The organism is Mesorhizobium sp. M0139 (assembly GCF_040322455.1).
In the GTDB taxonomy this organism is placed as follows: domain Bacteria; phylum Pseudomonadota; class Alphaproteobacteria; order Rhizobiales; family Rhizobiaceae; genus Mesorhizobium.
On record NZ_JAMYTN010000030.1, the window covers coordinates 1 to 40,752 of the forward strand.

The 40,752-nt window shown below is 59.2% G+C and carries 39 protein-coding genes and 3 pseudogenes; 11 read left to right on the plus strand and 31 right to left on the minus strand.

Annotated elements, in window-relative coordinates; genetic code table 11:
- Positions 1–498: 498 nt before the first annotated feature.
- The 8 genes and pseudogenes from NKJ58_RS29995 to NKJ58_RS30030 form a co-directional block, all read right to left on the minus strand.
- Positions 499–1,473, minus strand: a complete 975-nt coding sequence (locus NKJ58_RS29995; protein WP_023685036.1) for a LysR family transcriptional regulator — start codon at positions 1,471–1,473, stop codon at positions 499–501.
- 64 nt (positions 1,474–1,537) lie between these two features.
- Positions 1,538–2,326, minus strand: coding sequence for an ABC transporter permease (locus tag NKJ58_RS30000; RefSeq protein ID WP_023687364.1), 789 nt, complete (start codon positions 2,324–2,326; stop codon positions 1,538–1,540).
- 3 nt (positions 2,327–2,329) lie between these two features.
- The gene (nodI, locus tag NKJ58_RS30005) at positions 2,330–3,241 is read right to left on the minus strand and encodes a nodulation factor ABC transporter ATP-binding protein NodI (RefSeq protein WP_023685034.1); all 912 of its coding nucleotides are present in this window, start codon (positions 3,239–3,241) and stop codon (positions 2,330–2,332) included.
- A gap of 54 nt (positions 3,242–3,295) precedes the next feature.
- Positions 3,296–3,529 (minus strand): annotated as a pseudogene (locus tag NKJ58_RS30010) (carbamoyltransferase N-terminal domain-containing protein); the annotation flags it as partial.
- 37 nt (positions 3,530–3,566) lie between these two features.
- Positions 3,567–4,196 carry a nodulation methyltransferase NodS gene (gene nodS / locus NKJ58_RS30015; RefSeq protein ID WP_023685032.1) on the minus strand — a complete coding sequence of 210 codons (630 nt, stop codon included), beginning with the start codon at positions 4,194–4,196 and terminating at the stop codon, positions 3,567–3,569.
- A gap of 13 nt (positions 4,197–4,209) precedes the next feature.
- On the minus strand, positions 4,210–5,568 hold the full coding sequence (gene nodC / locus NKJ58_RS30020) for a chitooligosaccharide synthase NodC (protein WP_352854598.1): 1,359 nt from the start codon (positions 5,566–5,568) through the stop codon (positions 4,210–4,212).
- A 13-nt stretch (positions 5,569–5,581) separates the two neighbouring features.
- Positions 5,582–6,241: a chitooligosaccharide deacetylase NodB gene (nodB, locus tag NKJ58_RS30025; protein WP_023708809.1), complete on the minus strand. Its 660-nt coding sequence runs from the start codon at positions 6,239–6,241 to the stop codon at positions 5,582–5,584.
- Complete coding sequence (locus NKJ58_RS30030) at positions 6,238–6,831, minus strand: NodA family N-acyltransferase (RefSeq protein WP_023685029.1); 594 nt, start codon at positions 6,829–6,831, stop codon at positions 6,238–6,240. Before NKJ58_RS30030 ends, nodB begins: the two co-directional genes overlap by 4 nt.
- A 237-nt stretch (positions 6,832–7,068) precedes the next feature.
- On the opposite strand from NKJ58_RS30030, the gene NKJ58_RS30035 reads away from it, so the two are divergent.
- Positions 7,069–8,094, plus strand: coding sequence for a LysR family transcriptional regulator (locus tag NKJ58_RS30035; RefSeq protein WP_023708810.1), 1,026 nt, complete (start codon positions 7,069–7,071; stop codon positions 8,092–8,094).
- Between the two features lie 80 nt (positions 8,095–8,174).
- On the opposite strand, the pseudogene NKJ58_RS31575 reads toward NKJ58_RS30035, so the two are convergent.
- The 3 genes and pseudogenes from NKJ58_RS31575 to NKJ58_RS30045 all read right to left on the minus strand — a co-directional run.
- Positions 8,175–8,402: pseudogene (locus tag NKJ58_RS31575) on the minus strand (IS1634 family transposase); the annotation flags it as partial.
- A 288-nt stretch (positions 8,403–8,690) separates the two neighbouring features.
- Positions 8,691–9,722 carry a LacI family DNA-binding transcriptional regulator gene (locus NKJ58_RS30040; RefSeq protein ID WP_023672231.1) on the minus strand — a complete coding sequence of 344 codons (1,032 nt, stop codon included), beginning with the start codon at positions 9,720–9,722 and terminating at the stop codon, positions 8,691–8,693.
- A 304-nt stretch (positions 9,723–10,026) separates the two neighbouring features.
- Complete coding sequence (locus NKJ58_RS30045) at positions 10,027–11,355, minus strand: dicarboxylate/amino acid:cation symporter (protein WP_023706359.1); 1,329 nt, start codon at positions 11,353–11,355, stop codon at positions 10,027–10,029.
- 1,158 nt (positions 11,356–12,513) lie between these two features.
- Between NKJ58_RS30045 and nifA the strand changes: the two genes are divergently transcribed.
- From nifA to NKJ58_RS30060, 3 genes are all read left to right on the plus strand, one after another.
- Complete coding sequence (nifA, locus tag NKJ58_RS30050; RefSeq protein WP_352558821.1) at positions 12,514–14,280, plus strand: nif-specific transcriptional activator NifA; 1,767 nt, start codon at positions 12,514–12,516, stop codon at positions 14,278–14,280.
- A gap of 235 nt (positions 14,281–14,515) precedes the next feature.
- Positions 14,516–15,655: a histidinol-phosphate transaminase gene (hisC, locus tag NKJ58_RS30055; RefSeq protein WP_031196868.1), complete on the plus strand. Its 1,140-nt coding sequence runs from the start codon at positions 14,516–14,518 to the stop codon at positions 15,653–15,655.
- An 89-nt stretch (positions 15,656–15,744) separates the two neighbouring features.
- Complete coding sequence (locus NKJ58_RS30060; protein WP_084565899.1) at positions 15,745–16,791, plus strand: LLM class flavin-dependent oxidoreductase; 1,047 nt, start codon at positions 15,745–15,747, stop codon at positions 16,789–16,791.
- A 597-nt stretch (positions 16,792–17,388) separates the two neighbouring features.
- Here the strand turns inward: NKJ58_RS30060 and NKJ58_RS30065 are convergent.
- From NKJ58_RS30065 to NKJ58_RS30140, 16 genes are all read right to left on the minus strand, one after another.
- On the minus strand, positions 17,389–19,281 hold the full coding sequence (locus tag NKJ58_RS30065) for an ABC transporter ATP-binding protein (protein ID WP_023727113.1): 1,893 nt from the start codon (positions 19,279–19,281) through the stop codon (positions 17,389–17,391).
- Positions 19,281–21,149: an ABC transporter ATP-binding protein gene (locus NKJ58_RS30070; protein ID WP_031196866.1), complete on the minus strand. Its 1,869-nt coding sequence runs from the start codon at positions 21,147–21,149 to the stop codon at positions 19,281–19,283. Before NKJ58_RS30070 ends, NKJ58_RS30065 begins: the two co-directional genes overlap by 1 nt.
- An 85-nt stretch (positions 21,150–21,234) precedes the next feature.
- The gene (locus NKJ58_RS30075; protein WP_031196864.1) at positions 21,235–22,128 is read right to left on the minus strand and encodes an SIR2 family NAD-dependent protein deacylase; all 894 of its coding nucleotides are present in this window, start codon (positions 22,126–22,128) and stop codon (positions 21,235–21,237) included.
- A 32-nt stretch (positions 22,129–22,160) separates the two neighbouring features.
- A complete protein-coding gene (gene nifT, locus NKJ58_RS30080; RefSeq protein WP_023672220.1) occupies positions 22,161–22,373 on the minus strand; it encodes a putative nitrogen fixation protein NifT in 213 nt (70 codons plus the stop codon).
- Positions 22,370–22,690 (minus strand): nitrogen fixation protein NifZ, encoded by a 321-nt coding sequence (locus NKJ58_RS30085; RefSeq protein ID WP_023672219.1) that lies wholly within the window; start codon positions 22,688–22,690, stop codon positions 22,370–22,372. Before NKJ58_RS30085 ends, nifT begins: the two co-directional genes overlap by 4 nt.
- 98 nt (positions 22,691–22,788) lie before the next feature.
- Positions 22,789–22,983 (minus strand): 4Fe-4S dicluster domain-containing protein, encoded by a 195-nt coding sequence (locus NKJ58_RS30090; protein ID WP_023672218.1) that lies wholly within the window; start codon positions 22,981–22,983, stop codon positions 22,789–22,791.
- Between the two features lie 31 nt (positions 22,984–23,014).
- Positions 23,015–24,493 (minus strand): nitrogenase cofactor biosynthesis protein NifB, encoded by a 1,479-nt coding sequence (gene nifB, locus NKJ58_RS30095; RefSeq protein WP_352854600.1) that lies wholly within the window; start codon positions 24,491–24,493, stop codon positions 23,015–23,017.
- 373 nt (positions 24,494–24,866) lie between these two features.
- A complete protein-coding gene (locus tag NKJ58_RS30100; protein WP_023672216.1) occupies positions 24,867–25,181 on the minus strand; it encodes a hypothetical protein in 315 nt (104 codons plus the stop codon).
- A gap of 51 nt (positions 25,182–25,232) precedes the next feature.
- Complete coding sequence (locus tag NKJ58_RS30105) at positions 25,233–25,532, minus strand: ferredoxin family protein (protein ID WP_023806340.1); 300 nt, start codon at positions 25,530–25,532, stop codon at positions 25,233–25,235.
- An 11-nt stretch (positions 25,533–25,543) separates the two neighbouring features.
- Positions 25,544–26,851: an FAD-binding protein gene (locus tag NKJ58_RS30110; protein ID WP_023712672.1), complete on the minus strand. Its 1,308-nt coding sequence runs from the start codon at positions 26,849–26,851 to the stop codon at positions 25,544–25,546.
- Positions 26,852–26,861: 10 nt separating this feature from the next.
- Positions 26,862–27,971: an electron transfer flavoprotein subunit alpha/FixB family protein gene (locus NKJ58_RS30115; RefSeq protein WP_352854602.1), complete on the minus strand. Its 1,110-nt coding sequence runs from the start codon at positions 27,969–27,971 to the stop codon at positions 26,862–26,864.
- 17 nt (positions 27,972–27,988) lie between these two features.
- On the minus strand, positions 27,989–28,840 hold the full coding sequence (locus NKJ58_RS30120; RefSeq protein ID WP_023672212.1) for an electron transfer flavoprotein subunit beta/FixA family protein: 852 nt from the start codon (positions 28,838–28,840) through the stop codon (positions 27,989–27,991).
- Positions 28,841–29,025: 185 nt separating this feature from the next.
- Positions 29,026–29,406 (minus strand): nitrogenase stabilizing/protective protein NifW, encoded by a 381-nt coding sequence (nifW, locus tag NKJ58_RS30125; RefSeq protein ID WP_031195875.1) that lies wholly within the window; start codon positions 29,404–29,406, stop codon positions 29,026–29,028.
- The gene (nifV, locus tag NKJ58_RS30130; RefSeq protein WP_353029472.1) at positions 29,403–30,611 is read right to left on the minus strand and encodes a homocitrate synthase; all 1,209 of its coding nucleotides are present in this window, start codon (positions 30,609–30,611) and stop codon (positions 29,403–29,405) included. The genes nifW and nifV overlap by 4 nt, the downstream gene beginning before the upstream one ends.
- A 25-nt stretch (positions 30,612–30,636) precedes the next feature.
- Positions 30,637–31,803 carry a cysteine desulfurase NifS gene (nifS, locus tag NKJ58_RS30135; protein ID WP_023806336.1) on the minus strand — a complete coding sequence of 389 codons (1,167 nt, stop codon included), beginning with the start codon at positions 31,801–31,803 and terminating at the stop codon, positions 30,637–30,639.
- Between the two features lie 427 nt (positions 31,804–32,230).
- A complete protein-coding gene (locus tag NKJ58_RS30140; RefSeq protein WP_352601193.1) occupies positions 32,231–32,551 on the minus strand; it encodes an iron-sulfur cluster assembly accessory protein in 321 nt (106 codons plus the stop codon).
- Between the two features lie 547 nt (positions 32,552–33,098).
- Here NKJ58_RS30140 and hemP point away from each other — a divergent pair.
- Together hemP and NKJ58_RS30150 are read left to right on the plus strand one after the other, a co-directional pair.
- Positions 33,099–33,203, plus strand: a complete 105-nt coding sequence (hemP, locus tag NKJ58_RS30145; RefSeq protein ID WP_352761077.1) for a hemin uptake protein HemP — start codon at positions 33,099–33,101, stop codon at positions 33,201–33,203.
- A 30-nt stretch (positions 33,204–33,233) separates the two neighbouring features.
- Positions 33,234–34,316, plus strand: coding sequence for a hemin-degrading factor (locus NKJ58_RS30150; RefSeq protein ID WP_352854604.1), 1,083 nt, complete (start codon positions 33,234–33,236; stop codon positions 34,314–34,316).
- 83 nt (positions 34,317–34,399) lie between these two features.
- Here the strand turns inward: NKJ58_RS30150 and NKJ58_RS30155 are convergent, their stop codons facing one another.
- Positions 34,400–34,756, minus strand: coding sequence for a hypothetical protein (locus tag NKJ58_RS30155; protein ID WP_352854605.1), 357 nt, complete (start codon positions 34,754–34,756; stop codon positions 34,400–34,402).
- Between the two features lie 415 nt (positions 34,757–35,171).
- Between NKJ58_RS30155 and NKJ58_RS30160 the strand changes: the two genes are divergently transcribed.
- The 4 genes and pseudogenes from NKJ58_RS30160 to NKJ58_RS31580 all read left to right on the plus strand — a co-directional run.
- A complete protein-coding gene (locus tag NKJ58_RS30160) occupies positions 35,172–36,389 on the plus strand; it encodes a cytochrome P450 (protein ID WP_352854606.1) in 1,218 nt (405 codons plus the stop codon).
- Between the two features lie 40 nt (positions 36,390–36,429).
- A complete protein-coding gene (locus tag NKJ58_RS30165) occupies positions 36,430–36,621 on the plus strand; it encodes a ferredoxin (protein WP_352752785.1) in 192 nt (63 codons plus the stop codon).
- Positions 36,622–36,963: 342 nt separating this feature from the next.
- Complete coding sequence (locus tag NKJ58_RS30170; protein WP_502902361.1) at positions 36,964–37,584, plus strand: nitrogen fixation protein NifQ; 621 nt, start codon at positions 36,964–36,966, stop codon at positions 37,582–37,584.
- 264 nt (positions 37,585–37,848) lie between these two features.
- A pseudogene (locus NKJ58_RS31580) lies at positions 37,849–38,037 on the plus strand (ABC transporter permease); the annotation flags it as partial.
- Between the two features lie 385 nt (positions 38,038–38,422).
- Here the strand turns inward: NKJ58_RS31580 and NKJ58_RS30180 are convergent.
- The 3 genes from NKJ58_RS30180 to NKJ58_RS30190 all read right to left on the minus strand — a co-directional run bounded on the left by NKJ58_RS30180 (position 38,423) and on the right by NKJ58_RS30190 (position 40,025).
- Positions 38,423–38,707: a hypothetical protein gene (locus tag NKJ58_RS30180; RefSeq protein ID WP_352854607.1), complete on the minus strand. Its 285-nt coding sequence runs from the start codon at positions 38,705–38,707 to the stop codon at positions 38,423–38,425.
- 347 nt (positions 38,708–39,054) lie between these two features.
- Positions 39,055–39,417, minus strand: a complete 363-nt coding sequence (locus tag NKJ58_RS30185) for a hypothetical protein (protein WP_352854608.1) — start codon at positions 39,415–39,417, stop codon at positions 39,055–39,057.
- Between the two features lie 113 nt (positions 39,418–39,530).
- A complete protein-coding gene (locus NKJ58_RS30190; protein WP_031213832.1) occupies positions 39,531–40,025 on the minus strand; it encodes a hypothetical protein in 495 nt (164 codons plus the stop codon).
- Between the two features lie 161 nt (positions 40,026–40,186).
- Here NKJ58_RS30190 and NKJ58_RS30195 point away from each other — a divergent pair, with 161 nt between their 5' ends.
- Complete coding sequence (locus tag NKJ58_RS30195) at positions 40,187–40,273, plus strand: NUDIX domain-containing protein (protein WP_245266724.1); 87 nt, start codon at positions 40,187–40,189, stop codon at positions 40,271–40,273.
- The last annotated feature ends 479 nt before the right edge of the window (positions 40,274–40,752 follow it).

The following is a 40,752-nucleotide window of genomic DNA, read 5'->3' on the forward strand; positions in this document are numbered from 1 at the left end:
CCTGAAGCATGAACAGCGGCGAGATGAGCGCAAGCACGTTGACCACGCCGCTGATCAACACAATGCCCCAAATCGCGGAAGTCAGAGGGAAGGGTTTCAAAGCTGAATCCTTTAAGGAATGGTTGTCACGTAAGTCTCCGGAGGCTGGCGACCCAGCTCCCTATATTGCTCCCCGACCGGCAACCGACTGCATCCGCTCGCTGGTTCAGGATCAGTGCTCCCCCCGAATATGTTTGGTCCCGGCATTTAATGGAGCGGGTCAACAACACCGTCCGGCTGAAAGTTTGGAAGGGATTCATCGTGGTCGGCCGCAAGGGCCCGAACAGGCTTCCGCCTCCACACCTTCAGGCGCGTTCATATTCGTCATCGGACAGTTGCAGAAATCGATTGCTTGGATAGGCACACATTTACGAAATGGATGCACGCTCGTGCGCTTCGCCCTTCTGCTGAGCAGTTGCGGGGTCGCAGGCGGCGGGGGATCGCCATCCATGCCTCCTCTCATAGTCGAGGGGGGGGCAGTTTCTCAATTTGGGGACAACTCAGACGTCCGGTGCTCTTAGGCAGAGGAATCATACGAGATCCCTCCTGCAACATCATTTCCCGCATCCACAGGCTTGCCGGATCACTATTGTGGAGCGCAGGCCATTGAACGGCCTCCGTGAATGCGGGAGGAAGTGGCGGCGGAAGTTTGACAATCCGCAGGGGTGTTGTTTTTGCGAAATGCTGCGCCAGCCGTAAGGGCATGGTCCCGATGCGGCTGGTGCCTGATACAACGGGCGGGATCAGGCTAAAGCCGTGTACGACAACTTCGATGCGTCTCTCGAAACCGTGCTCGAGCAAATACCATTCCTCCATGGAGAGCTGCCGGGTGTCCCCGAATTTGAACACAACCTGCCCCATCGATAAGTATCGCTCCAATGTAAGTGGCTCTGACAGCTGCTTGTTCGTGCCGCAGCCTACGCACACGAGCATATCTTCGAACAGGGCTGCGCGAGGATGTTTCGACATGAATACTTCCGGCATAATTAGAAAATCAACGTCGCCGCGCCGGAGAAGCTCCTCGGGGTCGTCGGAAATAGGGAGACATTCAAAGCGGACGGCGGGAGCTTCCCGCGCAGCACGTTCTACGATCTTCTTAAAAAATACGAGCGTGATGTAATCGGAAAGGATAATCCGGAAGCGACGATCCGATTGGGCTGGGTTGAAGGCGTCCCAGGAAATAATCGATAGCTGGATGTGCAGCAATGCCTCCCTGACTGCTGGGGCGAGCCCCTCAGCGCGAGGTGTCAAAATGAGCTCGCGGCCGCTCATCGTAAATAGCTCATCGCTGAAATAGGCGCGTAACCGAGCAACGGCGGCGCTCATTGCCGGCTGGCTCAGGTTAATACTGCGGGCCGCCGCGGTGACTTTACGTTCCCTGACCAGAGCGTCCAACACAACGAGGAGATTCAGATCGAGTCCCTTAAAACGCATGTCTTGATCTAGGCGGCGTGTGAATGGGTTGCGACCAAACATTCAATTCGAATGGTGAGTAGCGTCAACGCATCAGCCTTCGACGAAAAAGAGCAATCGAAAAGAAGAAGGGCAAAACTGTGTATATGCAAAGCGCGCCGATATGCAGGCCCATTTTGTCAATCGGACGGCCAAGCATCGCTGGACGAATGAGGTCGATTGCATGTGCGAGCGGTAATAAGGAGGCAGCATACTGAAAAGCGCCGGGCAATTGGTTGACCGGAAACATCGCGCCGCAAAGGAACAGCATGGGTGTAATAACAAGCGTATTATAAAATATGAAATATTCATAACTGGGCGCAAGCGCCGTGACGACCATCGCTAGACTCGCGAAGGCGAGGCCATTGAGAGCGATGACTGGCAGCAAGCAGAGGATGGATGGCCACGATGCGTAGCCGAGCGTGGTGGCAACAATAGTGATTGCTGTGCCCGCCATGAGGGCCTTCGTGGCTGCCCACGCCAATTCGCCGAGTAAGATATCGCCGAGCGTCAGCTGAGTGCATAGCATTCCTTCCCAGGTGCGCTGGTCGCCCATGCGGCCGAAACTCCCGTAGACCGTTTCAGCGGTCGCCGATGCCATCACGCTCGTGGCAACCATGCCAGCCGCGAGAAACGCAATGTACGAAGTGCCCTCAACAGGACCTATCATTGTTCCGATGCCAAAGCCGAGACCGAACAGATAGATCATCGGATCGGCGAGGTTGCCGAGAACCGATGCAAGCCCGATTTTCTTCCATCCAAGATAGTTGCGGCGCCAAACCGCGACCCAATTCCACGCATTGGCGGGCATGCCCGCCGCATAACGTTCGCCCATTGTTCAGTCCTCCATCTCGCGCCCGGTTAACCGCAAAAACACATCCTCGAGGTTGGGGGGACGCTGCAGAAGGCGTAGACCCGTGCGCCCGCGTAGCTGCGCCAGCACCTGCTCCGGATCGGGTGCATAGCAAAAAAGCGTCTCACCGCTCACCTCGATGCGCTGTGCGTACGGCCGGATCAGCGCACCCAGTTCATGCGGATTGCCGCCGTAGACCTCCACCACGTCACAGCCGATCTGCTCGTCAATGAGTTCGGACGGGCGACCTTCGGCGATCTTGCGCCCCTCCTCCATAACGCACAGCCGATCGCACAGCCGCTCGGCCTCTTCCATGAAATGGGTAGTCAAAAGAATAGTCTTGCCCCGCGCCAGCAGCGACCGCAGCCGATCCCAGATCAGGTGGCGGGCCTGCGGATCGAGGCCGGTGGTCGGCTCGTCCATCACCAGCAAGTGCGGGTCATTGATGAGCGCACGCGCAAGCGTCAGGCGCCGCTTCATGCCGCCGGACAGTTCGGCGACGCGCGCATCCGCTTTGTTCTCGAGGCGGGCGAACTCAAGCAGCGATGGTATGACCGCATCGATCTGGCGTCTGCTCATCCGGAAGTAGCGCCCGAACACCAACAGGTTCTCGCGTACAGTGAACGCGGCATCAAGATTGTCGAACTGCGGGACCACGCCGATGCGCATACGTGCCAAACGCGCGCGCGCCGGCACTGGAGCGCCGAGCACAGTAATCTTCCCCGCATCAGGCGATGTCATGCCGAGGACCATACGCGCAATCGTGCTTTTGCCCGCGCCGTTCGGTCCCAAGAGCCCGAAGCATTCCCCCGCCGCAACGCGGAACGACAGCCTGTCGACAACGAGCTTGTCATAAGTTTTGCTTACGTCAGTAAGGTCGATCGCTATCATGGACATGGGTTCATTTTACCGAGAGGGACGACAAAACTGGCGGTTGCTTGGTTCCCTGCCGACCTGAAACTGTGACTCGTCTTCGTCATCCCCGCCGTCGATAACGAACTGATCGACATCACAAGGATCTAGCCGCTGCTCCGCTAAAGCGGCGACAATTGCGTCGAGATTATCGATGGATTGGTATCGCGGATCGTTGTGCCGCTTTTCCTGGTCATCGCAGAAGACGAGCCGTCCATCCTGGACCAGGGCGATCGCCCCATCATGGGTCAGCTTGGTACCACAGATGCGCATAGTGTCTCCACGTTAACGGCGATAGATTCGAGATTCATCAGGAAGCGGAAATCGGATTCCGGAAACGGACGAGCAAGCAGTCTTCGTTGACCGACTCGCCCCGACACTCAAGCCGCTCTACCTCGATCAACGTTTCGTTCAGCATGGCGATGACCGGCTCAGCACCAGCGGCGTGACCCCAGCGACGGCAATTAGCATCCCTTGCCGATCCGAAGATCAGATGCCCGCCTGGCGCAAGCACCCGCACCAGGTTTTTGACGGCCGCGCGCATCTCGGCTATGTCTCCGAGGTAGTAGAGGACCTCCGCCACAACGATCACGTCAAACAACTCGTCGGTCGAAAACTGTTGAACATCGCAGACTATCCAGTTGATGCGCGACGGCTCCTTTATCCGTTGACGTGCTCGAGCAATCGCTTGCGCCACGACATCGATGACGGTGAGCCCTTGGCAGTAGGGGGCTAGTTTTTCCGTGAATGCGCCGGCAGCGCACCCGACTTCGAGGGCATTTGTAATGGAGCCTTGGGCAAGCGCCAGCTGGAGCATTTGCGTGTGGCGCTTCCGCTCGAATGGATTGCCGTCGAGGCCCCACGGATCGTCGGCGGCCAATTCCCGATCAAGCAACTGATGATTCACGTTCTGGGTCAAACTCGTGCACCTCTCGTCCATTAGGTATTTGCGATCAATCGTCGCCGCAAATGTTGTCCGACAGGACTAATTCCGAAGAATCCCGCGCAAGACTGAGCCTGCGAAGCGGAGCCGAATGGGGCGAGAGTTCTGCCCTGCTGGAACCAGTGATCGGAGCTTGGGTGGGGGTCTGTTTTCCCCCAGTGTTCGATGTAGCGACAGCAGAGCTTCGCGACAGCCAATCGCTATTGCTCAAGGTACACAGCGCGTAGGCCTTCAACGGTAGCAAGAGAAAGACGTTGATGAACGTGTGCAGCGAAAAGCCAAGAAATCGAAATTGTCGAGCACGAAATGCTACCACGCTGCATCGGAGCATGGTCATGGACACAATCATCAGTCCTGTCCACCAAGGCACAGTGCCTGTCAGTGCGAAATGTGCGAGGCCCGTTAATACCGATAGGGCGAGGAGTAGCGCGCCGAGATTCTGTCCGACCACGTCCAACGTGAGATAGCTATTTAGGCTAGGCAGCAAGCGCAGCCCAAGCAGTGTGTCCCGGAATGTGCTTCGTGCCCAACGGAGTTGTTGGCGCAGATACGGTCCGAGTCTGTTCGGAACGACTGTGGCCGCGATGGCGCTCGGAACGTATTCGGTTCGAAAGCCTGCTTTCAGCATCAGGATAGTGAGATGGCGATCCTCACCGAAGTCGCTTGGCTTGCCCCGAAAAAATTGCGACTCGTACTGGTCCAGTAACAAAAGGAGCGCAGACCGGCGGTACATGGCACATGGGCCGCAACAGCACATAACGGCACCGAAGCGAGCCTGTGCCGCGCGCTCCTCGTTGCAAGCCAGCCAGTACTCCATGTCTATCAGCCTGGTCAGCCAGCTCTCGGTTCGGTTACTGGCCGTCAACTGACCCATGACTGCGCCGACCGCTGAATCTCGCATCTTCGGTACAAGCTTGGAAATGACGTCGGGCGCGAGTACCGTGTCTGAATCAACGTTAAGCACCAGATCCCCTGATGAGCGTCGTATCGCGGCGATCTGCGCCTTGCGCTTTCCAACATTCTCGGGAAGCAAAATGATGTCGAACCTGGGGTCGCGCGCGTAGTCTTCGTGGACAGTTCCTAAGGCTTCGCGATTTCCAGAACCGTCATCAACCAAATAGACCCGAAGTCTTCCGGCGTATTCTTGGTCTGCAATGGAAGCCAGGCACTCTGAAAGCGTGCGCGGATCCTCGTTGAAGCAGGGGACGATGACATCCACGCTGGGCAGTTTGTCGGAGCCGGCGAGAACCTCCAACGCCGACGAATCCTTTGTCGGCATAGCATAAAGCCCTTGCATGCTCTTATAGGCAGTCGAGAGCAGTGCATAAAGCGAAATGGCCACAGTGCTGGTTGTACCAAGAAGAGTCATGGGATCTCGTTGTTCAGTGATGTTGAGGAAGTGAGCGGATTACAAATCCGCGCTCACGCAGTGCTGGAATCAGCCGGGACAGCGCCGTGACCGTCTGGTCGCGCATGCCGGCGTGAGCGCCCTGGCTCAACTCGCCGGGAGGGCATCCGTCGTGCAAGAGTACAATTGCGCCCGGCCGGACGGAGGCGAGCACTTTATCGATAATCGCCTCGACTCCAGGGCGAGACCAATCTCGAGGGTCGACGGACCAATGAAGGGCCGCCAGCCCGGCGATCTGTGATGCTGTGCAGATTTCTTCGCTCCAGGCGCCGTAGGGCGCGCGAACAAAGCGGACCGAGGCCTGCGGGCACGCTCTCATGATCGCGTCTTTCGCTTCAAAGACCTCACGTTGCACTTCGCCGAAACCGCATTGGTACGGATCCGGATGAGACATCGTGTGGTTGCCTACCTCGTGCCCTTCTGCGATCATCCGTTGGATTAGATATGGGTGCTCTAAGGCGTAGGCGCCGATGACGAAGAAAGTCGCCGGCACCCGCTGCTCTGCCAGCACGTCGAGAATCTCCGGTGTGAAAAGTGGATTGGGACCGTCGTCAAACGTCAGATAAACGCTTCGACGGCCGGTGCCGTCAGAGCACTCACGGCGCACTTCGTACAAGCAATCGGACCGGCTCATAGCTCTGGTCCGTTCCGATCTATCATCGTGCCCGTGGGCCATTCGCTGATCGGCCGTCCAACTGGCAGAACAATTGTGAGTGCGTCATCGATGCGTGTGGGCGGCAGGTCGAGGCGGGCCTCTGGTCGGGTGGAGCGCACGCGAATTCCCGACAAAACGGCCATAGGGCTGTATCGCCGTCCGAACCTCTCAACATGATTCCGCATCGCGTCCCTGACCGTTCCGAAAGCGAATGGAACGCCAAGCTCCTGCAGTATTGGAAGCATGACATGGATTGAATGGGCGATTCCCAGACCCTCAAGGTCCGGACGTACCCCGTACAGGCCCAGTTCAGCCACCAACAGGTCGACCGCGTCGACCTTGATGAAACGGCGCAGTATGCCCATGTGAGCCGCTACACCGCTTGAATCATAGGCGATTACGCGGAGTTCAGGCCTGGCTCCGGCCCAGCTTCGACTACCTTCGAACGGTTCTGCGTTGGACGCCCCAGTCGGCCCGTACGTATCACGAAAGAACTCGGCGAGCTTAACGTGATCGGAGAGCTGCAACTCGTTTTCCCAGCACAACTTCCACTGCACCTGATGGCGCATTCAGGACCTCTCTTCATATTGGTTTTTGCGGCCGCATTACTCGACCAAAGCGGCGTTGGTGGCTGCACTCAGCCGTTGTCGTTGGCGAAGGTGAGCCAGACGCTCTCTCGAGTTCCGGCCCGTGTCGTCGATTTGAGCTTGACGTCGCTCACTTTCCGTTCCTCTAATGCATGGCTCGTAAATTCGTAAAATTGATTGTTTGAATGATACGCATCCACACGTTGGATAGAACATGACATGCGTTTTAAAGGGCTGGATCTAAATCTCCTCGTTGTGCTGGACGCTCTGATGAGGGAGCGTAAAGTCACTGCCGCGGCTCGCAGTATCAACCTGAGCCAGCCGGCCATGAGCGCCGCCGTTGCTCGGCTACGCGCCTATTTCAACGATGAGCTATTTACGATGAACGGCCGCGAGCTCATTTTGACGCCGCGCGCCGACGGGCTCGCCCCAGCAGTCCGGGACGCATTGCTGCACATCCAGCTATCGATTATTTCCCCCGACGCCTTCAACCCGGCCCAATCGGATCGTCTCTTCCGAATCATGCTTTCCGATTACATCACGCTCGTATTTTTTAGGAAGATAGTAGAGCGCGCTGCGCGGGAAGCTCCCGCCGTTCGCTTTGAATGTCTGCCTATTTGCGACGACCCCGAGGAGCTTCTCCGGCGCGGCGACGTTGATTTTCTGATCATGCCGGAAGTGTTCATGTCGAAACATCCTCGCGCAGCCCTGTTCGAAGATAAGCTCGTAGGCGTAGGCTGCGGCACGAACAAGCAGCTGTCGGAGCCACTTACATTCGAGCGATACTTGTGCATGGGACATGTTGTGCTCAGATTCAGGCACACCCGGCAGCCCACCATGGAGGAATGGTATTTGCTCGAGCACGGTTTCGAGAGACGTATCGAAGTTGTCGTACAGGGCTTTAGCCTGATCCCGCCCGTCCTGTCAGGCACCAACCGCATCGGGACCATGCCCTTACGGCTGGCGCAGCATTTCGCAAAAACAACACCCCTGCGGATTGTCCAACTTCCGCCGCCACTTCCTCCTCCTGCATTCACGGAAGCCGTCCAATGGCCTGAGCTTCACAATAGTGATCCGGCAAGCATGTGGATGCGGGAAATGATGTTGCAGGAGGCATCTCGCCTGGCGCCTTTGCCTGAAATCATTGAGCGTCTCGGGCACGCCGATCCGACCTTTCGTTTCTTGGTACCGACTGCCACCTCGAAATCGCGTGCGAAGTCCCGGAAGATGTTGAGCCCCACCTAATCACCGCCTGTAAGACAGGCTGATCAGCATGTTCGACAAGCGCCGGCGCGGCGCGTGTTACCTACGTTCTGGGGCTGATCTCAGGCGAGTTGCTCGTCGAGGGTGTGTGGCAGAGTGATGCCAGCTGCCTTGATTGCCCGCTTTGGCCGTAGGTGGTGACGACGCGAGCATTCTTTTCGATGGCGGCTTCTGGAGGCGGACGCGATCGCGTAGGAGCGGTTGCCCTTCGGGCGTCGGGCCTTTGGCCCGGCAGAGCGGCGCAGTTCCTTGCTAAGTGCGAGGGGCCGGAACGAGCAGAACACACGCCCGGGCTGCTACTGAATTGACTGCCGCCTCGATTTGCGTGCGAAGTCCCAGAAGATGGTTAGCCCGGTTAAATTCCTACCTTGCCGGCCGTGCCGCGGCTCACGTGCAGCCAGGCGAGGAGATGGCGGTCGACGAGGTCGACCCCAAATGGACTGTGCTGGCCTCGCTCGGCTCTTGCCGTGCGGGATCATTGACCACACCCCCTGCACGAGAACGTGGGGCATGTTGGCAAGTGAAGCCGGTGGAGGTTGACGCTGCGGATCTAGGCAATCTACCTCGCGCTTCCGCCTTCATATATTTTCCGGCAGATGGATGTCGAACGGCAGAAATGTCTGTCCGGGTGTTTCAGCGGTGCCGGTCTCGATAGCCCGTGTCATCAGCGTTATCAGCTCCTGGCAAAGCCGGCGCATTGGCGTGGCGACCGCCATCGTGACGATGTTATCTGCAAGCGCTGCCCGAGACTCAGGTGTGATTTCATTCACGATCGCGACGAGATCCCGACTTTTGCCCTCTTCTCGGAGCGCGGAGATCGCGCCCTCCATGCCGCCGCCGGCGACATAGAAGCCGACGAGCTCGGGCTCCCGCTGCATGAGATCAAGCGTTGCCTCGTAGGTGATCTGCCGTTTCTCGAGGTTCATGACCGGATCCAGCACCTCGAACGTGGGCGCGTTCTCACGGCAATAGGAGCGAAAGCCGACGTCACGGAGCTCGTGCCCCTGGAAACGATGGCTGCCGACAAACACCGCCACTTTGCCGGGCCGTTTTGCGACCTTGGACACCATCCAAGCGGCCGTGCGCCCCACCTTGCGGTTGTTAAGGCCGATATACCCCTGTCGCACGCCGGCGGCGAAGTCGGAAAGCAGCGAGAAAACCGGAATGCCCTTGGCCTTGAGATCCTCAACCGCTGCTGTGATTTTCGGGTGGTCCGGTGCCACCATCGCGATTGCATGGCAGCGTGCGCCCAACTCCTTGAGCGGCGCGATCAGGTCGCTCGGCATATGTGACGGGGCGAATTCGACGAGCGGAATGCCGTGGAAGGACTGGGCCAAATTGACCGATGCTTCGACCTCGCGCGCAAAATCTTGGTAGAAATGCTGGGCCGGTTTTCTCAAGATGAAGCCCAGACGGTAGTGCGGTAGGTCTCGCCGCAACCGCTGCTTGATTAGCCCGGCAGCATGATAGCCGATCGCCTGGGCGGCGTCGTGGACCCGCCGCGCGGTCTCCTCGCGCACCGGATGGCGGGCGTTCAGAACCCGATCGATCGTTGCTACGCTGACTCGGGCTTCGCGGGCGAGATCGGCAATTGTGGGGCGCTTGGTCATAGGTCCTATTCTGATTGGTTTTTGACGCGGGCCGGCTCTCTGTCCGCCTAACGCGTTTCGGTTTCGGGTGGCAAAGTGAAGACGTCCCCATACGAATGGGCACAGCGTGTTGGACGAACATCATTGCAGACGTAAACCGGCCGGGTATACTGAAAGGCTCATTCGCTTAAAGGGCGGTGACGATTTGCACTCACACATTTAGCGCTTCTGATACATGGTCCGTGAGGAGCCGTTTAGAGGCTGCGGGTCGGTCGTTCAGTTATGTGACCAGCTAAGCGACTTCACAGGTCGTGGGCCGCCCATCTTACTTGCAGGAGGGTAGCCGGTTTGATGCCTCGGTAAGCTGATGACCGCTGAAGGCAGCTTTCATCTGTGCTCGGTCCAACTCTCCTTCCCAGCGTGCGACGACGAGGGATGCCACTGCGTTGCCGACGCAATTCGTGAGCGCCCGGCATTCGGACATGAATCGGTCGATGCCGAGTATCAGTGCCATCCCAGCAACGGGAACACTCGGAACTACCGCGAGCGTAGCCGCCAGGGTGATGAAGCCCGCACCTGTCACACCTGCAGCGCCCTTGGAGGAAAGCATTGCTACGAGCAGCAGCAGCACCTGATCGCCGATGGACAGATCCGTGTTCGTCGCCTGTGCGATGAAGAGAGCCGCTAGCGTCATGTAGATATTCGTGCCGTCCAGATTGAACGAATATCCGGCCGGGATGACGAGACCCACAACCGAACGCCTGGCGCCCGCCTTCTCCATTTTCTCCATCAGCGACGGGAGCGCCGCCTCCGAGGAGGACGTTGCGAGGACAAGCAGCAGCTCTTCTTTGATGTAACGAATGAGAGAACAAATCGAAAAGCCGTTGTAGCGGCAGACTGCGCCGAGAACCCCGAACACGAAGAGGAAGGCGGTGAAATAGAACGTCGCGACCAGCATCGCGAGGTTGACTACCGAACCGATGCCATATCTGCCGATGGTGAAGGCCATCGCGCCAAAAGCGCCGATCGGCGCGGCCTTCATCAGAATTCCGACGAGCTTGAAGACAGGCACAATGAGCGCCTGGAGGAAGGAAACGACAGGCTTGCCCGTCTCTCCGGCCATCGCAAGCGCCATGCCGAACAGAACCGAGAAGAACAGCACCTGCAGGATGTCGCCTTCCGCGAAGGCACCGACGATCGTTGGCGGGATGATGTTCATCAGGAAGCCGGTGACCGACTGCGCTTTGGCTTTTGCGGCATAGGTATTCACGGCCTGGACATCGAGCGAGGCCGGATCGATGTTCAGGCCGTCGCCAGGCTGGACGACATTGGCGACGATGAGGCCGACGATCAGCGCGAGCGTTGAGAAGGTGAGGAAATAAACCATTGCCTTGCCGGCGACCCGGCCGACCTTATGAAGATCGTTCATGCCGGCAATGCCGGTCGCAATTGTCAGGAAGATGACAGGCGCGATGATCATCTTGACCAGCTTGATGAAGGCATCACCCAGCGGCTTCAGGCTCTCGCCGGTCTCCGGATAAAAATAGCCAATTGCGACGCCGAGCGCGATGGCGGCAAGCACCTGGGCGTAGAGCTTGGTGTAGAAGGGTTTGCGGGGCGCGGGACTCGCGCCGCGGACTTGTGCAGCTGACACTGTTTCTCTCTCCCTGACCGGATCGAGGTGGCGTGACTTCTCCCGGGCTTCTCCCTATCGCGGCGCTCCGGTCGAACGCTGCACCAACGCCGCCGCAATACCCATGCCAGATGAATCCGCATCACCTGAACTGATGTGGGCTCGCCAATGATGGAGGAATGCGGTGTCAGACCAGCGGGCAAGGCCGCGGTCCCAACGCCCTTGATGGTCTGTGGCAGAGTGCTGCCGGTCGATCCCTCTGGCTAGCGGTTTTGCTGCACAGAGCGTGGTGGATTCCTCGTTAGCCGGCTTTGGACCGGGCCCCATCGTTGGCGCCGGCGCGTACCAATAGGTCGCCTGTTCAAGGCCGTCCAGATGACAGGCTAACTTACCCCTGTTCGGAAGCGCTCGTTTCTAGACAGCCTACGACCGTGCAGCCACTGCAATGCACAGAATAAATTCGGACGGTCCTTTGGACGACCCATTTTGCAAATCAACGCCCGCAGCAGGGGCAGCCGTTTTCAAGCGGTCGCATCGTAATCTGTTCAGACTTTTCGATACGCTCATTGAGTGTGCCGATTTCGGCCCCAGGCTGGTGATGGTGCTGACCACGACGATGCATTCAGAAGTTGCGAGCACCGCCTACGAAGTCGTACTCGACGCCAGCTTCGCGCCTTCACACCCGACATCGCCGCCGCCTGATCAACTCGAGAAAGATGGCGGTTGCCGCAACCGACCAGTGCCGTTGGCGGTTATTATCGCTCCCGACCCTCCTTCGCGGGCGCTGGTGAATGGCACGGCCCCGCATTTACACTCCGCGCGGTCAGCCGCTCGGGCAACGCATGGCCGGCCCAGGTATTTCTGCTTCAACGCAAAGATAGAACTGATGAATCCTATCATAGGCCGCGAGGTTTCCTTTCACAGATGAAAGAAAGCTCGATTGACTATGCCGCCTCGCTCCAGTCTTTTGAAAACAACGTGTGTTTGCCCGGGGCAAGCCAATAACATGGCCAAGCCTCGTGGAGGGAGTAGCCAAGCGATGCGTCAGGGCTAGACCCGCTTTGCACTCGACCACACGGCGGCGGCACGAGTTCACGTCGGAGCATTTTCGCGCGTGCCCGCGATGTCGCGGCGCACATGCCGCCAGCCTAGATTTGATGGCGCGAGATCGAGGATCACATGCACCACAACATTAGCAAGTCAGAACAGAATGCCCGCGACTGCGGCATATCGCTGCCGAATGCGATAAAGGGTTGTCCAAAGTCCGACACGAATCCTGCGAGTGTGGCATTGCACGAGCGCGCGCTAACCGGCATCTTCGAAATATCGAAAGTACTCGCCGATGCCGCCCGGCTCGAACTCAAGTTGGCCAAGGTAGTCGATCTCCTGCACTCGTTTGTGCAGATGCGGCACGGCATCATCGCTCTCTGCGATGCCGAGGGCGGACTGGACATCACAGTGGCCAGCGGCTGCGGCACGAACGGCAATGAGTCCTCCCGGTCGCGCCTGCCGCGCAACGCCATCGATCAGATTGTGACGACCGACACGCCGCTCGTCGCCGACGACATAGCGATGCATCCGACCTTCACTGCCACTGATATCGAGGTGCTTGGGGCCTCCGACGCCGTGTCGTTCATCGGCGTTCCCATTCGTGTTGATGGGAACGCCATAGGCGCGCTGACTTTGGACCGGGTTTTGGAAAGCAGGTCAAGCTATCGGCTCGACGATGATGTCCGGCTGCTCACCATGATTGCCAACATGGTGGGACAGACAGTCAAGTTGCATCGCTTCTCCGCGGCCGACAGCGAGCGAGCGCCGGAGCTGGAACATCGGCTGCAAACGAAATTTTCTGATGTTAAGCACCCTGCACCCCGGCGCAAAAAGGTTCACGTCGAGGGGATGATTGGTGACAGTCCGGCGATAAGCGCACTGCTGGAGAAGATCGCGGTCGTAGCGAAGGCAAAAACCACAGTTCTGTTGCGAGGTGAGTCCGGTACCGGGAAGGAGCTGGCTGCCAAGGCAATTCACGAGTTGTCGCCGCGCGCCAAGCGGCCCTTCGTTAAACTCAATTGTGCAGCGCTCCCAGAGACAGTCCTGGAATCCGAATTGTTCGGTCATGAGAAGGGTGCCTTCACAAGCGCATTCAATTCCCGCAAGGGGCGCTTTGAGCTCGCTGACAAGGGAACGTTGTTTCTGGATGAGATTGGCGAGATCTCGGCCTCGTTCCAGGCAAAGCTACTGCGCGTGCTGCAGGAGCAGGAGTTTGAGCGTGTCGGCAGCAATCAGACCATCAAGGTCGATGTTCGCGTGATTGCCGCCACGAACAGGAACCTGGAAGAGGCGGTTGCAAGGAATGAGTTCCGCGCCGACCTGTACTACCGCATCAACGTGGTTCCCTTGCTGGTACCAGCATTGCGCCAAAGGCGCAGCGATATTCCGCTCCTCGCAGCTGAGTTTCTCAAGAAGTTCAACAACGAGAACGGCTGTACGCTCACCTTCGATCCGCGTGCGATTGAAGTGCTCATGAAATGTGAGTTTCCCGGCAACATTCGCGAGCTTGAAAATTGCGTGCACCGGACAGCGATCCTGGCCGAGGGACTGTCAATCGGGAGAAACGACTTTGCCTGCTCCCAAGGCCAATGCTTTGCCGAGGCGCTGTGGAAGTGCAGATCGGGCAAGACCGCGCTGCAACCACCGCCGATCCTGTCGGAGTCAGCGAATTTGGCCACGCCGCCGGACGCGGCCGCCAGTTCGGCCGCGACTACAGTCCCGCTTGCCGGCGCAACCCACCCAATTGGGGCGAGGACGCCCGACATAGAGCGCGTCATTGCTGCCATGGAAAGATGTGGCTGGGTGCAGGCAAAGGCAGCGCGCCTGCTTGGGCTGACCCCGCGTCAGATTGGCTACGTGCTGAGGAAATATGGCGTCGAGATCAAGCGTCTTTGAAAGCATGACCCTGGGCATGAGCTGAGCCGCTTAGCGCCTTGGCGCCGCGCAGCGATGCAGATCCGCGTCCGCGTCAACTCGATTCGACCGAGGACAGCCTGGCCGAATTCCCATGTCAGCCGGCGCTGCGACCACTGTGTGAAAGGCAACCCTGCCATCGTCAATCTCGTCCGCCATGTTGCTCTCGTTGCGAGCTCATACGGATGCCCCCTGTGTGACTGAAACGGAGTAAAATATGTCCGATGCAAAACTGCAAACTGTGCTTTCGGCTCTTTCGCAAGTGACACGACAGTTAGATGCTCTGCCGTCCAACGGACCAGCGCCGGACGGAAATTTTATCAAGCTGAATACGAATGAGAACCCGTTTCCGTTGCCGCCAATCATAATGCAAAGTGCAGTGGCGGCCCTCAAGCGCCAGTATCTATATCCGGATGACGACAACTTCAGACTGAGGGAAGCAGCGTCCAGCGCCTATGGCGTTTCCAGGGATCAGGTCATCGCTGGCAACGGGTCGTCTGAACTGCTCGGACTGATCTACAGAGCTTTCCTCGCACCCGGCGACAAGGTTGCAATGATGTCGCCAGGGTTTTCGTTCAACCGCAAACTTGCCATGCTTCAGGGCGCTGAGTTCCTCGAAATCGGATGTCAAGCTCATTCCCTGCCAATGGAGCAATTGCTTTCCGGTCCGGCAAAAGACGCCAAGTTTATTATGTTGGCCAATCCAAACAATCCGACCGGAACATTCCTCCCGATCAGCGATATCGAACGCCTCGTAGCACAATCGGACCGCTTGATTGTCCTTGATGAGGCATACGTCGACTTTGCACCCGATCACGGACTGCGCCTCATCAACCGGTATTCGAACCTTCTGATCTTGAGGTCATTCTCGAAAAGCTATGCCGCCGCCGGCATTCGCGTCGGTTTCGGTTTCGGTCACCCTGAAATTATTGGAAGGCTGCGAAACATCCAGAACGTCTTCAACATGAACGTGATCGGGCATGCCGTAGGTATCAGCGTGCTTGCGCATCGCGGCGCCTACGCAGACAACCACAAGCACATCAAGGATGAACGAGAGCGAGTGACAGTTGCACTATCGCAACTCGGATTTTCCGTAACACCCTCCCGCGCAAATTTCTTGCTGGCCCGTGTGCCCGCGGGACAGGACGGCTCATGGTGGCAAGCAGCATTGGAGAGGCAAAAGATACTTGTCGCGTTTTTTCCGGACAAAGGCTTGGAACACTGTATCCGCGTCAGCATCGGCACAAAAGAGCAGATGGATGAATTTCTTGCTGCCGCTGGCGACATCGCTGGAAGCTTAACGGTGCCAAGCTTCAGGGGCAGGGAAGCGTCAGGCTCTGCTTCTTCGTTACGCTGACGCTAATCGGCGATCACACACATCTCTTCCGACTTGCTTGGTGACCCCAGCAAGAAAACAGTCTGCTTTTAAAATCGGGGACTTAAAGAGTGACAAACGTCTTTCCTTCAAACCTGGCTTTCGGCATCTTCGATCATTTGGATGAGGATGGCCGCGATATAGGCCGGCAGTACGAAGATCGCCTGATATTAGCAGAGGCGTGCGATCAGCTAGGGTTCTATGCCTATCATCTCGCAGAACACCACTGCACTCCCCATGGGAGAGGTCCATCGCCGAATCTGTTCTTATCGAGCGTCGCCCAGCGCACCCGGCGCTTGCGTCTCGGACCCTTGGTGATGCTGCTTGCGCTTTATCATCCGCTGCGTGCGTTCGAAGAGATCTGTATGCTGGACCAGTTGAGCGGTGGCAGGCTCGAACTGGGCATAGGGCGCGGTGCTCTCCCGACCGAATTGGGCTACTTCGGGATTGGTGCGGACGCGGTGCCGGGCCGTTATGCCGAAGCCAGCGAAATTCTTATGCAAATACTTGTTAATTCGAGGGAGGTCGGCACGCTCTGCTATCAAGGTCGCCATTTTGATCTCAATGACGTTCCTTTGACGCTAAGACCTCATCAGCGTCCACATCCGCCCACATGGGTCGCTGCCAATCGACCCGAGTCCACAGCTTGGGCCGCTGCGAATGGAACAAATATCGCGTGTGTGGGACCTTCCTCTTCTGTTCGCAAAACTACTGATGCGTTCCGCGCCTATCGAGAGGACAACGCAGGCGGGGGGGATCAAGGGAGATTTGTCGGATTGCTCCGCATGGTCGTGATTGGGCGTTGTGACACACATGCCTATTCGCTCGCGGCACCTGCTTACGCACGCTGGCTCAAGAGCTTCCAATTCCTTTACGAGCTTAACGCTATCCCCACTCCACCAAACTTGCCGCTGACCTTCGATGCGGCAGTCGAGAGTGAATTGTGCGTGGTAGGATCAGCAGAGTCTGTGCGAAAAGCTCTGCTAGATCAGTTGGAAGAGGCAGGTGCCAACTACCTGCTTTGTCAAATGGCATTTGGAAATCTGCCGCTAGATGCTTCCCTTTACACCGCGAGGACGATTCAGTCCGAAATCATGGCTCGACTTGGCTCACCATGAAATTCGCTGTCTGAGGTTAAATCGTTGTGCAGCGCTCTCACACTCACGTGATCGAGCGTGCACGTGGTGGGGCGGGCAATCGAGAGGAGGCCAAACTGACGACGAGCAGGCGGCACAGGATACCAGCTTGTGCGTTGGCTGGCGTCTGGGCCATCGTGTGAACATGCACGATCCTAAGGAGAGGGTAGCCGAGCGCGTCACGATGCCGGCACGCGTCTGCTCGTCGCGCTGGCGCTAGTCGTTGCCCATAGCCAGCCGCAGGAGGTTCTTCTCGCCCGGGGCGGCGTCGGTGCGGCGCCCACTAATCCAGCTTCATCAGCGGCCCGTCGGTGGCAAAGCCGTCACTCGCTACGGCGCTATTGAGGGCGCGCTCGCGAGCGGCTTTGCGACGCCCAGCCAACACCTCCAGCGAGCTCGCCCGATGATGGTGGTGCACCGCGGTCGGATACGATGCTGGAGGAAATCGTTCGCAGCCGGTCTTCACGAATTGCGAGGAGTGCTCGTTCTTGAGTGCTGGCTGCTGGCCGGATGCGGTGGCCTGAGTGGTCTGCCGACACGCCCGAAAGTCAACGCCACTACCACAAGGCCGCCAAGATGTCAGGTCTGAGAGCCAGCTTGGACGGTGGTATCGTGTTCGGGAAGGTCGTCGAAGGAGGCGTAGTTGAGATAGTAGAGTTTGGAATACAGGCCGCCCATGGCTATTAACTCATCGTGGTTGCCAGTCGCAATAACTTGGCCATTCTGAAGCACGATGATGCGGTCGGCCCCCCGGACCGTGGCGAGACGGTGGGCGATGACGAGGCCAGTCCGCCCTTCAAGCAGCTTGATCAGAGCCTTCTGAATCTGCAATTCCGTGTAGCTGTCGATGTTGGCGGTAGCTTCGTCGAGCACGAGGATCTTGGCGTCAGCGACGAGGGCGCGGGCGAAACTGATAAGCTGGCGCTGGCCGAGAGATAAGTTGTCGCCGCGTTCGCCAAGTTGGGTCTCATACCCGTCGGCGAGGCTCATGACGAAGTCATGCGCGCCGACAGCCTTGGCCGCCTCGATCACCTTGTCGCGCGTGGCTTCCGTCTTCTGGTATCGAATGTTCTCGAAGACCGTCCCGGTGAACAGGAATGGCTCCTGCAGCACCATGGCGACCTGGCGGCCGAGCGATTCCTGGGTGAGGTCGCGTACATCATGTCCGCCGACCAGCACCTGACCCTGCTGAACATCATAGAAGCGGTGGACCAGGGCCATCGCACTCGATTTGCCAGAACCGCTCGGTCCGACTAGTGCGACCGTCTCGCCCGGATTGACCTTGAACGAGACATTTTTCAGAACCGAACGGTTCGGATCGTAGCCGAAGGTGACGTCCCTAAACTCGACCGAGCCGTCCATTTCGGGCGAAAGCACCTCGGCATTGGGTTTGTCCTTAACATCGATCTTGACGTCGAGCACATCCGTCAGGCGCTTGCCTGAGGCCATGGCGCGCTGCATGACCGAATATTGCAGGGTGAGTGAGCGGATCGGGTCAAAGAAGCGCTGGATGTAAAATAGGTAGGCTACCAACACGCCCACATCTATACGGCTATTCATGACCATCGAGCCGCCGACCACAATAACGGCGGCCAAGGCGAGGCCGGTGATGCCATCGACGATGGGCACCATGACCAGTGCATATCTGGCAGCGATCAGGTGGGTCCTGAGGTTGGCATGGGCCCGATCGTCAAAAAGACTGAAATTCACCTGCTGGCGGTCCATTGACTGTATGGTCCGCACGCCGTGAATGGCTTCGGCCAGCGCGCCATTGACGACGGAATTGGTTTCGTGTGCAGCCATGAAGGCGTCGCGGGCACGCGGCAACCAGACAATGCGGACGATCACCAGGATCGGCAGAACCGATAGCGTCAGGAGGCCGAGGCGAAAGTCGAGCCACAGCATTACGAAAACGATGCCGAAGAGAAGCGCAACATCGCCTAGGGAATATACCGAGGTTTCCAGGAACTCCTGTATGGAGTTAACGTCGCCTTGCAGGCGCGACATCAGGCGTCCGACCTCGGTCTTGTCCATGAAAGAGAGCGAAACCTTTTGCAGATGGCCAAACATGGCGCGGCGGATGTCGAACAGGACAGTTTCGGCCATTTTCCCATCCAAGGCTTCCTGCATGTAGCCGGCGGCGAAATTGACCAAAATCGCCGAAAGGAACGCGCCGACGGCCGCAAGCTGGGCTGAGCGATCGGGCCTTGCCGGGTTCATGCCGAGGTCGATCGCGTAGCGGATGATCAAGGGGATGAGAAGCTGCGTCCCGGTGAAGATCAGCATCGCGACAATCGTGACAACTACCTTTGCCCGGTAGGGATGGACGAAGCCCCAGATGCGACGGAGGATGCTCTTGTCGAAAGCCCGGCCGAACATCTCCTCCTCGATCCGGTGCGAGCCGACGACCGCGCGCGGAGGGCGTCTCCCGTCGTCAGGTTCGGCTTCGAGTTCGCCGCGGCCCTGGTCCATCAGCGGGCGCCCCCATCCTGGCTAATAATGCTATCACCCGGGCACGTCTGGAGATCGTAAAGGGCCCTGTAGCGTCCCCGCTTCGCCAGAAGCTCTTCATGCGTGCCGCGTTCTACGATTTCGCCGTTATCGACAAAAAGGATTTGATCGGCATGCTTAAGCGCACTCAGCCGGTGCGCGATGATGATCGTCACCCGATCCTTTGCGAAGCGCCGCATCGCCGCGCGAATGCGCAGCTCGGTGCCGGCATCGATCGCGGCCATCGAGTCGTCGAAAATGATGACGGAGGGGCGCAGCATCATGGTGCGAGCAATCGTGAGACGCTGGCGCTGGCCGCCAGAGAGAGAAACGCCGCGTTCGCCCACGACCGTCTCATACCCTGCCGGGAGCCCGAGGATGTAGTCGTGGAGCTGGGCGAATTCTCCAGCGCGTTCAATTCGCTGTCTCTTCGCCCAGGGATCGCCATAAGCGATGTTGTTCTCGATCGTTGTGGTGAATAGGAACGCATCCTGCTGTACAACCGCGACCGCCTTGCGAAGGCTCTCGAGGGTGACATTGCGTATGTCCTGGCCGTCCAACGTGATGGCGCCACCGGTCACGTCGTAAAAGCGGGGGACCAGATGAGCCATCGTCGATTTGCCGGAACCCGGCGGACCGACGATCGCGATCGTCTCGCCTCTCCGGGCCTCAAAGCTGAGGTTCTTCAGAATGGCGCGGTTTTCGGCGTCGGGGTAGGCAAATGAGACATTGTGGAAGCGCAGAGTGCCGTCACTTATCTCAAGCGGTCTGGCCTCGAGAGCATCCCTGATGGTGATCTCCTGATCGAGGAGACCGAAAAGCCGCGAACCGCAGCTAGAAGCGCGGGCAAACGCATTGACCATGAGACCGATCTGGCGGACTGGCATTTGCAGCATGGTCATGAAGGTCAGGAAGGTCGCCATGGTTCCGACGCTGATCTCGCCAGCGACGAGCTTGTTGCCACCGATCCCAAGCACCAATCCCATTGCGAAAAAGTAGGACAAGGTCATCGCCGACGTGTTGGGTACGTAGATGTCAACGAGATCGTTGGCGAGGTCGAGCGCGTTCTTGGAAGCGCCGTCGAACTTCAGCATCTCATAGGATTGAGCCGCAAAAGCGCGGACCACGCGGATACCTGCGAGATTTTCCTTCATCACGCGGCTTAGTACCGAAAGGCGCTCATAGAGGTCGAGCCAGGTGGCGCGCAGCCTAAGCTGTGTGGTCGATGAGCGCCAAGCGACAAAAGGCACGAAGCTGAGCGCGGCCAAGCCGAGCATGGGATCGGTCGAGATCATCATGTAAGCGCCAATCCCGATCAGCATCGTCAGCAGGAGCACCCGCATAAGCCCGGTGGAAAAATACATCCGCACGCCTTCGAGATCGAGCATTCCGGCGGTTATCAGATCGCCTGAATGGACCCGGTCGTGAAAGGAAAAGCTGAGACGCTGGATCTTGTCGTAGTAGGCGAGCCGCAATTCGTACGCGACATGATGCCCGACGGCTTCGGCAAAATAGTTCTGCGCCATGGTGAAAACGCCGCGTAGCGCGCTGACGGCGAGCAGCAGGAGAGCCGGGGCCCAGAGCGCTTGTCCTGCCGCGGCCCCCGCGACGCCGCCCCCGATAGCTGTCTGGGTCTGGTCGACAGCCCGGCCGAGAAGCTGGGGAATGAGCAACTGGAGGATTGCCGCCATGATCGTCGAGCCCATAGCGAGGGCAACCTGCCACGGATGGCGCAGATTCATACGCGTGATGCGCAACAGCGTACTCAAATCCCGGCCCCAGCGCGCCGCTTCAACATGGGTCAACGAATTCAGTGCGTTCGTTGCGCTACTGGCAGCATCACTGTTCACGGGTGTATTCCCGACTGCATTTTGCGCCTTCGACGAAAGCCGAAGCAGACATCATCAAAGGCATCCGCCATTGTTAATCCCGTCCTCAACTTGCAGCCGTGCCCGTTCCCACAAGCCGAGCCGCCGCTTGACTTAGTGGCATGTCGATCACCGTGATTCCGCTTGCCGCAAGGAAACGCGCTTCGTTTCTGGTCAGGGTTTCGGCGTCCATTACGGTGCAATAGGGACCGCGGGAGCGCTTCATGATCTGTCTAGCGTAGGTGCGCAGCATCTGATCGTTGAAGCGGCAGCCAACGAAGAAAAATCCACGGGTGATGCGCCGTTCCTTCACAGCGTCTGGGATCGGTGTCTGGATATCAATTTCGGACAGGACTTCGACGTAGTCGGAATCTGCGACGAGAAAGTTTTGCGCGGGCGTAATACTCCCGTGAGGTGAATAGAGAACCGTCTTGGCCCCCAATCGGGGGTCGAGCTCCCTCCCGGACAAATCGTAGGTTTTCGTCCAAATGTTGCCGATTTCATTCGCGCGCGTGACGCCTTGTATCTCAACGACGTCCGTTCGGCCGGTCTCTACCAGAGCCGTGCGCATCGCGCTGTCATACCAACTGTCGATGATGAGGGAGAGTGGCAGCCTTGCGAGCCAGGCGTGGAAGGGGGTCGGCCCCACCGGCGCTGCGAATATGTCGGTCATCCAAGCTTGAAGCGTCCGGCGATGCCGGCGCTGTTCGATGAACTGTGCAACCGACCACATATTGGTGCGGATCCTGGAAGGGGCTGGAGCCCGTGCATTGAGTGCCGCGGCAACAACCTCCGGGGTATGCGGCACAGGCGGTTCCACACAGTTCAACTCAAGAAGACCCGGACCGAGATAGGGGATCACCTCATCGGCGGCGAGCGCTTCCTTCGCCAGGTCAAGCAGCTTTTCAGCAAAACTGTCCCGCACAATGACGAGGTGGCCCGATGTCAGGATCGTGTTCATCTCGTTTCCTCGCGACGCACCCAGGGGCAGCATCAGCCCTCTTCGGAAATCTTCCTTGCCTCGACGGTGATCGGCAGACGCGTATCATGTGGGAGATCGGGTAGGAGGAGCCGCCACCCGTTCCTGAGCGTGACCGTTCCGCCCCACAACTCTTCCTTCTCGAGTTTGATGATCGGCTCTTCGAGGTCCTTTTTGGGGACATACGCTGACAAACCAGCATCGGTCCTGCGGATCATGACTTTCATCTGGCCGTCCCTTCATTGGTATTGCTTTCAGCACTGCAGGGCGCCTCGGCCTCGTCGAGGCTCATCAGTTCACGCGCTCGCATACCGACTACGGTGCCACGGTCGATCCACTCGACCGCATAGATGAAGAACTGCTGGAGAAAGGTGCCAATGTCGCGCACATATCCCTCGTCCCCCTTCCGCACGAGATTTTCGCCGATCTCCCTGCCAGGATAGGTGCCGTCATTCTTTATGTGGCGAGTGGCACGTACCCGCTCTCCCGGCATGAATCGTGGAGGCCTGCGGATTTCGATCTCCTCTTCGCGTCCGAGCGACATGTCCGTTCCCTGATTTCTCTTGCGGCTGAGATTGCGAACAAGGCGTTCCAGGCGTCCTGCGTAGGCAGCCCCCAACCATGTCGGCAGTCCAATGTCCGTTACGCAGGAACGCAGGTCTTCGGCACCGGACATACCGAGGCACATTGCTGCGCATCGAAGACCCCCTCGCATTCGGTGCACTTCTGTGACTCGATCACGTAGCTCTCGCCTTTGAACTTGATCGCGCCGGAAGGACATTCGAATTCGCAGGCGCCGCATTGGGTGCATTGGGATGCGATGATCTTGAAAGCCATTTTAACTCCTGGTCCGAATGAATGAGACAGCTCAGGCCGTCGCCGCGAGTGTGGGGGTCCCAGATGCGGCGATGTAAATCGCGCTGATTGCTGTCTCGATATAGTCATGGGCACAGGCGTCGGTGGCTCTGATTCCAGCCTCCGCGAGCTGATCCTGCGGGCAATTTCCAATCTTGGCGCACAGCACGATATCTATGCCTTGAAGCGCTGCGATGACGCCATCGAGGGCGGCTTCTGCGCCCCAGCCGCCAAGGCAATACTTGTCCACCTTCCGATGCCCGACGAAGCTGATCCCTTTCAGCGAGGCTTGATAAACCTGGAATTCTTTCGCATGGCCGAAATGCTCATTGACGCGGCCGCCGCCCTTGGTCGCCACCGCGAAGAGAAGGGACTTGCCGGGGCTCGCTGCCTTGACCAATCCGATCGCTTCTCTCCTAGCCTCGACGTGATCACGGCGCTCCTCCGCGACCAGCTCCCGATAGGCCTTGCGTTTGCTGGCATCGTAGGTGACCTCGCCGGGAATCCGGTCGACTGTGAATTCCTGGCCACGATCTTCTCCGAGCAGGCCCACGGCATCTGCCCGGCACTGCCGGCAGTGGCGCATCAACTGGGCGCCGTTTTCGACACGATCCTGAAGAGCCTTCATCTCCATTGCGTTTGGGCCGCGCTGCCCGCTCAGACCGTAGTGCGTGCCGTGGGCCGGGTCCGAAATCAGCGGCATAAGGTTGTGCAGGAACGCGCCTCGCTCCTTAATCCATCTATTCACCTCGATCAGATGCTCATCATTCACGCCCGGGATCACCACCGAGTTGATTTTGGTGAGGATGCCCCGCGCGGTCAGCATCTCCAGGCCCAACATCTGCCGCTGGTGCAGGATCCGGGTGGCTTCAATGCCGACGTAGCGGCGATGATCGTGAAAGATCCAAGGATAGATCTTTGCACCGACCTCAGGGTCGACCATGTTGATCGTGATCGTCACGTGATCGACATTCATGTCAGCAAGCTCATCGACATGGTCGGGCAGCGCCAGCCCATTCGTGGATATGCAAAACTTGATGTCTGGGATTTCCCTGGCGACCCTGGCGAAGGTCGCCTTCGTCTTCTTCCAGTCGTAGCAGGCGTCGCCCGGTCCGGCGATGCCGAGCACGGAAAGCTGCGGCACCTCATTGGCGACCGCGATCACCTTGCGTAGCGCCTGATCGGGCGTCAGCTTTTCAGAGGCCACCCCAGGCCGGCTTTCGTTGGCGCAGTCATATTTGCGATTGCAGTAGTTGCACTGGATGTTGCAGCCCGGCGCGACCGCGACGTGCATACGCGCGAAATAGTGATGCGCCTCTTCTGAAAAGCAGGGGTGATCCTTGATCTTCTCCCAGACAGCCGGATCCGTGTCGTCGGGCTTTGTCGACGAGCCGCAGGACGAAGACGCGCAGCCCCCGAGTTTCATGATGCCAAGCAACTGGTCACCGAATGTCGTGCTGAGGCTCTCAAGCGAAATTGCCGGTGCAGACATGAACGGCTCCGTTGCTGCGTGATGTCGCAGTTCAAAGCGCAAGAGCTATGCCAGCCCAAAGAGCTGTTTCGGTTCATGAATAGGCTTCCCGTGTCACATTCCTTCGGATTGCTCCGACACACCTGTCGGGCTTACGACAGTGGACAGGCAAATAGGGTCGCGAGGCTAGCAGCCTCGGACGCGCAGAGTGTGAGCGAGACCACTCCGGGCTGCTTACGCTTGACGTCATCACGACGTCCCGAATTTCTTAACCTTGATACCATGCCGGCGCAGGGCGTAGCCGATTATCCAGGGCGTGAGGCCAGGGATACGAGCCGCCCTGGCAAAACCCAACCGGCCTTGTCAATCGCGTCGATCAGCCACTAGCGTTCCGTCAGATGCGGGCGACAAGCGGCATGGTTCGGACGCCGGCCGTAAGGGGAGATACCTTGCTGCGGAGGCGCCGATGCGACTGGCCGGCAGCCGCAATCCGCTCGATCTGGTACAGCCTGTGGTATGAGGCGGCGAGTGCCTGATTGAGGTGCGTGGGCGTTGCCGGCAGTGGCGGCAATCTCCGGCTCTCCTTCAGCGTCCAGACGACGACTTCTCCATCACCCGTCTGCAGAAACGTGGGCAGGACGTTCACGACAATTGCCCAGCGTATGGCGAGCGTAATCTCCAGCTCGCTTGGCGCGGTCAGCACCTTCACATATCGTAGAGTCCCTGAGCGCGGTATCTGCTTAGGGAATGCGTGCGCCGGTCATCCGAATTTAAAGAGGATTCCGAAACCGCCGCGTGGATAGTTCCACTCGATCTCACCAGTCGTCCCGCACAAAATCCGGCAGGTGCCGCACTCCATGCAGCCGTCGGCAGTGATCTCCACTTGACCCTTGTCGTTCAACTCATAACATTTCGCCGGGCAGACGTGGGTCAGCGCGAGCAAATTCGCGCTCGGCTTCTGGTGCGGTCGCACTTTGATGTGCGGGCGGCCGGAATCCACCAAGTAGCGGTTCTGGTAAAGCTTGTCCTCGACACGTGACTTCGTCGCTGCGCTGGTCATTTCGTCTCCCCTCAGCGCCACGCCAATGCAAGGCGGACCGCGTCGCTGACCAGCCCCCAGCGCGAGCGCGCCTTGATGAAGGCCGCCGTGGTCGCCTTTTCCTTCTCGATCTTCGGCGTGCCGTCGACACGCATGAAGTTCTGCGCAGCTTGCGACATCAACCGCGGATAAGTCGTGAAATAATTGCATGAATTGGTGTGGAGCAAGGCCGGCATGTCTTTGTATTTCCTCAGGTCCTTGACCACGAAGGACTTGTCCAGCATGGCTTTGTAAAGGGCGAGATTCCGTTTGTTCATCGGACCGTTGCGGCTCTTGACCTCGACGATTGCCTCAGCCGCAATGCGGCCGGAGGTCATGGCGAGGTTCGAACCCTCGCGGTGAATGGCGTTGTTCAGTTGCGCGGCATCGCCGACCACGACCCAACCATCGCCAAAGAGCTGCGGAATAGCCTTGTAGCCGCCTTCGGGAATGAGGTGTGCGGAATATTCTTTCACTTCCGAGCCGGCGATCAGCGGCCGGATCGAAGGATGGCTCTTCAAGGCATCAAGGAGAACGTAGGGGCTCTCGACCATCGCGGCAAAATCGGAGACGAGGCAGCCAATGCCCAGTGAGATGGACTCCTTGTTGGTATAGAGGAAGCCGAGCCCGGCCATGCTGCGGGAGGTCGTGCCCACCGCCTCGATCACGCAGCCCTCATCGCCCTTTACGCCGAACCGCTGCTCAATGACCTCTTCGGGCAAGAAATGCATTTCCTTGACGGCGAGGGCCACGGTTTGCGGCTTTGGCATCTCGCGCAGGCCGGCTCGAGTGCCAAGCAGTCCGCAGACACCTTCTGCGAGAACGACCACGTCCGCGTAGATGGCTCCGCCCGCCCGGTCTGTGCGGACGCCGATCACCCTGTCATTGGCATCACGGATGAGTTCCGTCACGGTCGTCTCGCACAGAACGGTCGCGCCGGCCGCGCGCACCTTACGCGAAAACCATTTATCGAACTGGGCACGGATGATCGTGTACCGGTTGGGCTTCGCCTCATTGAAGTCGTCCGACCTATAGTGAATCCCAGTATGGGATGTGTCGTCCATCACCCAAAGCCGCTGTTCAACCAAATGCCGCTCGAGAGGCGCATCATCCCGGAAATCCGGGATGATCTTCTCCAGCATGTTCGCGTACATGATGGCACCCTGGACATTCTTGGAGCCCGGATATTCACCCCGCTCCAACTGCAGCACCTTCAGGCCATGGCTGGCCATGGTGTAAGCAGCTGCGTTTCCGGACATGCCTGCCCCAACAACAATGGCGTCGAAGTTTTCCTCGATCATGTCCATCCCCTTAGCTCGAAAGCTTATCGCGACTGTGGGGCGACAGCCGCCGGGTGAAGGCTTCCGTCAGTGCGGGCAGGAAGCGGATCGCGTCGGTGACGATTCCGAGGTGAGCGAAATCGAAAATCGGCGCGTTCGGGTCGGTGTTGATGGCCACGATGAGATCCGCCCCCTCCACGCCAACCCGATGCTGGACGGCGCCGGAAATCCCGGCCGCTATGTAAAGCTTCGGCCGGATCGTCTTGCCAGTTTGGCCGATCTGCCGATCAGCTGGCATCCAGCTCTTCTGGACCAACGGACGCGAACAGCCGTGCTCGGCGCCGATTGCTCGTGCGAGGTTCTTCACAAGCTGCAGGTTCTCCGCCGCGCCAAGACCAAGGCCTCCCGCAACCACGACGTCGGCATAGGCAAGGTTTGCCTTCGCCGACTGATTGTCCGGCAGGAAGCCGAGGACTTTGGTAGCGATCTCGTCCTCGGCAAGCGAAAGCTTGTGCCGGATGACACGCCCGACCGGTTTATCCGTCCGCTGCGGCATGGGCATGACCCTCGGCCGCACGGTCGCCATCTGCGGGCGGAAATTGAGCGTATAGATCGTGCACAACAAGGAACCGCCGAAAGTCGGGCGCGTGGCGGCGAGCGAACTGTCGGTATCCACATCGAGTTCGGTGCAGTCGGCCGTGAGCCCCGTCTGCAAGGTCGTCGCCACGGAGCCGGCAAGATCCCTGCCCAGTGTGGTGGCACCGAGAAGAAGGATTTCGGGTTTGTGGGTATCGACCAGATCCGTCAGCGCCTTGGTGAAAGGTTCATTCCGATAGTCGGCGAGCAGGGGCGCCTCGGCGATGTAGACAAGGTCAGCGCCATACGCGAATGCTTCGGCAACGGCGCTCCCGACGGCCTCTCCCGGCGGTCCAAGCACGACGCCTGCAAGCTGGACCTGAAGCTTGTCTGCTAAGTTGCGGCCTTCGCCGAGCAGTTCGAATGATACCGGATGGACCTCGCCACGTTCGAGCTCGATGAAAACCCAAACGTGCCGATAGTCCTTGAAATGGGCGGGCAATTCCTTCTTTATGCCGGCGCGGCCGGCGGCAGGGCGAGGGGTTTCTCCGTTCGCGGTCGACATCGTTTTGCTCCTTGCCGTCACGCGCCGCCGTTAAAGGCGAGCTCATGTTCCAGCGCCGGCTGGCGGGTGAAGATTGCGGTGATGAGTTCGTCAGCGACATCGCGCAAGGCCTTCTCGGCGGTGTCGATTTGTGCCGCCTTTTCAGCTCGAGCAGGAGGGGCGAAAACACGTTTGACGACCGTCGGTGAACCGCGCAGGCCGCATTTGGTGAGATCCTCAATGCCGGCGTCGGCCGCGCTCCATTTCAAGACCTGGCTGCGCGCGGCGCACAAGGCGTCCTGGATCGAGCCCCGGCGGATCTCGTTTGTGCCTTCCAGCATGGTGATGAGGCAAGGGAGCCTGCTCTTCAGCATCTGTGTGCCGCCTTCGGAGCGGCGCTCGACCTTGATCTCGCGTGCAGCAAGGTCGACAGAAGGGATCTTCGCGACATAGGTCAGTTGCAGGAGTCCGAGGCGCTTGGCGATGCCGGGCCCGACCTGGGCGGTATCGCCATCGATCGTCTGCTTGCCGGTGAAGACGAGGTCTGGCGTGCCGAACGTCTCGCCAATCTTCGCGATTGCCTGGGAAAGGGCAAACGAGGTTGCCAGCGTGTCGGAGCCGGCAAAATAGCGGTCGGTCAAGAGCACCGCTCGGTCGGCGCCGTAACCGAGCGCCTTGCGCAGCGCGTCCTCTGCCATGGGCGGACCCATAGTGAGCACAGTGACTTCGCCGCCATGTGCGTCGCGCAGTCTGAGCGCTTCTTCGAGGGCGAACAGGTCGTAAGGGTTGATGATGGTCGGAACACCCTGGCGCATGATCGTGTTCGTGACCGGATGGACCCTTATCTGTGCCGAGTCCGGCACCTGCTTGATGCAGATTACGATGTGCATTGGCGGTTTCTCTAGGCTCCTGTCCGGGTGCGGCATTGCGGTTATCTCCTTGATCCGCATTATTCGTGCCAAGTCTCTTGCGCTCCCCCTTTCCTACAACTTCGGCTGGTTGCTTCTGACGGCGCTGTGGTGATGACCTGATTTGGCGGCTGCTCGACATTGTCGCGTCGCACCCTTGTCGCCGATCATTCCCGTCCGAACCGCTTCAGTACCGAGTCGAACGGAACAAAGGTGTGACCCGGCGCGGCAGGTTTGTTCGGATCGTGGTCCTTGAGAACCTTGAAGATCCGATGCGTGAGCGGCGAGGAAATCGCAAAATCCTCGTAAGCGCGTTCGAGCGTCGCGCGCACCCTCGCGGCAATCACCTGGTCGGGCAGACCGGAGAAATCTTCTTCGGCGAGGTATTGGCCCACACGCTTCATGATATGGAGCCGCGAGACATTCAGTACCTTCGGGTCATAGGCGACGCCTAGGGCTGAGAAGAATTCCTCTGCAGCCGACAAGCGCTTCAGTCGTGCGAGGATGTCGGTGACATCCATGGGGCGGCTGTCAGCGGAACAATTCATTGCATTCTTCCTGGTCGCAAAACTGTGGCCTCTGTGCGCTCGCGCACGGCTGACTTGGCCCCGCACAGCTCGATGAGGGATGCCTCGCTGCACATTCCATCGTAGAGCTCGACCAGTCGAGTTGCAGTGACAGTCGATTTGGTCTCGACCGCCTCGCGCCGGACGCGGGCCACCATCGCGGCTGCCAGATCCGGGTCGAGATCGCGACCGCTTTCGCTCAGCACATGGGCAATCGCAGTCGCGCCGGAATGCTTGCCGATGACGATCCGCCGGCAGCGGCCCACGAGAGTCGGATCGAGCCCCTGATAAGTACGCGAGTCCTTCAGCAGCCCTGCGACGTGAATGCCGGATTCGTGGGTGAAAACATCGGCGCCGACGACCGGCTTAGTGGCTGCGGTCTGCCGGCGGGCGGCCCAAGCCACCTGGGCGGCGACGCCGGGCAATGCGGTCAGCTCAATGCCTGTGTCTGCGCCGTCGAAGACCGCCATTGCGGCGGCCACCTCCTCCAGCGCGGCATTGCCCGCACGCTCGCCGAGCCCCAGGACGGTGACGGAGGCATGGCGCGCGCCTGCGCGGATCGCCGCCAGCGTGTTGGCGCCAGCAAGTCCGAGATCGTTGTGCGCATGAAATTCAAGGTCGATTGGAGACTGCACCACGAGCTGGGCGACAAGTTCGAAGGTCGAAAACGGGTCGAGAACACCGACTGTGTCGGCCAGCCTCACGCGGCTTGCGCCGGCGCGTGCGGCCGTCTCGATGACGCGGGCGAGGTGATCCCGATTGGCCCGCGAGGCATCCTCGCAGCCCACCGCGACGAAGAAGCCGGCGGCGGCGGCGCGCCTGACCATATGATCGATGACCTGGAGCGCTCCCGCCTTGTCGAGGCCGAGCTTGGCGGCAAGTTGGATGTCCGACGCAGGCAGCGACAAATTGACCGCTTGGACGCCGCTCTCGATCGCTGCATCGAGATCCAACGACGTCATCCGGCACCAGGCCATGAGCCGAACCGGAAGACGCCGCGCTACCACGGCGCGAATTGTTTCAATCTCGTCGACGCCCATGACCGGCGTGCCGATCTCGATCTCTGTCACGCCGGCCGCCGCAAGAGACTCAGCGATCTCCAGCTTTTCCGTCGTGGTGAAGGCGACGCCCGGCGCCTGCTCGCCATCGCGCAAGGTCGTATCGTTGAGGGAGACATGAGGGGTCATGACAGATAGCCTGTTCTTCTGCGGCTCACGCATAGACCGGATTACCCGGCCCAGAACCGGAAAAGCTGCGCAGCTTCCCCACGATTCCCGGCATGACCTCGAGCACCCGGTCGATGTCCTCTTCGCTGTTGTCCCGCGCCAAGGAGAAGCGGACTGCCGCGTGTGGCGTTTTCATCGCGCTTAGGACATGGCTTGGTTCCAGAGAGCCGGAGGTGCAGGCCGAGCCAGAGGAACACGCGATGCCAATGCGGCTGAGGAGAAGTGGAATTCCATCACTTTCGACATGTTCGAAGGAGATGTTTGCGGTGTTGGGCAATCGTTGCAAGGGATCACCAGTGACACAGGTGCTTGGGATGCGCTGGAGGATCCCGCCCTCCAGGCGATCGCGGAGCGACTTTACCCGTGTGGTCTCGTCGTCCATGAATTTCAAGGCGAGTTCGGCCGCCGTGCCGAGCCCGGCTATGCCGGGCGTATTCTCGGTGCCAGCACGCCGGTTGTGTTCTTGGTGACCCCCCTTGATCAGCGAATGGAAATCGACGCCACGTTTTACGAAAAGCGCACCGATCCCTTTCGGCCCGTGCAGCTTGTGGCCGGAGAGCGACAGCATGTCGATTGCGGTCGACTTCAGGTCCATCGGAAGCTTGCCGACCGCCTGCACAGCATCGGTATGGAATAGGGCGCCCACTTCCTTGGCCAACTCGGAAAGCCTTGCCACGGGGAAGATCACACCAGTCTCGTTGTTCGCCCACATTATTGATACGATTGCAACCTGTGGGGTGAGGGCGGCCATATAGGCGTCGAGATCGAGCCGACCACGGCAATCCACCGGGATCCTGTGCACCTTGAGGCGGCGGGTCTTCTCAAGATGCGCGCAGAGCGTCAGCACGGCGGGATGCTCGACCGCGGACGTGACAATCTCGGTTCGGTTGGGCGCCGCCTCGAGCGCTGAAAGAAGCGCTGCATTGTCGCTTTCTGTCCCACCCGAGGTGAAAGTGATCTCATCCTCGAACTCCGCGCCGATCAGCGCTTGCAACTGCCTCCGCGCCTTTCTCACCGCCGCACTGACTGAGGCGCCAAGAGCGTGTGCCGACGAAGGGTTGCCGAATTGATCCCTAAAGAACGGCAACATCGCTTGCACGACCTCAGGATCGACCCGTGTGGTTGCGTTGTTGTCGAGGTAGACAGGCTTCATAGGTGCGATCCTCAGTTAAACAGAATGACGCGAGCGCTAGACCGACTCGTTGAGCCTCTGGCGCATGCCGTTGATGATCATTTGAACTGGCAGCGCGCGCAGGCGCCCGGAGTGTTTGACGTAAACCGGATCTCCGTCGATATGGACATGTTCGCAGTGGCCGCAGGCCAGGACGCGCGAACGCGATAACGCTACCGATGAGCCGAATTTGGCAGCGGCGCGATTTGTCCGCAAGCAGCTCGGGTGCCACCAGGAACCGAGCTGCTTCGGGAGGCGACGTTCTTTGAATCCTACTGGGAGCGAATGGCGGTCCCGAGATCGGCTTTGACCTTGTCTTGTTTTTTAGGACGGGGACATCTGTTGTGCCGGCCATATAAGTCTCCTCTGCGCAAAATCAGTCTGTCGGCCGTACAGGCGCTTCGGGCGTTTAACTGAAGGACTTGCCGCAGCCGCACTTTTCGCGCGCATTGGGGTTATCGAAGACAAAACCGGAAGATTCGAGCCCGGTGAGGAAGTCGACGGTCATGCCGGCTACATGGGGTTGGGAGCCCGTGTCCACGAACAGCTTGATCCCATCGGTGTCAGTGATCGCGTCGCCCTCGCGCGACACGCTCTCCAGGCCCATTAAGTATTTGAAGCCGGCGCAGCCGCCGGCCTCGACCATGATGCGAAAGCCTTCCGCCGGCTCGCTGGCGCGGGAAAGAGCAGTCTTGAAGGCGGCAACGGCGTTGTCGGTGAGCGTAATCATGGCTCCATTCTCCTCAGTCCAGGACCGGCTTGCGCATCACGCCGCATGCACCGTGCCAAAGCGAAAAAACGTTTCAACACAGCGCGGCATCTCTGACACTGCCGTGCTTCTTGTGAGTGCATTGCAGCGAAGGCGTCGGCAAACCGACACGTACTGTCGGTTTGTCCGGTCCCGCCACCAGGGATGTTGGGCCTGAGTTCCCGGTTGAACTCACATCACCAAGTACAGAACTTCTTCTGAGCTTGCTTCGGCGCAATTGGCACGGTTTTTGAAGCTCCGTTTGGCGAGACGGCAAGAGCATGCCGATCCACAACCATGCCGTGGGTGCCCGCGCGATGGATGGGGCGAAGCAGGGGAGCAACATGTCAGGACCGGGTCAGACACGCGTTGTTTGGCAAAGCCGCGCCGCCCGTGGCATCCGAATGCCCGCTTGGCCGATTGCGACAACACCCACACTCGCTCACCCACCGCCCAGTAGCGGCCGACCGGCTCGATGGGATGCCATTGGCATGTGCCTGCTCGCCGGTTTTCGCGCGGGTGCGACGCCGTGCGCACGCTGTCCAGCGACACCTTGTTCATGGGCCAGCAGCAGATCAGGATCGACCATTTCGGCGCGCCTTATCGGCTGAAGATACCCGGGCAGGGCAGATGATCCTCACACGTCGTAGAAACAGGGGTAAGCATGGACCAACGCGAGAAACCGTCGCCCGACGAAATCCGGCGGGCGTGCAAAGACAATCCGAAAATCCGGGAGCATGATCTCGCCGCTCGATTGGGCATTTCGGAAGTCGAGTTGGTCGCGGCGCATTGTGGTCATGGCGCGGTGCGCATCGAGCCGCGCGTCGATGATCTGCTGACCGGCCTCGAAGCGGTCGGCGAGGTGATGGCGGTCACCAGCAACGAAAGTGCCGTGCACCAAAAGATCGGCGTGTACGGCAAAGTGGTCACCGGCAACCAGCATGCCATATTGCTCGGCGACGGGATCGACCTGCGCATCTTCCCGAAAGCGTGGGCGTATGGCTTCGCCGTCGAGAAGCGCGAGGGAGCCGAGATCCGCCGCAGCCTGCAATTCTTTGATGCCACCGGCGAGGCGATGCACAAAGCTCATCTCAGGCCCGCCTCGAACCTGCAGGCCTATCAGGATCTGACGGCAGAGCTTGTATCCTCCGATCAGGAGCCGATCATATCGCTCGAGGCGAGCGGGGCGCGCGATAACGCAGTGAGTCCAGACCACGCCGCCACGGTCGACGACCTACGCGAGCACTGGGGCCGGCTAAGCGACGTGCATCAGTTCTACCATATGTTGAAGACACTGAAGCTCAGCCGCTGCCAGGCTATGCGTACGGCCGACGAGGATAACGCCTGGCTGCTCGACAATGATGCCGTTGGCGCCCTGTTCCAACAGGCGGCCGAAGACGAGATGCCGATCATGTGCTTTGTCGGCAATCGTGGTTGCATCCAGATCCATTCCGGCCCGATCAAGTCGGTCAAGCAGATCGGGCCGCGGATCAATGTGCTCGACGAGACCTTCCATCTGCATCTTAGGACCCATCGCATCCGCGAGGTCTGGGCCGTGCGCAAGCCGACGAGGGACGGTCACGTGACGTCCATTGAAGCGTATGGCGCGGACGGCGAGATGATCATCCAGTTCTTCGGCAGGCGCAAGGAAGGCGAACGCGAGGGCAGCGACTGGCGGTTTCTGGCCGAGAGTCTGCCATGTGTTCCCGGTCCGGATGTGGAGAGTGCCGACAGGCCCTCGGATTGAACCGGCCGCCATAGGACTCGGCAGCACGTTCCGACAGCGGCTCGCGAGGAATTTAGGTCCATGTGCGGAAAGGCTTGCCTTCATCAGCGCATACGGACGGTTGGGTGTGCACGCCGGAAATTGACCGCATCGATACAGTCAAGCTCGTCGCGGGCCGGACTGCTGCGCACGAGTGCATCGCCGTCTGACCGAAAATCGTTGCAGCGCCTGCGAGCGATAAAATACGCCATCAGCGCCGAACCGAAGCGCGGCTCGACCTTGTTGATATTTCCGATCAAACGCCGTCGGGTCTTGTCGGATCGCACCCGATCCTTGCGCTGGATCGCATCGTTGCTCAATCCGGGCCGTGCGAGGCGATCTCCACGTTCGTCGACCGGAAGGCTGTGCAGCAGCAGCCAAGCCGAACAGCCCGATGTCGCGGACTCGACAAAACCGACCACGGATGTCGGTTGTCGGACGTTGTCCTAAGAATGATGGACAGGTGATCATCAACTTAGCGGCGGCGGCCCAGTTCAGGCTGGCGTCGCTTGGTGCAGGCCAGGGGTACGCCTATCCGGCACGCGACTTGCTTTGACAATTTGGCCAGCGGGGTGTCAGCAGTGCGTCACGGAGCTCAGCGGTGATTGATCGCCTCTCAACCATAACGGGATAAGCGGCGGCTTTGCTTCTGACCGCAGCGCGGCGGAGATGCCCTTCGGATTGACTTCGCAACCGATCTCATCGCGCTGGCAGTGGGCTGATCGGGCGACAGATCTCGAACGCGCCCGACAAGAGACGTGCTCATGCTGGAAACCGATTTTATCAACAGCGGTGCAATCTCAATCGAGCCATGAACGCCAATGTAGAGAAAGCAAGATGGCGACCAACCCCGTTCCAGATCATGTCCCGCCCGAAATGGTGAGGGACTTCAGCCTGTTTACATCGCCAGGGATGCCACCAACACCCGACGGGGATCCACACGCAGCTGTCGCTTGCGTACATGACGGGCCTCCGATCTTTTACTCCCGCTACAACACTCAAGATGGCCGGGGTACCTGGGTCATCACCCGTGCCGCGGACCAGCGTAGGGTGCTGCAGGACGCAGAGACTTTTTCCAGCCATCGCAGCATCTTCTCCTCCATACTGGGTGAAAACTGGCCGACGATCCCGCTTGAGCTCGATCCACCGGCCCATGGCGTCTTTCGCTCACTGCTCAATCCGCTGCTTTCGCCAAAGCGGGTGTTGGCTTTGGAACCGGCTGTCCGCGAACGGGCGGTCGAGCTGATCGAAAGGATCGCCGCGTCGGGCACAAGCTGCGACGTGATGAAGGATTTTGCCTTTCCTTTCGCGGTGAGCACCTTTCTTCGCTTTCTGGGGTTGCCTGATGACCGACTCGATACATTCGTCGGCTGGGGGAAAGATCTGCTCCACGGCGACGATAAGGAACGACCTGTGGCTGCCCGGACGATCGTGGCATTCATCGACGAACTTGCAGCGATGCGCCGCGACGAGGCGGTTGACGATTTCATGACCTTTATCGTGCAGGCACAGGTCGAGGGCCGCCGGCTGACGGACACCCAAGTCCGCGGCATCGGCGTGCTTGTCTTCGTCGCTGGGCTCGACACGGTCGCAGCAGCTATAGGCTTTGACTTGGCGTACCTCGCACGCAACCTCAAAGATCAGCAATTGCTGCGGAGCGAACCGGACCGCATCCCGCTCGCAACCGAAGAATTACTGCGGGCCTATCCGCCCATTCAGTTGATCCGCGTGGCCACGAAAGATATCGACTTCGAAGGCGCGCCGATCCGGAAGGGGGACTATGTTTCCTGCGCCACGATGATTGCCAATCGTGACCCGGCGGAATTCGAATGCCCCAACACGATTGATTTAGAGCGGGAGGACAACCGCCACGCCGCCTTTGGTTATGGTCCCCACCGTTGCCTTGGCTCACACCTTGCCCGGCGGGAGATTGTCATTGGCCTGGAGGAGTGGCTGGCGCGCGTCCCGGCTTTCAGGATCAAGCAGGGTACGGCGCCGATAACTTCTGGCGGCCATGTGTTCGGGATCGAAAATTTGATTCTGGACTGGTCTTAGGCCCGCCCCGAGCCGGGGCACAGACAATGGAGGCAGCGCCATGCGCATCATCGTCCAAAAGGCCAAATGCCAGGGTCACGCGCGATGCGCGGCGCAAGCGCCGGACATCTTCAAGCTTGATGACGAGGGCTATGTCCTGCCTGGTGACATTGAAGTTGCGGAAGGGGAGGAACTGCCTGCATCGCGAGGCGCGCGATCCTGTCCTGAACGTGCGCTGGAACTCACTCGCTGACGCTCTGAATCAGACGTCATTCAACCGTGAGTCTGGCGGCTTGAACCATGTGGCCGCACTCAGCACGCGACCTCTGTCCCGCACGGTTCACGTCCCACCCCGCGGGGGCATTTCCGGCGCCTGTGTTCCCCGTGAGGCGCAAACGGCAGGGCCCGGGGTTCGCGAAACGCCTCCTTCCAATCACAGAATTTGCGACAGAGCCGAGTGGACCAGACGAAAATTGCCGAACTACTCGACCGCGAGGCGATCCGCGACTGCGTATACCCGAAGAACTGCCCGACCCATGTTGCGGCAGGCCGGATCTCTGCATGATTTGATAGGACGAAAGCAGGAGAACGCACCATATTTGCCCAATATTATGCCCGGCTCAGCACCGGCCAATGGCCGCAGATCGAGCTGGAGAGGAGGTTCGACCAGCATGTACTTGCCTGTGTGCTCTCACGGGCGCTCGAGGAGATCGAGGCCGGCGAGGCGACTGCGACGGAGGCAACCGGACTCTCGCGCGCCGAGCTGCGCGATGTCCTGGCCCGCTGTTTCCCTGCTATTCCTATCAACGCGTTTGCCTTGAAAGAGGTGAGCGAGCCCGAGCCGGATCTGGAGGAAGAACTTCTGCACGGACTGCTGCTGGCGCATGCCCGGCCGGGCGACAAGGCGAGCGCCCGCTTCGCCAGGGTCATCGCCCGGCGTGCCATGCGCAATGACCACCTCTGGCAGGAGCTTGGCCTTTTTAATCGGACCGAGCTCGGCCGCCTGCTCGCCTCGCATTTTCCGACGCTGGCGGCCGGCAACACCCAAAACATGAAATGGAAGAAATACTTCTACCGCAAGCTCTGCGAGGCCGAAGGTTTTTCGCTGTGCAGCGCGCCCAGTTGCCGGGAATGCAATGATGTCAAAAGCTGCTTCGGCCCGGAGGAAGGCGAAAGCCGCCTCACACGGATCAAGAACGGCATCGCCTCGGATTGAGAACCGCTTTCGTCTGTCGTACAGCCGCAGCGCTCGCGCCGCGCCATATGTCTCTTACGAACGTAGACTGACGCCTTCGGGGATTGAATGCTGTGCCTGCTGTCCGATTAGTCGCCATGCTCACTTCGGCGGGCGCCGTCATGATGGCGGTGCGGGATGCGACCCGCACCATCGCCGCCGAGCAACTGGTGTTCTCCGGGCCGTTGCTGCTCGCCTGCCTGGCGGTTGCGGCGCCTGGGCGGCCGCGGTTCACCGCCGTCATTGTTCGCGCTGGTGCACAGTTTCGCCTCGATCACCCATTGGGGCGGCCAGATTGTCTCCGGCGTCGCCATCAATTTCGTTGCTGCCGGCTCCGCCATCATTCTCGGCCAGGTTCCGGCGGCGCGCGCGCTGGGGTTCCTGGAAGCTTTTCGCACTTTCTGCCTTGCGCCTCCAGCTGAATTTCGCGCGCTCATGAAGGAAGTTGACGGCCCTGGACATACAGTGATGCAAGCACGATCGAACCGCTTATTCGGGGGTTCGAGTCGGGAGAGGGCTACCGCCAATACAGCGCTGTTGTTGAAATAGTCTGCTAACGGACCATTCGCGGTGAGTTAATGCGATTAGATCTCGTTTTGCTTCAACCGAGTTGATGCGCTGATATCAAGGGGTTCAGATAGCCGCATCGGCAGAATTGCCTCTGTCCGCGCACCGTTCAGCTCGTTGCTATTTCATTCGGATGTGTAACGAGCGCCTACTCATCAAGGTTGGCCATGGAGCCTATCGCGTAACGGATCAGGAGGCGACATGACCAAGGTTCGGGGTGACGCGCAAGCAGCCAACGTGGCGGCGACAGGCCCTAGTGATCGGAGCGAGCCGTGGGGATGAGATCCAGAGGCATCAGAAATTCGAACTCGTCCAGACAGCTATCGAAATCGCCATTGAAGGTTCGAACTGCTCTATCTTTGCCCACCAAGACGATCTGATATGCGTTCTCTGCCGGGTCAAGCGCCCACCAATAGCCCTCGCGAACTGTCGATGGATCGACGGCGCCCTCCGTTGGCCAGAGGCTGGCATCAAGCCATTGCAGTAGCTCGAATTCTATCAAGTCGAATGGATCGGCATCCCCAACACGATTGGCCATTTGGCCAAAGGAATAAGAACCTACGTCGATGATCTCGGGCCGATCATCCTCCTGCCGAATGCTAATCGCCCACTAATAGCCACTCTGTATCCGCATGACTCCATCTCCAAACGTGTTCGTTCGGCCGCCGACTGCGTGAGCAGGTCAGCGGGCCAGTTGATGTGTTCAAGGAGTTTTGTTGGGCAGCCGTGCTGCTCGTTGTCTACGACGTAAGGGCTCCCCCATCGTCGGTTATCACGCGGCTTAGTCAAGATGCCCAGGGCCGCTTCTCTCAAGGCACGGCATGGAATTTATCCGGCGCGATCAGGCAGTCAAGAGCGCTACAAACCTAGGCTATGAAGCCAGGGTTAGCTGTCGCTTCGTTCCACAGCTTTCATCCACCGGCACACCTGACCAGTCCTGCCCACCCCACCCGAATCCATGATCACTGGAATGTAGCCAAAGTTAGACTCGTACTTCTGGACGTCGCTCAATATCTGTTGGCAGATCTCGACCGGTACGGGGGTAAAATCGAATGTTGGTCGCTCTAAGACGATGTACCCAGGTGCATTCTCATCTAACCAGTTTTGGAAGCTGAAGCCCTTTTTGTCGAACGAGTAGAACGACCATTCACTCATATGACCTTTGGGCTTTGTGCCAAGCACCGAAATAATGACCCGGCATGCTAGAGGCAAGCCGTGAAGCCAATCGATAATCTGCTGATCGGACACTTTTGCCGAGGCCGACGCCTCGTTCCCTGTTCGACCTGGTCGGGCAGCCGTACAAAACCTGGCGCCGCCGTGGGTCTGCGGGAGTTGCCAGTGCCGAAGCCGAAATGGTCTCCTCATGCTTTGGCAAACGATCCGTTTAGTGGACTTGCCGATGGTCGTTCACCATACACAGCCTCGATGCCCGTCTTCCGGATAGCCAGACCGACGGCTTTCTCTATCTCCCAAACCACCAGCCGCAATCGCTCCATGGTTCGCGCAGTCCTACGCGGCCCGTCCTTGTCAAGCTTGTAGTCGTATCGGATCTGCGTGTATTCGTTCGCGACCGTGCGCGAGCGGATGAAGTCTTCTACCTCGCTCGGCATCTCCAACCCGAGGTGTCTTCCTTCGTCCAGCATGTCCAAGAAATGATGCTGATAGCCCCGGATGTCAGCCGGTGTTTTTCCTTGGAGAAGGAGGAAGCTTCGCAGGTAGTGCTCTAACGCTTGAAAGTAGAGGAATCTGCGAGGATGATCGGAAATGCTCGGCCGAATTTGGGGGGAGACCAAGGCAAGAGCATCAGCGTTCGCCCGATACGTTTGGGCGAAAAGAAAGACGCCGAACGGCGTCATTCCCGATCCATATACCTTCGGCTTTTTGGCTGCACCGTCTCCCATGGTCAGCGAAGATGCCGCCTTCGGTCGCGGAGGGCAAGTCTCTCTCGAGTAAGCACAATCTAAAGGCGCGCTCGCGGGGCAGAGCTACTGGGCGACGCCCGGTGGAGGCTTGCAGCATGGGGGAGACGTTCGAACAGGCCGCAATCCGCGAACTGCGCGAGGAAACCGGAATCCTTGTGGATCGCGTCGCGCCCCAGGTGTGAGAGCGAGAATTTGTGCTTCATTTGCCCGACGGCGAACATGTCATCGCCGAGGAGCGATTCTTCCTGATACGGGCCGATAGTTCCACAGCCGAGCGGGAGTTCATTTGCGAGAGCAGCTAAGGCAGCTTTGAGTCTCTTGGTGCTCGGTGCCGTGGCGCCGCCAACAGGATTGGCGTAATCCGCATTGCGACGTGGGAACGATATGCCTGCTATTATCAGAGCCGCCACTATTGCCGACTTGCCGCGCATGGTCGATCTCTTGTTGGAGGATGCTAGGCAAAGACACGCTCTCAACCCGACACTCTGGGCGATTGCAGATGATGCACATGAGAGGGTGGAGGAGGCGGTGAGATTCGCTTTGGAGGCGGACAAGCAGCCATTCCGGGGTTGTGTGCGTCAAGTTCTGCAAAATGGGCGATCATGAAACTGGTCATGCGGCTTGGCGTAGAGCGAGCTTCTTGTGCTCGCGCAGATCATCC

Coding starts and splice junctions, on each gene's coding strand:
- NKJ58_RS30030 (WP_023685029.1), bottom strand. CDS start 6,831: ATGCGCCATCAGGTGCAGTGGAAGTTGTGCTGGGAAAACGAGTTGCAG.
- NKJ58_RS30000 (WP_023687364.1), bottom strand. CDS start 2,326: ATGGGCGAACGTTATGCGGCGGGCATGCCCGCCAATGCGTGGAATTGG.
- NKJ58_RS30085 (WP_023672219.1), bottom strand. CDS start 22,690: ATGTCGCTCGGACGCGAAGAGGAGATCGAAATCCGCAGGCCTCCACGA.
- nodS (WP_023685032.1), bottom strand. CDS start 4,196: ATGGACGAGAGGTGCACGAGTTTGACCCAGAACGTGAATCATCAGTTG.
- NKJ58_RS30115 (WP_352854602.1), bottom strand. CDS start 27,971: ATGTCGACCGCGAACGGAGAAACCCCTCGCCCTGCCGCCGGCCGCGCC.
- nifS (WP_023806336.1), bottom strand. CDS start 31,803: ATGAAGCCTGTCTACCTCGACAACAACGCAACCACACGGGTCGATCCT.
- nifB (WP_352854600.1), bottom strand. CDS start 24,493: ATGTCTGCACCGGCAATTTCGCTTGAGAGCCTCAGCACGACATTCGGT.
- NKJ58_RS30150 (WP_352854604.1), top strand. CDS start 33,234: ATGGACCAACGCGAGAAACCGTCGCCCGACGAAATCCGGCGGGCGTGC.
- NKJ58_RS30120 (WP_023672212.1), bottom strand. CDS start 28,840: ATGCACATCGTAATCTGCATCAAGCAGGTGCCGGACTCGGCACAGATA.
- NKJ58_RS30160 (WP_352854606.1), top strand. CDS start 35,172: ATGGCGACCAACCCCGTTCCAGATCATGTCCCGCCCGAAATGGTGAGG.
- nifW (WP_031195875.1), bottom strand. CDS start 29,406: ATGAATTGTTCCGCTGACAGCCGCCCCATGGATGTCACCGACATCCTC.
- NKJ58_RS30065 (WP_023727113.1), bottom strand. CDS start 19,281: ATGGACCAGGGCCGCGGCGAACTCGAAGCCGAACCTGACGACGGGAGA.
- nodB (WP_023708809.1), bottom strand. CDS start 6,241: ATGAGCCGGTCCGATTGCTTGTACGAAGTGCGCCGTGAGTGCTCTGAC.
- NKJ58_RS30195 (WP_245266724.1), top strand. CDS start 40,187: ATGGGGGAGACGTTCGAACAGGCCGCAATCCGCGAACTGCGCGAGGAA.
- NKJ58_RS30105 (WP_023806340.1), bottom strand. CDS start 25,532: ATGACCAGCGCAGCGACGAAGTCACGTGTCGAGGACAAGCTTTACCAG.
- nodI (WP_023685034.1), bottom strand. CDS start 3,241: ATGTCCATGATAGCGATCGACCTTACTGACGTAAGCAAAACTTATGAC.
- NKJ58_RS30165 (WP_352752785.1), top strand. CDS start 36,430: ATGCGCATCATCGTCCAAAAGGCCAAATGCCAGGGTCACGCGCGATGC.
- NKJ58_RS30140 (WP_352601193.1), bottom strand. CDS start 32,551: ATGATTACGCTCACCGACAACGCCGTTGCCGCCTTCAAGACTGCTCTT.
- NKJ58_RS30180 (WP_352854607.1), bottom strand. CDS start 38,707: ATGGCCAATCGTGTTGGGGATGCCGATCCATTCGACTTGATAGAATTC.
- nifV (WP_353029472.1), bottom strand. CDS start 30,611: ATGACCCCTCATGTCTCCCTCAACGATACGACCTTGCGCGATGGCGAG.
- hisC (WP_031196868.1), top strand. CDS start 14,516: ATGTCCGATGCAAAACTGCAAACTGTGCTTTCGGCTCTTTCGCAAGTG.
- nifT (WP_023672220.1), bottom strand. CDS start 22,373: ATGAAAGTCATGATCCGCAGGACCGATGCTGGTTTGTCAGCGTATGTC.
- NKJ58_RS30075 (WP_031196864.1), bottom strand. CDS start 22,128: ATGAACACGATCCTGACATCGGGCCACCTCGTCATTGTGCGGGACAGT.
- nodC (WP_352854598.1), bottom strand. CDS start 5,568: ATGACTCTTCTTGGTACAACCAGCACTGTGGCCATTTCGCTTTATGCA.
- nifA (WP_352558821.1), top strand. CDS start 12,514: ATGCACCACAACATTAGCAAGTCAGAACAGAATGCCCGCGACTGCGGC.
- NKJ58_RS30090 (WP_023672218.1), bottom strand. CDS start 22,983: ATGGCTTTCAAGATCATCGCATCCCAATGCACCCAATGCGGCGCCTGC.
- NKJ58_RS30035 (WP_023708810.1), top strand. CDS start 7,069: ATGCGTTTTAAAGGGCTGGATCTAAATCTCCTCGTTGTGCTGGACGCT.
- NKJ58_RS30190 (WP_031213832.1), bottom strand. CDS start 40,025: ATGACGCCGTTCGGCGTCTTTCTTTTCGCCCAAACGTATCGGGCGAAC.
- NKJ58_RS30110 (WP_023712672.1), bottom strand. CDS start 26,851: ATGATCGAGGAAAACTTCGACGCCATTGTTGTTGGGGCAGGCATGTCC.
- NKJ58_RS29995 (WP_023685036.1), bottom strand. CDS start 1,473: ATGCGTTTTAAGGGACTCGATCTGAATCTCCTCGTTGTGTTGGACGCT.
- NKJ58_RS30040 (WP_023672231.1), bottom strand. CDS start 9,722: ATGACCAAGCGCCCCACAATTGCCGATCTCGCCCGCGAAGCCCGAGTC.